Here is a 56,579-nt window from a genome sequence, read left to right as displayed (position 1 = left end):
ACAAAGAGGATCGTCGCCCACAGGCAGACGATCAGGAGCATGGATCCACGCACGTCGGAACGGTACAACGCTTCCACGCGCTGTTGCAGGTCGGACATCGGCTTTCCCCTTTTTCAACGCCCGGTCCGGATTGGCCGGTCATTGCCCTCTTTCAAGAGAGTGAAATTTTTTTCATAAAATCCGGCCGAATTCTGGAATTGTCAAGACGATTTTACGCGGCGTTAACTGTTTGTTTGGTCCGCCGGATTTGCCTGACAATGAAATTATTTGCTTACGGGTATTGCAGGCTCCCGGCGTTTGCGATCAATATTCGGGCAACGCTCCCGCCTGTGTGCAGAGAGCAGGGGAAAGCAAAAAGTTCTTTCGAACGGAGGACCAGCGGATGACGGCATCCTGGAGATTTTCGACGCTTGCGGACCGCCATCGCGCGCTCGGCTCGAAGCTCGAGGACTGGAGCGGCATGGGCACCGCCTGGACCTACGACAAGGACGCCGACGAAGAGTATATCGCCATCCGCACCAGGGCCGGCCTGATGGACGTGTCCGGTTTGAAGAAGGTCCACATCACCGGGCCGCACGCCTCTCATCTGATCGACCTGGCGACGACGCGCGACGTCGAAAAGATCTATCCCGGCAAGTCGGCCTATGCTTGCATGCTCAACGAGGCCGGCAAGTTCACCGACGACTGCATCCTCTACCGCACCGGCCCGAATTCCTGGATGGTCGTGCATGGCTCGGGCACCGGCCATGAAGAGCTGCAGCGCGCTTCGGTCGGTCGCGACGTGTCGCTGCGCTTCGACGACAATCTGCACGACCTTTCGCTGCAAGGCCCGACGGCGATCGACTATCTGGCAAAGAATGTGCCCGGCATTCGCGACCTCAATTATTTCCATCACATGCAGACGCAGCTGTTCGGCTTCCCGGTGATGATCTCGCGCACCGGCTATACTGGCGAGCGCGGCTACGAGATCTTCTGCCGTGGCCAGGACGCCGGCACGATCTGGGACAGGATCCTCGACGAGGGCAAGAGCGCCGGCATCATCCCGTGCCGCTTCACCACGCTCGACATGCTGCGCGTCGAGAGCTACCTGCTGTTTTACCCCTACGACAATTCGCAGAAATACCCGTTCGAGAACGAGGGTCCCGGCGACACGCTGTGGGAGCTTGGTCTCGACTTCACCGTCAGCCCCGGCAAGACGGGCTTTCGCGGCGCCGAGGAGCACTACCGCCTCAAGGGCAAGGAGCGTTTCAAGATCTACGGCGTGCTGCTCGAAGGCAGGGAGCCGGCCGACGAGGGCGCACCGGTCTACCGCGGCGGCAAAAAGGTCGGCGTGGTGACCTGCGCCATGTATTCGCCGCTGGTAAAAAAATCGATGGGCATTGCCCGGCTCGACGTCGACTGCGCGGTGCAGGGCACCAGGCTCGAGATCCGCAACAAGAGCGGCTCCATCAGCGCAACCGCCGAGCCGCTTCCCTTCGACGATCCGAAGAAGACCAAGCGCACGGCGAAAGGCTGAGGCATACTGCGGGTATGGCAGCGAAAAGCATCATCAGCCGGCCGGTCTATGGGACCCTGTCTCCGCAGCCCGGCAAGCATCATCTTTTCATAGCGGATGCAGAGGGAGCGCTGGCGATCGCCGATCTGGCCGCCAAGGCACCGGCGGATTTCTTCGGCGGCGCCCACATCATCTTCATTCCCGGCCGCGACGGCAAATATGCCGATATGCTCGAAGCGCTGAAGCCGGCGCAGTTCTACCTCGGCCATTCCTTCGCCAGCGCTTTGCCGCGGCTGAAGCAGACGCTGGCCAATGCGCATATGGGCCTCAGGCTCTATCTTGCCGGCACCGAAGGGCTGATCGGCCAGGCCATGCAGGCGGCGCTCGAAGCCGGCATCGACCACACCTCGATCCAGACCGAGCATCGCGGCTCGCTGGCGCGCCGCATGCAGTGCGTCCATTGCAAGGGCATCACCGAGAACGTGACGACGCAGCCGGCGACCTGTTCGCATTGCGGCCTCTTGCTTCTGGTGCGCGACCACTATTCGCGGCGGCTCGCCGCCTTCCAGGGCGTCTGCATCAACGCCGAGGATCGCAGCGAAATTCCTCCGATCGAGGAGGTCTTTCGATGAGCACCGGCACCACCAAGCTCGATGTCGTTGTCAGCGATGTCGTCCCGGTCAACGAACTGGTCACGCGCTTTCATTTCCGCAGGCGCGACGGCGAGCTTTTGCCGACCTTTTCCGGCGGCGCCCATGTCGTCGTCGAGATGCGCGATGGCGAGCGCACCAGGCTCAATCCCTATTCGCTGATGGGCTCGCCGCTCGACACCCGCGAATACACCATCTCGGTTCGCCGCGACGACGCCGGCCGCGGCGGCTCGCTGTTCATGCACAGGCAGGTCAGGCCGGGCACGGAGATGGTGGTCAGCTATCCCGTCAACCTGTTCTCGCTCGATCTGCGCGCCAGGAAGCATCTGATGCTGGCCGGCGGCATCGGCATCACCCCGTTCATGGCGCAGACCGCGCAGCTGGCGGCGGAAGGCGGCAATTTCGAATTGCATTACACCTGCCGCACCGCCTCGCTCGGCACCTATGCCGACCTGCTGAGGGAGCGCTACGACCGCCGGGTCAGACTCTATCACGACGACCGCGACGAGCGCGTCGATCTCGACCGGCTGTTGTCGTCGCAGCCGCTCGGCACGCATCTCTACGTCTGCGGCCCGTCCGGCATGATCGGCTGGGTGCGCGAGCGTGCCGCCGCTCTCGGCTGGCCTCCCGAGACCGTGCATTTCGAGCATTTCGCGGCGCCGCAGCCCGGCGCCCCTTTCGACGTGACGCTGGCGCTCAGCGGCAAGACCATCTGTGTCGACGAGCAGCAGAGCCTGCTCGAGGCGATCGAGGCGGCCGGCGTCGATCCGCCCTATCTGTGCCGCGGCGGCGTCTGCGGCCAATGCGAGACCAACGTCATGTCGCATGACGGCAAATTCATCCACAACGATCACTGGCTGAGCGAGGAAGACCACCGTTCGGGCTGCAAGATCATGCCCTGCGTGTCGCGCTTCGAGGGCAGGTCGCTGGTGCTGGAAAGATAGGAGGCGAGCTTGGGCATTACCTTTCGCAAGGAAACCTTCCGCGACGACTTCACCTTCAGGAACAGCCCCGAGCACATCAGGCGGTTCCCGTTCCCGTTCCACGAGGACAGCTACATGTATGCGGTCAACATCGAGCCGCATGTCGTCGGGCCGAAGGGCAGCGTGCTGGAGAATTTGATCGACGTCGACGAGCACTATGTCGCCGAAATGCAGGACCGCGCTTTGGTGCTCGTCGAGGACCCGCTGCGCTGCCAGTCGCTGCCGCACATGACGCTGGCCGGCTGGGACCTGCTCGAATTGCTGATGGAGCAGCAGGCGCTGGGCTATCCCGAGCATTTCACGCTGATCCGCGACGGCGATCGCTGGCGCTGGATCAACCGGCCGCTCGGCATCGACGACAGCTTCACCTTCGGCGACGTCTCGACGCTGCCCTATGGGCCGATGGAATACATCACCCGGCAGAGCCAGGGTGATTTTTGCATCCTCGACCAGCGCGACGGCAATCTGTGGATGGATGCCGGCATGGTCACCACCCAGGCCGACTGGTCGCTCGATTTCGACATCGGCATGAACTTCTTCGAATGGCACGCGCCGGTGCCGCTGGCGCATGAGAAGGGCATATTCGTCCGGGCGCTGAAGTTCCTCACCAACATCCAGCAGGGCAAGCCGGCACGGCGGCTGAACTGGACGATGACCATCAATCCGCGCCTCGATACCAGCCCGGAAAATTATCACAAATGGGGTCCGGACCGCGCGACGGTGACGCCGGAAAATGTCGGCGACAAGGTGCATCTGCGCGTCGAGCTGCAGAGTTTCTGGCGGCTGCCGCGCTCGAATGCGATCGTCTTCCCGATCCGCTGCTACCTGATCAAGATGGACGAGCTGGTGACGCAGCCGAAATGGGCTCGGCGCCTGCACCGCGTCATCCGCGACCTCCCCGACGAACTCGCTAATTACAAAGGCCTGACGCGCTACCGGACGACGCTGGTCGAATGGCTGTCGAAATTGGATGATGGGAGTGTGACGTCGCCGGGTTTCGGGCCGGATTGACTGCTGCCGTCGCCGAAGCTGCCGATCTCCCCCCTCGTGGGGGAGATGCCCGGCAGGGCAGAGGGGGGCGCGAAGGATCGCCAACCTCGTTCATATTACGACCAGCCTAGAACAATCTGAGGCTGCAATTTGCGACCGATCGAGATGTCGGCGGGACAGCGCCCCCCTCTGTCCTGCCGGACATCTCCCCCACAAGGGGGAGATTGCCAACTCACCCCGCGCTCTGCGGATAGCAGATGATCGACAAATAGCGCATCGGAAGGACGCTCAGCACTTCCGGCCCGTGTGGCGCGTCGGCGTCGAAGAACAGGCTGTCGCCGGGCTTCATCGGGTAGAGATTGCTGCCGTGCCGGTAAACCACCTCGCCTTCGAGCATATAGAGGAATTCCATGCCCTCGTGCTGGAAGGTCGGGAACACGTCGGAATCCTCGGTCAGCGTGATCAGATAGGGTTCGACGACGACGCCGCTGGTGTTGGAGCCGATATGGCCGAGCAGATTGTACTGGTGGCCGGCGCGCGTGCCGCGGCGCTCGACGTCGAGGCCTTCGCCGGCCTTGACGAAGACGGCGCTGCGCTCTTCCTCGAAGCGGCGGAAGAAGGCGGTGACGGGAACACCGAGTGCCCGCGACAGCGCCTGCAACGTGGTCAGTGACGGCGAGGTGATGCCGTTCTCGATCTTCGACAGCATGCCAAGCGAAATGTCCGTGGCGGCAGCCAGATCGGCGACGGTGATACCGAGCTTCTTGCGGAATGCCCGCACCTCGCGGCCGATCGCGACCTCGAGCACTTTTTCGCGGGTGTCGCGAATGGCGTGCGGGTTCTGGGTGAGCGGCACGCGTATCTTGCGCGGCTCGATCGCGGCGGGTTTGGCTCTGCCCGCCGCGGCGCCGGCATCATGCTTCAGACTGGATGCTTTTCTCGCCATTTCGCCACCCCGGACCTTGCCGATTCATTTCACTCACGGTGAACATATTCGGTGCCGATACAGAAGCGCAACTGCTACGGCAAGCCACTTGTGGCGACTTGTCAGCGGTCCGGATTTCTCCCGAGGTCGGGCCTCGCTTGGAAATCCAGCGTGGTGAAACGAGGGTTTCGCGACAAGCCCTGTTGACAGCATCGAAGGGGCAATTACTGTCCTGTCAGTGAAATTTGTTTCGTTAGGGAAATGAGATCGGGAGGCCCGCAATGAAAGATCGTGTTGCCGTCATCGGAGCCGGGCCGTCCGGCATGGCCCAGCTCAGGGCCTTCAAGTCGGCTGCCGACAAGGGCGCCGATATTCCCGAGATCGTCTGCTTCGAAAAGCAGTCCGACTGGGGCGGCCTGTGGAACTACACCTGGCGCACCGGCCTCGACGAGCACGGCGACCCGGTGCACGGCTCGATGTACCGTTACCTCTGGTCGAACGGCCCGAAGGAATGCCTGGAATTCGCCGACTATACGTTCGAGGAGCATTTCGGCCGGCCGATCGGCTCCTATCCGCCGCGCGCCGTGCTGTGGGACTACATCAAGGGCCGTGTCGAAAAATCCGGCGTGCGCCAATGGGTGCGCTTCAACAGCCCGGTGCGCATGGTCACCTTTTCCGAAACGACAAAAAAATTCACCGTCACCGCGCATGACCGCACCAACGACGTCACGTACTCGGAAGAGTTCGACAATGTCGTCGTCGCTTCGGGCCATTTCTCCGTGCCCAACGTTCCCTATTTCGAGGGCTTCTCGACCTTCAACGGCCGCATCCTGCACAGCCACGATTTCCGCGACGCGATGGAATTCAAGGGCAAGGACATCTTGATCATCGGCCGCTCCTATTCGGCCGAGGACATCGGCTCGCAATGCTACAAATACGGCGCCCGATCGATCACCTCGAGCTACCGCTCGAAGCCGATGGGCTTCAGATGGCCGGAGAACTGGAAGGAAGTGCCGCTGCTGCAGAAGGTCGTCGGCAAGACGGCGCATTTCAAGGACGGCAGCACCAAAGACGTCGACGCCATCATCCTGTGCACCGGCTACCTCCATTCCTTCCCGTTCCTGACCGAAGACCTGAAGCTGAAGACCGCCAACCGCATGTGGCCGGACGGGCTCTACGAGGGCGTCGTCTGGGAGAAAAACCCGAAGCTGTCCTATATCGGCATGCAGGACCAGTTCTACACCTTCAACATGTTCGACGCGCAGGCCTGGTTCGCCCGCGACGTCATCATGGGTCGCATCAAGCTGCCCTCGGCCGAAGCAATGGCCGAGCACGGCCAGAAATGGCGGGCACGCGAGGAAACGCTGGAAGACGCCGAGCAGATGATCTGGTTCCAGGGCGACTACACCAGGGAGCTGATGGAGCAGACCGACTATCCGGGCTTCGACGTCGAGGCGGTCAATCAGACCTTCATGGAATGGGAGCACCACAAGGCGGAAGACATTATGGGCTTCCGCGACCATTCCTATCGCTCACTGATGACCGGCACGATGGCGCCGCTGCACCATACGCCCTGGCTGCAAGCGATGGACGATTCGATGGAGAGCTATCTCGAGGTGAAGGGCGTGGCGGCGGAGTAGGCAGTCCGAACGACGATTGCCTTGCCTCAGACAACTTCCCGCGCCGGGTCGGCTGCCAGCGCCAGGGAATTTGCGACGTGCTCGAGGTGCTCCTCGTCCAGGATGCTGGTCGCGACGCGGACAGCGTTCGTTTTTCCGGTCGAAAACTTCGCTCCGGCATGGACCGCGATGCCGTGGGCGGCCAGCGTGACCATCGCGTAGGGTTCCGAAGCAACCGGAATGAGGACGCTGAGACCATATCCGGCGTCGATCGCGACATCGCGTTTCGCCAGTTCGCCGGCGAGCCGTTCGCGGCGGTGACGATACACCTCCTTCGCCTGCTCAACGAGGGCAGCCGTGGCCGGGTCTTGCAGCAGCCAGGCGGTGGCCGCCTGCAGGATACGGCTGGTCCATCCCGAGCTGAAGCTGCGATAGGACTGGATCTGCTCGACGATCGTCGCGGATCCGGACAGCACGGCGAGCCGCAGGTCCGGGCCATGGGTCTTGGAATAGGACAGGATATGGACGACGCGATCGGGAAAACGCCGGCCCAGCGAAATGCGCGGCGCCGAGGCAATATCGCCGACGCCGTCATCTTCGACAATCAGCACGTCGGTGCCGGCGAGCAGGTCGCCGATGACTTCCAGCCGCGCCGACGACATGCAGGCGCCGGTCACCGAATGGACGCGCGGCTGGAACAGGAACGCGACGGGCCGCTGCCGCAGCGCGTTGGCGAGTGCCTCCGGCAAGGGGCCGTCGCTGTCGCAGTCCACCGGGATGATCGGCACGTCGAGATCTTCGAGGATGTCGAGCAGGCGAAGCGCCGTCGGGTTCTCGATGGCCACCGGCGCCCCCGGTGGGACCAGCGCATGCAGCAAGGTGTAGATGGCGTTGTAGCCGCCATTGGTAGCCAGGAACGCCCCGGGATCGTACGGCCATGACGGGCGCACTGCGGCCTCCAGCTCGGGCAGGATGCGCACTCGCTCGTAGCTGTTGAGCTTTTCGGCGCGCGCGCCATGCGCCAGCGCGATGCCGAGCGGCGGCAAGAGCTGCACATCGGGCTCCGCGATCGCCAGGTTCAAAACGTCCGCACCGTAATTGCCGCCGCTCATGTGGCGCTCCGGCCGGGCGGCAAAGCGGTTGCCCATGATCCAGGTGCCGTTGCGTCCGCGGCCGCCGATGATCTTGTAGCGCCGCAGCTCGCTCCACGCTTGCGAGACAGTCGCCGGGCTGACGCCGAGCACATAGGCCAGATCGCGCACCGGCGGAAGTTTTGCACCGACAGGCAGCGCGCCGCTTCTGATCAGCGCACTGGTCTCGCGCGCGATGCCGCGCATCGTGCGGTCGCCAAGGCGTTCAGCGAACCATCCTGCATCGAAATCCATCGGCACCCGCGACCGTCAAAGCTAATGTTCAGTAACATAATAACATTTGATCGGTCAAAAATAAACATTTACCAATCGCCGGTCAAACATAGCTTTGAAGTTCACGCCGATGCCCGTCTCCATCACTATAGCCACCCGCGATTGGGACTACCTCACCCCTTTGGTGCTGGGTGACGTCACGTCGAGCCGCCTGTCGGTGAAGGTTGACCGCGTCGCCACGCTGATCGCGGATCTCGGCACCGATCCGAACTACGATGCGGCGGAGGTCTCGTTCAGCCGTTATGTGTCGGCCATGGCTTCGGGCCGGGATACGGTGATTGGACTACCGTGCTTCATCATGCGCGGCTTTCGCCATCGCTGCATCATCACGGTCGAGGCCAGCCCGCTGGAACAGCTTTCCGACCTTGCCGGCAAACGCATCGGCGTCACCGGCTGGCGTGATTCCGGCAACACATGGACGCGGGCGGCGCTTCGCCGGGAAGGCGTCGGCGTCGAGGATGCCTATTGGTTCGCCGGCAGGCTGACATCCGAGCACCCGATCGCCGACCGCCTCGACGGATTCGGCAGGCCGGGGCGCATCGAAGCAGCACCAGGCGAACGCCCGATGATGGAACTGCTGGCGCAAGGCGAGCTCGACGCTGTTTTCACGCCCTTCATGCCGGACGGCTTTTTCGGCCCGGCTTCCGGCTTCCGGCAAGTGCTGCGCGATTTTCGCGCGGCCGAACGCGCCTATTTCGCCGACGTCGGTTATGTCCCGGGCATGCATCTGGTCGCCGTCAAGGCTGCCCTGGCCAGGGAACACCCCTGGCTGCCTCACGAACTCGCCAGGCTGATCGACGAAAGCCAGCGCGTCTGGACGGCAAGGCGCCGAAAATATGCCGACACCTCGCCCTGGATCCTCGAGGAGCTGCTTCATGCGGGGCGCGACCTGCCTCAGTCATGGAACACCAGCGGCCTGGCCGCCAATCGACGCATGATCGAGGATTTCGTCACCGAGCTACATACCCAAGGCATTCTGGCGGAACGGATTTCTGCCGAAGCCTTGTTTCCTTTTGAGACCAAGTCGCGGGCCACCGCAGCCTGACAACGCACAACGAAGAACACGAAGGAGAGTGCCATGAGGAAAATCAGCTTCATATTCGCCTCGCTCGTCATGCTGGCGCAGGCCAGCTTTGCCCAGGATATCCAGAAGCAATCGGTGAACGAGGATTTGCGCGCCCGGCTGCCGGAAGAGATCCGCACGGCGGGAAAGATCACAGCCGTCAACAACGGTTCGTTCCCGCCCTATGAGATCGTCACCGGCACCGAACTGACCGGGGCAACCAGGGACATTTCCGACGCCATCGGCCAGCTGCTCGGGGTCGAGGTCGATCACGCCTCGGTCGCCGGCCTGCCGGCGTTGCTGAGCGGCATCAATGCCGGCCGTTATCAGTTCGCGATGGGGCCTGTCGGCGACTATCCCGACCGCCAGAAATCCAACGACTTCATCGATTGGGTGCGCGAATACGTCGTCTTCACCGTCGAGAAGGGCAACCCGCAAGGCATCACCTCGCTCGACACCGCTTGCGGCAAGCGCATCGCCGTCATGTCGGGTGGCTCGGCCGAAAAGGTCATCAAGCAGCAGGCGCAGAAATGCACCGAAGGCGGCAAGCCGGCCGTCGAGGTGCAATCATTCACCGACCAGCCGAGCTCGATACTGGCCGTCCGGTCGAAACGCTCCGACGCATTTTTCTCCTCGCAGGCGCCGCTGACCTATTTCGTCGAGCAGGCGAAGGGCCAGCTGGAACTCGCCGGGGTCGGCCAGGCCAACGGCTTCAAGGACATCTATCAAGGCGCCGTCGTCAAGAAGGGCTCGCCGCTGGGCGGCGTGCTGCTCGACGCGTTCAAGATCCTGATGAAGAACGGCACCTACGCCGCGGTCATGAAGAAATGGGGCCTCGAGAAGAACATGATCGACGCGCCCGGCATCAACCAGGGCCAGTAGAGGCTGCCATGACCGACGCGACCGCTGCCTACACGGCCGGGCTGCCGCGACGTCCCGACGACGCGCTGCGCGATGTCAAACGAGCCCACCGGCCGTTTCCGATCGTCCGGCTGGCGCTCTGGGCGTTCACCGTCGCCGTGGCGGCCAGCTTCGCCTATATCGTTGCGGCCAACCCGAATTTCGGCTGGCCGGTCGTCGCTCAGTATTTCTTCGATCCGACGGTCATGCAGGGGCTTTCCGTAACGCTCGGCCTGACGATCGTGGCGATGATCCTGGGTATCGCGCTCGGCCTGCTGCTCGCCATCGCGCGCATGTCGAAGGACAGGCTGGCATCCTTCCTCTCCGGCCTGTTCATCTGGTTCTTCCGGGGAACACCGCTGCTGGTGCAACTGATCTTGTGGTACAACCTTTCGACGCTGTTTCCGCGCATTTCCATCGGCTTCGCCAGTTGGAACACCAACGACCTGATCACGCCTTTGACGGCCGCGGTTCTTGGTCTGGCGCTGAACGAGGCCGCCTACATGGCCGAGATCATCCGTGGTGGGCTGCTGTCGGTCGACAAGGGGCAGGCCGAAACGGCTGAAGCCTTCGGCATGACGCGCGCGCGGGCCTTGCGGCGCATCATCATCCCACAGGCGATGCGCTCGATCGTGCCGCCGACCGGCAATCAGCTGATCAGCATGATCAAGGCGACGTCGCTTGTCAGCGTCATCGCCATGGCCGACCTGCTCTACTCGGTGCAGTCGATCTACAACCGCACCTTCGAAATCATTCCGCTGCTGATGGTTGCAGTGCTCTGGTATCTGCTGATCACCTCGGTTCTCAACGTCGCGCAGGGCGCGATCGAACGCCACTACAGCCGCGGTGACCGCGGCGCCCGCGAGAAGACGGCGACCGCCACCCTGGAGGCTGCCAATGAGCGCGCATGAGACGCCCCTGGTGCGGGCGCGCAACGTTCACAAGGCGTTCGGCCCACTCGAGGTGCTGAAGGGCATCGACCTGGACGTCGCGCCTGGCGAGGTGGTGGTTATTCTCGGACCGTCGGGCTCCGGCAAATCAACCTTCCTGCGATGCATCAATCATCTGGAGGCGATCGACCAAGGGTCGATCGAGGTGGACGGCGAGCAGATCGGTTACCGGTTGCGCGACGGCCGCCTCGACAAGCTTTCCGACCGCGCGATCGCCGCGCAGCGGCGCAAGATCGGCATGGTGTTCCAGCAGTTCAATCTCTATCCGCACATGACGACCCTGCAGAACGTCATCGAGGCTCCGGTCGGCGTTCACCGGGAGAACCGCAAGGAGGCGATCGGCTACGCCCGCGAGCTGCTGACCCGTGTCGGTCTCGCCGACAAGATCGACGCCTATCCGCGCCAGCTTTCAGGCGGCCAGCAGCAGCGCGTCGCCATCGCCCGTGCGCTCGCCATCCGCCCGAAACTGATGCTCTTCGACGAGCCGACGTCGGCGCTCGATCCGGAGCTGGTCGGCGAGGTGCTCGCCACCATGCGCGATCTCGCCAGGCAGGGCTTGACCATGATCGTGGTCACGCATGAGATCGGCTTCGCCCGCGAAGCGGCGGATCGGGTGGTGTTCATGGACGACGGTAACGTGATCGAGGCTGGGCCTCCGGACGAGGTTCTCGCCAAACCCAGGCACCCGCGCACGCGGGCTTTCTTAAGCCGTTTCATCTAAAGCAAAGCCGGCGCGATTACCTGCTCGGCCGGCAAAGGACCTCCCATGCCAAAGACCTCCAACCAGTTCGCCGATATTTCCGACTTCGCCGACAAGGCTGCCGAGCTTGCGGCGGCTCGCCGGCACCTGCACGCGCATCCCGAGCTTTCCTTCCAGGAGTACGAGACGGCTGCATACGTTGCCGAACGGCTCGAAAGCTGGGGCTATGAGGTGACGCGCAATGTCGGCGGCCTCGGGGTCGTCGGTCGCTTGCGCCAGGGCAGCGGCCGCAGCATCGCCATCCGCGCCGACATGGACGCCCTGCCGATCACCGAAGCGACCAATCTCCCTTATGCTAGCCAGGCCAGCGGCAAGATGCACGCCTGCGGTCATGACGGCCACACCACGATGCTGCTCGGCGCGGCCGAATACCTGGCGCGCACAAGGCACTTCAATGGCACGGTCAACCTCATCTTCCAGCCGGCCGAGGAAGCCGGCAAGGGAAGCGGGGCGCAGGCGATGATCGCCGACGGCCTGTTCGAACGCTTTCCCTGCGATGCGATATTCGGGCTGCACAACCACCCGGGCGCGCCGGCGGGTTCATTCCTGATACGCGCCGGGCCGCTGATGGCGGCGAGCGATACCGTCACCATCAGGATCGCCGGGCGTGGCGGCCACGCCTCGCGCCCGCACCTGACGGTCGACCCGATCGTCGCTGCCGCCAACATCATCATGACCCTGCAGACGGTTGTGTCGCGCAACGTCAACCCGATCGAGACGGCTGTCGTTACCGTCGGCACCATTCACGGCGGCACGGCCTCCAACGTCATCCCGGAACACGCCGAGATCACGCTGAGCGTCCGCTCCTTCTCGGCCGAGATCCGCGACACGCTTGAGCAGCGTATCCGCAACATCGCAGAACTTGTGGCGCAGGCGCATGGCGCAATGGTCGAGATCGATTACGAGCGCGGCTACCCGGTGGTGGTCAATTCCGAGCGCGAGACGTCCTTTGCGACAGACATCGCTGTCGAACTCGTCGGTCAGGACAAGGTGTCCGTCTGCCCGTTGATCCCTGGCAGCGAAGATTTTTCTTATTTCCTCGAACACCAACCGGGTTGCTTCCTGCGCCTCGGAAACGGCGAGGATTCAGCCATCCTGCACAGCTCGAAATATGATTTCAACGACGGCAATTTGACCGTCGGCGCAGCGCTCTGGGCTCGTTTGACCGAAAGATTCCTGGCCGCTTGATTCATAACTGCGGCTTGGATTGTCGATCGGCCGGTCGAGCAGAATTGGGGCGACCGGCCGCGCGACGATGCACAACGAATTCTCACGCATTCCCGCTCTTCGAATGCGATAAGAGCTTCGCTTTCAGACGAACAAAAAGTCACTCGTCGTCAGCGGGTTCGTAAAGTTTGCGAGAGTAACTTGATCGACTCCCGCGGTAATGATGGTGTCGGTTCCACTTTGCGCAATTGTGAGATCATCGAACGATTGCACGCCCTCCACGCCACTAAACACAATGGTGTCGCCTTGGGTCTGGCTGAAGTCGTAGATGGTGTTTTGGGTTCCGACCGTCATTGAACCATCGTCCTTGAATATGAATTGATCTCTGCCGCCCTGAGCCAGTTCGCTCAGTTGCCCGTCACCCCACATGTCGTTGATGACGGTGCAGCCGGGTGCCGCGCTCCCGGCGTACAGGGTATCGTTTCCACCTTTGGCCGAACCGGACATTTGCAGGGCGTCGCCGCACAGGAAGTTACGGACCTGGCCGCTTTCGTTGTTGTTGCCCCCGGTAAGAATGTCGTTGCCGCCCTGGGCGGAACCAGACATGGCGAGGGCGTCACCGTACAACTCGCTTAGAACATCCGGACCGGAGCTCCTGTCGCCGCCAGTCAGGGAATCATTGCCGCCCACAGCGTTGCCGAGTATCGTGCCCGCATCGCCATACCCTAAGTTATGAGTGCCTTGCAGCACGGCCGTGTCGTCGCCACCGCGAGCGTGGTCGGACATGTTGGCGCCCGCGTCACCGTAGAAACTTATCAGGGATCCACCAGCGCTCGTGAAGTTGTCGTTGCCGCCTTTGGCAAAACCGGAAAGATCACCGCCCGCGTCGCCAAAGAGGGTTTTGTTCGGGATCGCCCCACCCAGATCCGTGTAATGGTCGTCGCCGCCCTGAGCATGGTCCGACATGTCACCGCCGGCATCGCCGAAGAAAGTGCTGGTGGAAAAGAAGGCGCCCGTGAACGTGTCGTTGCCGCCCTTGCTGTTGCCCGACATATCGCCGCCGGCATCGCCGTAGAAAGTGTTGAGCGAGTCGGTCCGGCTCGTATAGTTGTCGTCGCCGCCCTGCGCGTTGCCAGACATGTTGCTGCCGGAGTCACCGAAGAAGGTGTTCGTGGCCTGCCTGGAGCCCTGGAAGGTGTCGTTGCCGCCCTTGCTGTGATCCGACATTTCGCCGCCAGCATCACCGTAGAAGGTGTGGGTAGCTCCTTGTACAGTGCTGGTCAGGAAAGTGTCATCCCCGCCCCGGGCATAGCCGAACATCTTGCCGCCGGCGTCACCATAGAAGGTATCGACTACCTGCCTTGCCACTCCACTGTTGAAGGTATCGTTGCCGCCCCTGCCATGGTCCGACATGTCGTCGCCCGCGTCACCAAAGGCAGTGGTGGTGGAGGATGACAGCCCCGTGGTGAAGGTATCGTCACCGCCCCGAGCAAAATTGAACAAGCTCCGAGCCGCGTCGCCGTAGAAGGTGTAGGTCGACGGTGCGGTTTCCGTAAAGGTGTCGTTGCCGCCTCTTGAGAAATCGAGCAGGCTGCCGCCAGCATCGCCGGTCAAGATATTCGTATTTGGATCGCCTGTGAGGGCGTCATCGATACCCCACTGATGATCTGCTAGATCACCGGTAGTAAAGGGAACGCGTTTAGACATTATCCGCTCTCCTGTTGAGCCTACCCGTCCCATGACAGCCGTACGATGTGAGGCAAAAACGAGCAATAATCCCGAATGGCTATGTCTTTAGGCGTAGGGATCGGTGCCCCGTTTACCGGCGCGCTTGGCGGCAGCTTCCTGAGGCCGTCCTGTTCCGGACTATCCCAGCCTTGCCCGAGCCTTCGCCGTCCAGGCGTTGAACAGCCGGTCTGCGACGATGCCGATGAAGGCGATGGCCAGGCCGGCGACGATGCCGCGGCCGGAATCGGCCTTGGACAGGGCGATGAACACCTCCTGGCCGAGATCGCGAGTGCCGACCATCGCGCAGATGATGATCATCGCCAGCGCCATCAGGATGGTCTGGTTGACGCCGAGCATGATCTCGGGCAACGCCAGCGGCAGTTGCACGCGAAAGAAGGTCTGCCGCCTGGTGCAGCCGGAAACCTTCGCCGCCTCGATCAGCGCCGGCGGCACCTGCCGGATACCGTGATTGGTATAGCGGATGGCCGGCACCACGGCGAAGGCGACGGTGGCGATCATCGCGGTGACGTCGCCGACCCTGAACAGCATCACCACTGGAATGATGAAGCAGAACGACGGCAGCACCTGCAGCGTGTCGATGACCGGCGTGACGATCTTTTCGAAGCGGTCGCTGCGCGATGCCGTGAGCCCGATCGGGATGCCGATCAGGCAGGCGATAAAGGCCGAGATGCCGCACAAATAGACCGTCGCCATGGTCTTTTCCCAAAGGCCGGTGACGGCGCAGAACGCGGTCAATGCCGCAACCAGGGCGGCGAGGCGCAAGCCGACGAGCTGGTAGCCGGCAAGGCCGAGGAGACACACCGCGCCCAGCCACGGAAAGCCCTCGCAGAAGGCGCGCACCGGGTTGAGCACATTGAGGATAAGCGCCACGCGGAACGCTTCGATCGTGTCGAAGAAGTTGATGGTGGTCCAGTTCACCGCCGCCTGCCACAAAGGCGCGGTGGTCAAGGTGGTCGCTTTCGGCACCGCGGCGAAGGCCGGCACAAACAGGCCGAGCAGCGTGGTGACGGCGAGGATGGCAACGGCCAGCGTCAGATTGGGATAGCGCCGCCAGAAGCTGGTGCTGGCCTGATGGCGGACATTGCCCTTGGCGTAATTGTGCGCGATCGCCTGACTCAGCCGGTCGAGGGCAATTGCCAGTGCGACGATCGCGAGGCCAGCTTCCATCGCCTCGCCGACCCTGAGCGCGCGCAACGCCAAAAGCACGTCATAGCCGAGCCCACCGGCGCCGATCATCGAGGCGATGATCACCATATTGAGCCCCAGCATGATGACCTGATTGACGCCGACCATCAATGTCGGCCGCGCCAACGGCAACAGCACCCGCCACAGTTTCTGCCGTGCCGTGCAGCCGGCCATCTCGCTGAAATCGTCGATCTCCGACGGCACCCGCGACAGGCCGAGCATCGTCGCCCGCACCATTGGCGGCGTCGCGAAAATTGCCGTCGCGATCATTGCCGAGACCGGGCTGTTGCCGAACAGAAGCAGCATCGGGATCAGATAGGCGAAGGTCGGGATCGTCTGCATCAGATCGAGGGCAGGGGAGATCAACAGCCTCTCCGCCCAAGGTTTGCGCCATGCCCAGATGCCGGCGAACAGCCCGGCGACAATGCAAAACGGCACGGCGATCGAGATCAGGCCCAGCGTCAGCATGGCGCTGGTCCACTGCCCGAACAGCGCGATGTAGAGAAAACAGCCGCCGACCAGCGCGCCCAGCTTCCAGCCGCCGGCGGCGCGCCCGGCAAGATAGGCGGCAGCGCAGACGCCGACCCAGGACAGGCGCGGCAAGACGATCATATCCGCGCCATGGCCGATCTTGAAATTCTTGGCCAGAAGACCGAGCGCGAAATCGAGCGGCACGCCGAGCACCGCGGTGATCGAGCGGGTCAGCCAGGAGAAGTTCGACTTCACCCAGTTCATCAGCGCACCGACCCAGTCTGCGACAGGAACGATCGCGCCGGCCGGATAATTGACCGCCCAGGGCAGGCTTTCCTGCAGCAGGAAGACGATAAGCACGGCGGCGAGCGCGCAGGCCCAGATCGCCAGCCAGGTTTGAACCGGCCGGGGCCTCGCTGCGCTGGCGCTTGCCGCGACGGTCATGCGCCGGCCCCACGACGCTCGATGCCTGCGAGAAGATCGATCACCGCCTGCGGCGTGACTTCACCGATCGGCTTGCCGGTGCCGTTGACCACCGCGAAGGGCTTGCCGGCAGAGACAATATCTGCCGAAAAACTTGATATCTTGGCATCCGGCGCGACCGTGCCGCCGTACTCAGTGCCGTCGCAGGCGCGCATCAGGCTGCGCGCCGAGATCACCTTGGCGCGGTCGACGTCGCGGGTGAATTCGGCGACATAGTCGGTCGCCGGGTTGACCACCAGCTCTTCCGGCATGCCGATCTGGATGACCTCGCCGTCCTTCATGATGGCGATACGATCGGCCAGCCGGATGGCCTCGTCGAAATCATGGGTGATGAAGACGATGGTCTTGTGCAGCATGGTCTGCAGCCGCATCAGCTCGTCCTGCATCTCACGGCGGATAAGCGGATCGAGGGCCGAGAACGGCTCGTCGAGGAACCAGATTTCCGGCTTCGTGGCGAGGCTGCGGGCGATGCCGACTCGCTGCTGCTGGCCGCCGGAAAGCTCGCGCGGATAGAAATGCTCGCGGCCGCGCAAGCCGACCAGCTCGATGACTTCACGGGCCCGCTTCTCGCGCGTCGGCCGGTCCTGCCCCTGGATGCCCAGGGGAAAGGCGATGTTCTCCAGTACGTTGAGATGCGGCAGCAAGGCAAAATTCTGGAAAACCATGCCCATGCGATGGCGTCGCAGCTCGATCAGCGCGGCATCGGAAATCTTGAGCAGGTCCTTGCCTTCAAACTCGACCTTGCCGTGGGTCGGCTCGATCAGCCGCGACATGCAGCGCACCAGCGTCGACTTGCCTGACCCCGAAAGTCCCATGATGATGAAGATCTCGCCCTGGCGGATTTCGAGATCGACGGCGCGCACCGCGCCAACCAGTCCGGCGGCGGCGATGTCCGCCGTGCTGGCCTTGCCGTCGCGCCGGCGGATGAAATTGGCTGCGTCCGCCCCGAACAGCTTCCAGACATTGCGACAGGCAAGCTTTATCGGGCGGGCATCGTTGCCCGCTTTCGCCGCCTGTTCAATCGTATCGGTCATGCGATCGTCCTTCTGGAACACGGGATCGAGACCCGGCCACGAATGGCCGGGTCGTCGGATTTCCAGTCAGACGGTCACTCGGCCCAGGCTTTCCAGTCGGCTTCGTGGGCGGCGATCCAGGCGGCGGCGACGTCTTCCGGCGTCTTGCCTTCGAGATCGATCTGGCCGCTCATCTTGTTGAGCTCGTCGGTATCGACCGTGTAGTTTTTCGCGACCTTGTAGGCCACCGGCCATTTGTCCTTCATGCCGGCCCAGGAATATTTCCAGATCTCGCCATGCGGCTTGCCGCAGTCATATTTCGCGTCGGGGTTCACACCCCATTTCGGGTCGGTGTAGCACTCTGTCGTATAGTCGGGGAATTCGACCCATTCGCCCTTGTATTTGGCCGGCGCCCAATGCGGCGAATAGATCCACAGCATGATCGGCGCCTTGCGCTGATAGGCCGAGTCCAGTTCGGCGAACATCGCCGCATCGGTGCCGGCATGGATGACGGTGAAGGGCAGTTTCAGCGCCTCGACGCGTTCGTCGTCAAAACCTTCCCATGTCACCGGGCCGCCGAGATAGCGCCCCTTCGGTGTCGTTTCGGCCGTCGAAAAGGCCTCCGCGCATTTTGGGTCCTTCAGCGCCTCCCAGTTCGGCAGGCCGGGGCATTTCTCTTTCATGTATTCGGGAAACCACCATTCTTCCTTGGCCTTGGGTCCGAGCTTGCCGAGGCGTTCGGTCTGGCCCGTCGCGTCCGAGGCCTTCATCGCCTCGCCGGCCGTCGTGTCCCAGAATTCCAGGCCGACATCGATGTCGCCATTGGTAAGGCCGGTGGTCAGGCTGGAGAGATAGTCGGCGGTCGGGTACTCGACGGTATAGCCGAGCTTTTCGAGGATGCCGCCGAGGATCTTGGCGTTCAGATTGACGCTGGTCCAGTCGAACAGCGCGATCTTGATCGGGTCGTTGGATTCCGGCGCCGCCGCATAGGCCGAAGGTGTCAGTGCACTTGCGGCGGCAAGTGTTAAGGCTCCCATTGAGAAATTTGAAATCATGCTCCGAAGTGACATGCTTGTTCTCCTGTCAAGCTCTGGTGGAAATTATCGTTAGTTCCCTTCTTGCGTCTTTTTTTGATTGTGTTGGAAAAGCTGGTCGTTGCGCAAGGCCGTAGGCGCCACAATGCTGCCGAAGCGGATGCCGGCGCAAAACGGGGTGGTGCCCAAATTGGTGAAGATGTGGCGGGACCGGCCGCGTCATGATCGCCGAAGGATTGCTGCCGAAGCAGTCATCCACGGATCGATCGCCGGTCTTGAGGGCAAACCATCAAAGTCCCATGATCTCGGCTGTTGGCTCGGCAACTCGACCAGAGCCACTTTCATGAGATGAAATTATATATACCAACGTTCACGTCGCGCAACGAACCCCGGTGCCAATTTCACGGCCCGTCTTTTTGCATGGACCCGTAGATGGGTTTGAAAAAAGCCAAGGTTGCCGGTCATCCCGTATGCGAGCCGCGAGGACAGGATATCGACACAATGCAGCAGACCAAAGCGCCTTACTTCTTTGCGAACCGCGGTATCGCCGTCGGCTTCTGACCGTTTCAACATCAGATCATATCCGAGGCTTTCATGACCTCTTCCTTGAACAGACTGCGAATTGCCGTGCTCTTTGGCGGACGTTCCGCCGAACATGACGTTTCGGTGCTTTCAGCAACCAATGTCATGCGGGCGCTGCTGCCCGCCAAATTCGATGCCGTCCCCATCTTCGTCACGCGCGAAGGACAGTGGCTGCTGAGCAGCTTTGAGGATGGTACGCTCGCAAAGCCTGCGGGCGGCATGGAAGTTTGCCTGGTTCCGGGCGGGCATGGGCGGATGATGGCGATCCCGGCCCACGGCACGCCCTATGATCTGCCAAAGATCGACATCCTATTTCCGGTCCTGCACGGCCTCCACGGCGAAGATGGCTCGGTGCAGGGGGTGGCGGAGGTGGCTCGGGTGCCGCTCGCCGGCTGCGGCATCCTGGGTTCGGCAACCGCGCTGGACAAGGACATCGGCAAACGGCTCCTGGCAGCCGCGGGGCTGCCAATCGCGCGCTCAGTGACGATCCATGAAGGTGCGGCGCCTGCCTTCGCCATGCTGGAAAGCGAACTCGGCCTGCCGTTCTTCATCAAACCGGCGCGTCAGGGATCGTCTGTAGGCGTCAGAAAAGTCCATGCCAGCCAGGAATTCGATGGAGCGCTTGCTGAAGCCTTCCGGCACGATTGCAAGCTGTTGGCCGAGGAATTCATTCGTGGGCGCGAGATCGAATATAGCGTGCTGGAGGAACCGGCAGGCGACCTGTTCGTCTCGCGGCCAGGCGAGATCGTGCCGGCGGAAAGCCACGATTTCTACAGCTACGATGCCAAATACATCGACGAGAACGGCGCTGTGCTAAAAGTGCCGGCCGAACTGCCGCCCGAGGTCGAGGCAGGCATGCGGGATGTGGCTGCAAGGGCTTTCAGAGCCGTCGGCTGTGACGGGATTGCGCGCATCGACTTTTTCCTGACGCCGGACATGCAGTTCCTGGTCAATGAAATCAACACCATCCCCGGCTTCACCGATATCAGCATGTATTCCAAGGCAATGGCGGCAAGCGGCGTCAGCTATTCCGAAATCATCGACCGACTCGTGGAACATGGATTGGCACGGGCGGGCCGAGCAGCCTGAACGCAGCGAAGCGGCTTTCATATCCCGGTCGATGGTAGGTTGACCCGCGCCGCTCACGACATGATCAGGCCGCCATCGACATTGATGGTCTGGCCGGTGATGTAGGCCGCATCGTCGCTGGCCAGAAAGCTGACCAGGCCGGAGACATCCTCGCCGCTGCCGGCGCGGCCCATCGGGATGTTCTTCACCCATTCGGCCATCAGCTCGCCGGGCTTGTAATCGCCCATCAACTTGCCCCACGCGGCATCGTTATAGGCCCACATGTCGGTGTCGATGATGCCGGGGCAGATCGCGTTGACGGTGATCTTCTCCTTGGCCACTTCCTTGGCCAGGCTCTGGGTGATGCCGACGACGCCGAATTTCGACGCCGCATAATGCGGCGTGTAGATAAAACCCTGCCGCGCCTGGCCGGATGCGGTGTTGATCAGCCGGCCGCCATCGCCATGCTTGCGGATGCGCGCGATCGCCTCCTGGCAGCACAGGAACACCCCCTTGGTGTTGACCGCCATCACCTTATCCCATTCGGCCTCGGTCATCGCCTCGATCCTGGCGATGGTGATGACACCGGCATTCTGTACGGAGATGTCGACGCGGCCGAACTCCTGCTCGGCCAGGTCATAGAGGGCGACGACCTCGTCTTTCCTGGTTACGTCCATGCGCAGCGATGCGACCTTGGCGCCCGCAGCCTTCAGATCGGCGGCAACCTCGTCGACGCGCGCGTCGATGGCGCTGACGACGACCGCGGCACCTTCCGCCGCGAAGCGCCTGGCTATTGCCGCGCCGATGCCGCCGCTGGCGCCGGTGATGACCGCCGTTTTTCCCTGGAATCGCTTCTGCATCTTTTCTCCTACCAGCAGACAAAGCCGCCATCGACGATCAGGTCGATGCCGGTGACGAAACTCGCGGCGCGGCTGGCCAGGAACACGGTCGGGCCGACCATCTCTTCCGGCGCCGCCATGCGGCCCATCGGCGTGTCGCGCTCAAAGATCCTGACCTGGTCGGCGACCTCCGGCCGCTTGTTCATCGGCGTCAGCGTGTAGCCGGGGCTGACGACATTGACGCGCAGGCCGCGATCCGCCCATTCCATGGCGAGGCTCTTCGACATGTGGATCACTGCGGCTTTCGACGAATTGTAATGCGCCTGGGTCAGGCCGCGATTGACGATCGAGCCCGACATCGACGCGATGTTGATGATCGAGCCTTTGCGCCGAGCCAGCATGGCGCGGGCCTCGGCCTGGCAGGACAGGAACACGCCGCTGACATTAACGTCGTAGACCTTCTGCCATTTCTCCAGCGACAGCGTCTCTGCCGGCTCAGCTCCGGCGACGCCGGCATTGTTGACGGCGATAGTCAACGCGCCGAGTTCCGCCTCCGTACGCTCGATCGCAGCCGCGAGATCGGCCTCTGAAGTCACTGTGCCGTTCAGCACCAGCGCTTTGCGGCCGAGTGCCGTTATCCGGTGCGCGGTCTCCTCCAGCCCGCCTTTCGAGGCGTGGCCGAAGCAGGCTATGTCGGCGCCGGCCTCGGCCAGCCCAATGGCGATCGCTTGCCCGATGCCGCTGCCGGCGCCTGTCACAAGTGCCACGTCACCATGAAGTTCGAATAGTTTCATCGTCGGTCCCTCTGCTCCAACCGCCGTCCTCCGGAAATAAAGGGGCGCCAACTCTCTGTTGCTGGCGCCCCGCGCGGTCTGGTGCCCGGGAGGATACCACCTGCTGCGCTTTGTTTCGATGGGCCGTCCTAGCTCGTGGCGAGTTCCATCACGGCGACATTGCTTGCTTCGCTGCGGTCGAGAATGCCGCGTTGCCGGCCGCGGCTCAGCACCAGCACGCGATGCGACAGGCCGAGAACTTCCTCGAGGTCGGAGCTCACCACCACCACCGCCATGCCGGAACGGGCAAGGTCGGCGATGACATCGTAGATCGCGGCGCGGGCACCGACGTCGATGCCGCGCGTCGGCTCGTCCAGGATGAACACCTTGGGCGGGCGCGACACCCATTTGGCGATGATCACCTTCTGCTGGTTGCCGCCTGAAAGCTTGCTGACGGCCTGGTTCGGCCGGCCCTTGACGCCGAGCCTGCGAATGCCAGCCTCGGCGAATTTCTGCACCGCCCTCGGAAACACCCAGCCGTTCGGCGCGACATGGTCGAAATTGCCGATCGCCAGATTCTCGCCGATCGTCTGGTCGAGCACCACGCCTTGTGCCTTGCGGTCTTCCGGTACCAGCACGACGCCGGCCTTGATCGCCGCCGCCGGGCCATTGAGATGCACCGGCTTGCCGGCGACGCGCACCGAGCCGGATGAGATCGGATCGGCACCGGCGATCGCCCGCACCAGCTCCGTGCGGCCGGCGCCGATCAGCCCGGCAATGCCGAGGATTTCGCCGGCCCGCACTGAAAAGCTGACATTTTGAAAGCTGCGTTCCGGCGAGGACAGGTTCTCGACTTCGAGCAGCGTGTCGCTGCCCGGCGCCGATACCGTAGGGAACATCCGCTCGACACTGCGGCCGACCATTTGCTCGACCACAGTGCGCACAGGAATGTCGGCGCGCTCGTGCCGGGCGACGATGCGCCCGTCGCGCATCACCACCACGCGGTCGGCGATCTGGGCGATCTCGTCCAGCCGGTGGCTGATATAGATGAAGGACATGCCTTCCGCCTTAAGCTTGCGGATCTGCTGGAACAGGAGCTCCGTTTCCTCGCCGCCAAGGGCCGCCGTTGGTTCGTCGAAGATCAGCAGCTCGGCATTGAGCGTCAGCGCCTTGGCGATCTCGACCTGCTGCTGGGCGGCGATACGCAGCGTGCGCACCTTGCGCTCGGGCGAGACATCGAGGCCGAGGCGCTTCAACTGGGCCGATGCCCGTGCGTTCATTGCCGCGCGATCGATGCGGCCGCCGCGCATCGGCAGGCGCCCGACATAGACGTTTTCAGCGACCGACAGATCGGGCAAGAGCTTCAGCTCCTGGTGGATCATGCCGATGCCGGCGTCGATCGCCGCGGCAGGATTGGCGGGGGAATAAGCGTTCCCCCGCCAGGTGATGGTGCCGGCATCGGGTTTCGTCGACCCGGCGATGATGTTCGAGACAGTCGACTTGCCGGCGCCGTTTTCGCCAAGCAGCGCCACGACCTCGCCCGGCCGCACCTCGAAGCACGCATCGGCCAGGACCTGCACCGGCCCGTAGCTCTTGCAGAGGCCGCTGACGACGAGCCCGTTATGGGGGCTGTGCGTGTGGCGAGGATCGGTGGACATCGTTGCGCTCGTCGACTGCCGGACTGGTCTCAATCAGGGATGCTTGGCGATGAACTGCTCGACATTGTCCTTGGTGGTCAGCGTCGCATCCTGCAGCTGTTCGGCGGGAATGGTCTCGCCGGCCACCAGCTTGATTGCCGCGTCGACGGCAAGCCGGCCCATGCCCTGGGTCTGCTGCGTCGCGGTCACGTCGAAGACACCGTCCTTCAGTGCCTTGAGCGCCGCCACGTCGCCGTCGAAGCCGGCAACCCAGACCTTGTGGCCGGGATTGGCGACCTTGACGGCCTGCGCCGCACCGAGCGCCAGCGCATCGGCCTGGCCGATGACGATCGACACGTCGGGGTGCGACTGCAACAAATCCTGCGTCAGCTTGAAGCCTTCGTCCTGGTGCCAGCCTTCGCTCCACAATTCGCCGACAACCTTGATGTCGGGATAGCCCTTCAGCGCTTCGCCGCAGCCCTTCGAGCGATCGACCTCGGGCGTCGTACCCTTCTGGCCGTGGATGATGATCAGCTCGCCCTTGCCGCCAGCCTGCTTGGCGATGTAGTCGCAAACCGCCTTGGCCGAGGCCACGCTGTTGGTGGCGATGAAGGTATCGCCGGGTGCGCCGTCGGCGTTGCGGTCGACATTGATGACTGGGATGCCGGCAGCCTTGGCGGTCTTGGTCGGCACGGTGGCGGCGGTGGCGCCGGCTGGAATGTAGATCAGCGCATCGATGTTCTGCGTGATCAGGTCCTGCACCTGGCTGACCTGGGTCGCCGAATCGCCCTTGGCATCGACGGTAACGACCTCGATCCCCTTTTCCTTGCCGTAGGCTTCGACGGACTGCTTTATCTGGTTGAAGAAGTCGGCCTGCAGATTGGCGACGGCGAGGCCGAGCTTCTTGGCCTCCTTGGCCGAGGCCATGTCGGACAGGCCAAGCAGCGGGATGACGGCCGCTGCGGCAAGCAGCAATGAACGTTTGGTCAGCATGTTATTCCTCCGTTGATGTTCAATCTGTCCTGCCCGCGCATCGCGGCGCCCCTTGGCCGAACAACTCCCAGTTTCGGATCACCGATCCGTTTTCGCCCGAATATCGGGGCGAATCTCATTGAGCCCAATTCTTCATTGCGCCCCATTCTTCATTGCGCCCTGCGGCGCCAGGTGTCGGTGGCCACCGCCAGCGCGATCACCACGCCGATAACCACTTGCTGGATGAAGGGCGAGACGCCGAGCAGGTTCAGTCCGTTGCGCAGCACGCCAATGATGAGGACGCCGATGGCTGTGCCGCCTATCGAACCGACGCCGCCCGACAGGCTGGCGCCGCCGATTACCACCGCCGCGATCGTGTCGAGTTCGTATCCGAGGCCGGAGCTCGGCTGGACGGAATCGAGCCGCGCGGCAAGCACGATGCCAGCGAGACCGGCCAGCACGGCGCAGATCGCATAGACCCAATTTGTCAGCGACTTGACCGGTATGCCGGACAGCCGGGCGACTTCGGCACTGCCGCCGATTGCGTAGAGGCTACGGCCGGTGGCGCGGTAGTTCAGGAAGATCGCGAAAATGACGGCAAGCACGATCATCAGCCCGACGGTGACCGACAGGAAGCCGAAATGGCGGATGATCGACAGGCTGGTGAACCAGTCGGGAAAGCCGACGATCTGCGAGCCGTCGGTGATCATGTTGGCGAGGCCGCGCGCCACCGACATCATCGCCAACGTGGCGATGAAGGGCGGCAGCTTGGTGACCGTCACCAGCAGGCCCGAAACCAGCCCGCAAAGGCCGGCGACGACGAGGGCTGCGGCGATGCCGGCCGGCAGGCCGAGATTGAGATAGTCCGGATGGGCGACGAAGCCCATCACCATGGAAGCCAGCGCCAGCACTGAGCCGACGGACAGGTCGATGCCGCCGATCAGGATGACCAGCGTCATGCCGATCGCCATGATGCCGAGCACGGTGACCTGGTCGAGCACATTGAGAATGTTGCGGACAGTCAGGAAGGTGTCGGTGGTCAGCGAGAGCGCCAGGCACAGCAGAACCAGCCCGATCAGCGGACCCATGGTTCCGGCAAAGACAGCCGAAAACTTTGCGCCCGCCGTAGCCTGCGCACCAGAGCCTGCTTTCAACTCGCTTGCGTCGTTGCTCACAGCCACTTTGTCTCCTCCACAGCAATCCGGCGCTGCATCACCGGGTCACTTTGTTCACCCAGGCCCCTCCCTGTGAACAATTTATCTTTAGTATGCAATTTTGTTCAGCTAAACTGTTCGTCGGAAAATTGTCAAGGCCTGCCGCTTCATTCGACGACGGGTTTGCGCTGTCCGCCGGTTTGCCTTACGCAAGGTCTCGGAAATCTTGGGCATTTCGAAGTCGCCGGATTGGAATATCATGGGCAGAGCCGGCGGCTGCGGCAAGGCAAACAGATGACGATCGTAGAGAACGAAAGAGCCTCGCGCTTCCCAGACGCCGAACTCAAGGCCCGCGCCGCCTGGCACTATTATGTCGAGGGTCTTACACAGGAGCGGATTTCCGAAATTCTCGGCGTCGGCCGCATCAAGGTGCATCGCATTCTCTCCGCCGCCCGCGAAGAGGGTGTCGTCCAGTTTCGCATCCGCGACAGCGTCGTTGAATGCGTGGTTTTGGAGGAAAGCCTGAAGCAGCGGTTCGGGCTCAGCCAGGCCGTTGTCGTGCCGTCGGCGGCCGACCGAAGCAACGCGCCGCTGATGATCGGCCACGCCGCCGCCGCCTACCTGGCCGACCATGTGAATGCCGGCGATGTCATCGCACTCGGCTGGGGGCGGACACTGAAATTCGCCATCAATGAATTGCCGCGACGGCCGATCGCCAGGACGACGGTCGTTTCGATGCTCGGCGGCCTTACCCATGCCCAGCCGCTCAATCCGACCGAAAGCGCCTGGGATTTCGCCGAAAAGATCGGTGCGGAGTGCTTCCTGCTGCCGGTGCCGGTCTATGCCGACAGGCCGGAGCAGCGCGACGCTTTCATGAGCCAGCGCAGCGTTCAGGACGTCGTCTTCCGTGCACGCCGGGCAAACATCGCTGTGCTCAGCGTCGGCTCGTTTTCCAACGACAGCCCGATCGCCAATTACGGCTTCATCAAGCCAAGCGAACTCGAGGAACTGCAGGCGGCCGGTGCCGTCGGCGATATTCTGTGTCATTTCATCGACGCCGAGGGCCGGCCGGTCGATCACGAGGTCAACCGCCGCGTCTGCGCCTATCCGCTGCAGGATCTGTCGGATATCCCGAGCATCATCCTGGTGTCGGGAGGCAGCGAGAAGGTTGCGGTGATGCGGGCGGCGCTCGCCAACATCAAGGTATCGGTTCTGATCACCGACGAAGACGCGGCGAAAGGCTTGCTGGGCCGGTAGATATTGCTGCGCTGAAGATTTGAAAGAGATCGAGGCTGTCGCAACCGAGCTCAAAGACAGCGGCGCAGAATTTCGCTCTGTAGCGATCCGTCCCACCCCCCTCTGTCCTGCCGGACATCTCCCCCGCAAGGGGGGAGATCGGCAATTGCGATGCCGTCGCTCATCCTGCAACGCTTGTGGTTAGCGAAAACGGTGATGAAGGCTCAATCTCCCCACTTGCGGGGGAGATGGCCGGCAGGCCAGAGGGGGGTGCTGTCCCGCCGACATCTCAAAGGCTGGGTCCAAAAGGTCTCCGACCTCTCAAAATCTCTAAACTTGCCCAACCTCACCCAGCAAATCTCTAAACTTGCCCAACCTCAGCCAGCCGCGCGTGGATATCGCGCGTCGCGTGATAGAGGCCGCGGTAGATCGCTTTGCGCGTGCGGTAGAAGGACATCAGCTCGCCGACCGGGTCGACATGCCTGTTCGGCGCTGCCGCCATCGCTTCCGCGGCGGCTTCCGGCGAGGCAAACCAGCCGACAGCCGCTGCCGCCAGCATGGCAGCGCCGAGCGCGGCGGCTTCGTTGACCGGCGAAACCGAGAGCGGCCGCTCGAGTACGCTTGCCATGATCTGCATGAGCAGCGCGCAATTGGTACCGCCGCCGGCGGCAATCATCGTCGCCGGTCCGCCGGCCTGGGCTTCCATGGCCTCGGTGGCAACGGCCTGCTCGAAGGCGATGCCTTCCAGGACAGCGCGGAAGAGATGCTCCGGCCGGTGGTCCAGCGACAGGCCGACAATGGCGCCGCGCGCCGCACCGTCCCAATAGGGGCTCATGACGCCGGCCCAATAGGGCATGATGAGCAGGCCGTCGCTGCCCGCGGCAACATCCAGCGCAGCTTTCTCCAGCGCAGCGGCTGACGGCGAGCCGGTGGTTCGGACGATCCAGTCGACCAGCTGCATGCCCGAGCGTAGTACGGTCTCCAGCATGAAACCGGAGCCGGTCGGCGAGACCAGCGTTCGAAAGGCGTCCGAGGTTTTCACCTTGCCGGAATAGCAGCCGCTGACCACGCCGGAGCCGAGCGAGAGATAGCTCTTGCCCTCGCCGTAGACGCCCATGCCAAGGCCCATAGCTTGCCCGTCACCGGCTCCTGCCACAACCGGCGTGCCAGCCTTCAGGCCCGTCAGTTGCGCCGCGGTTGTGGAAAGCCCGCCGCAAATTGCGCCCGGCGCGACCAGCTCGGGCAATTGCTCCAGCTGCAGCCCCGCCGCCGCAACGAGCTCTGGACGCCAAGTGCCTTTCTCGACGTCGAGCAGCCCGAGCGGATCCGCACTTGCGGTGCTGGTGACCAATCGCCCGGTCAGCCGCTGAACGAAGAAGCCGTGCACGTCGACCAGCGCCGCTGCCTGGTGCAGCACCTGCGGCTGGTGTTCGGCAAGCCAGGCGATCGCATACAGCGCCGGCGTCGGGTCCGGCGGCTTGCCGCTCCAGTCGCGGATCGCCTCGCGGCCAAGTTCGGCCGAAAGCCTGATAACCTGAGGCCGGGCGCGTTCGTCCAGCCACAGGATCGCAGGGATGAGTGGTTTGCCGGCGCTGTCGACTAGCGTGAAGGTCTCGCGCTGATGTGCAATGCAGATCGCCGCCACCCGCGCAGCGCCGACCGCCTCGGTGACCTGCTTCAATGCGCCAAGCAGCGCGGCCCACCAATGTTCGGCGTCCTGCTCGAAATGGCCGGGCTGCGGATTTGAAAGCGGGTAGGTCTTGCGCGCCTGGAACAGCTCTTCGCCGTCGCGGGTGAAGGCAATCGCCTTCACGGCCGTGGTCGAGGCGTCGATCCCGATTACGACATCGTCCATCAGCGGAGATCCGGCGGGGTCAGGCTGCGTTTGTTGCGAACCGTCCGTCCGATTGGTCGAGACGGCGGCGGATCTGGGTTATCACCATCGAATCGTCGGGTACACAATTTTCATAGGTCAGGAAGTCGCCGGTCTTGAGCGGCTTGACCACCTTGGCGCGCTCGGCAAGGCCGAGCGGCAGGGCGCCGCGGGCGCGAGCATCGTCCCACGTCATGGCGAAGCCGCGATAGTCGTTCTCGCCGATCATGCCGAGCGACTGGCCAACGCCAAGATCGCTCTTGGCAACCGCCACCGCCTCGGCGACCGGATGGTCGAGCGGCTCCATGTCGGCGCGCTTGTAGACCACCGCGCGCGCCGCCGACAGCGGCACTTCCAGGCTGGTCAGATGATAGGGCCGGAAGATCGTGAAGTAGGGGCCCTTGCCAACCTTGAGGTCGATCATGCGCTCCAGCACGCGCGGATGCCGGGTCTCGATGATGCAGAACACGCCGGGCGCGACGCCCTTGCCGATGGAATAGTCGACCACGCCCTTGCGGTGCAGCACGCCGCCATCCTCGCGCGGGCAGAGCACGCTGGCCAGTTCCTCCAGCGTCGCGGTCGGGCCGTGCATGCCCGGCACGTCGGGCACCAGCCCGGTCGCATTGGCGATCGCCACCATCTCGATCGCCGTCTTCGACCCGTCGACGAATTCGACCAGCATGCGCGCATTCATATTGCGCTCGGCCGCCTCCTTCTCGTAGTCGGCCGGCATGGCGTCGATCTTCAGCGGATTGTTCTTGCCCTTGCCGGCGGCGATGATGTTGAAGCCGAGGCTTTTGGCAAAGCCGATGATCTCCAGCGTGCAGGCCGGCTCGTCGCCGGCCGCACCCGTATAGACGACGCCGGCCTTGCGCGCTTCGTCCTTGAGGAAACGGCCGATGGTGATATCGGCCTCGACATTGAGCATGACGATGTGCTTGCCGTTCCTCATCACTTCGAGCGCGAACAGCGTGCCGATGTTGGGATTGCCCGTCGCGTCGATGATGACGTCGATGCGGCCGGCCGCCGCCAGCGCATGCAAATCTTCGGTCACCGCGATCTTGCCGACCTCGATGGCGCGGTCGATCGCCGCCGCATTGCCGGCCTGGACGATGTCGGAACGGTCGTGGCCAGCGAGCAGCGCCGCGTCGATCGCTGCCTGCGGCCTGACTTCGGAAATGGCGCCGATCCGCATGCCCGGCATCAGTGCGACCTGGACGACGATGTCGGTGCCCATCTGTCCGGCGCCGGCAAGCCCGATGGTGATCGGCCCGTGCTGTTCAGCGCGCTGCAGAAGTTCCGCTGCAAATTGCGGATGGGACATGTCGCTTCCTCCAGTTCCGGACGCGCCGCAGCGTCCAAATCAACGTTTTGAACATTTCTATTTGCAAATGAAAAATATTTCAACCGGCAATTGGGCATTGTCGCTCTGCAATCGGCCGAAGACGATTGGATGAGTGGTCAATCTAGCGGCCGTGCCTCTGCAGTCAGAAGGACGCGGCAAATTTCAGGTTGAATGGGGTGCAGCGTTGTTGCGCTCAGCTGCCGATCTCGAAGAAGGGCGGGCCGAGCAGGTGGGGAACGACATCGATGCCGAGTCCGGGCCCGTCCGGAATGCCCATGCGGCTGCCCGAAACCGGCGGCATGTTGGATGCGGTGCGCACCGTCACCCATTCGTGAAAGGCGATGGCGTGCAGCCGGCGCTCCTCCGGCGTCGACAGCGACAGATGCGCCATGGCCGATGTGTCGATCTCGGCGCCGCCAGTGTCCTCGACGGTGATCATGAAGCCCAGGTCGACGGCAAGGTCGCGGATCTGGCGCGTCTTGGTAACGCCGCCGAGGCGCGAGATCTTCAGCGTCAGCCCGTCGGCCGCGCCCTTGCGGTGGATGTCGAGCATATCGTCCAACGAGGCGACGGATTCGTCGAGCACCATCGGCTTGTCGAGCGAGCGGCGCACCGACATGCATTCGTCGATCGTCGTGCAGGGCTGCTCGAACGTGTAGTCGATGGTGCGCGTCGCATCGGCGAATTGGCGCGCCTGGTAAGAGGTCCAGCCGGCATTGGCGTCGCAGAAGATGACGGTGCCCTTCGGCACCGCGGCGGCGACGGCGGTGACGCGTTCGATGTCGTCATGGACGTTGCCGCCGACCTTGACCTGAAGCCGGCGAAACCCTTGGTCGACGATGCGCTTGGCAAGTGCGGCCATCGCATCGACCGTGCCGTGGGTGACGACCTTGTAGAGTTCGGCCGTCTCGCTTTCGCGCCCACCAAGCAGGGTGACCAGCGGCACGTCGGCGGCGCGCGCCGCGAGATCCGAGCATGCCATGTCGAGCGCCGACTTGATGTAGGGATGGCCCTTGAACACCGTGTCCATCAGCCTGTTGATACTGGCAAGCCCGCGCGGGTCATGGCCGACAAGATACGGCGCGATCTCGACGACGCCGGCGCGAGCACCGGCGGCGAAGGCCGGCGAATAGAAATTGCCAAGCGGCGCCATCTCGCCCCAGCCGGTGAGCCCGCTGTCGGCGGTGACCGCGACGATCACCGCGTCGAACGCATCGGCGACGCGCCCCCTGGACATGCGGTAAGGCCCGTCAACGAAGGGCTGCACGACATGGTAGGCCTTGATGGTTTTGATCTGCACGTTTTCTGTCCGTTATCTGCGATATTAAGGGTGGCCCGCCAAACTTATCGGGCTCATCAGGCGGTTTCGGGCCGGCCGCGGGTCGGGCTTGCACGACTAGCGTCATTTGGGCCGCGTCGCTCCAGCCCGCGCGCATAGGCGAGCAATGCCTCGAAATCGAAATCGATGTGCTCCTTGGCGTGGTGCTGTGCAGCGGGCATGTCGTTGCCCTTGAGCAGCCGCACATAGGTCTCGTGAGCATCTTCGGCAGGCACAGGCTCGTTGCGGGCCCGCTGGTGCAGCGCGAAATACATCTGCAGCCGGCTGGTCAGCCGTTGCCACGTTTCAAGCAGCACCGAATTGTCGGCCCATTCGTGGATCAGGCCATGCAGTTGCAGCGCCGTTTCGATCTGCCGCGTCGTGTCCAGTTCGCGCGTCGCCTGCTTCACCGCCGCATGACGCCGGTCGAGTTCGTCGAAGAACCGCTGGTCGCGAAGCGGCCAGGTCCGCGCGATGGCGAACTCGTCCAGCACCTTGTTGAGCGAATAGGCATCGTCGATGTCCTTGGCGGTAACATCAATGACGAAGGTTCCGGCGTAGGGGATGCTGGTCAGGATGCCTTCCTGCACCAGTTCGCGCATCGCCTCGCGCAGCGGCGCACGGCTCACCCGCATCTGCTCGGAAATCCTGAGTTCGTTGAGCTTCTGCCCCGGCTCCAGCTGGCCGGTCAGGATCGCCCGCCGGAGCAGCGCCACGATCTCGGCCCTGCGTGTCGTATCCGCGATCGGACTGAAATCCAGCGTTGCCATCCGGCTGCTCCAGGAGACCAAAAGCAACACAAGCAGATTGTCGACAATCTAACAAGAGTAATTTCTGGATTCTCGACCCTGCATGACATTGGCGGCCTTCCGGCCTCAGCCAGCCTTCCCGCTCCCCTCGCTGAGCGTCAGCTGGCTTCTCGCAGCGCGAAACGGACTGGTGCGTAGCCTTCGCAATGTCCATTGACGACTGGGAAGCTTTGTGTCACTAGCAGTGACATGAATTCACAAATGATGACTCAGAAATACGAGAGCCCGCTGCGGGCAGAGCAGGCGCAGGCCACGCGCGAGCGGATCCTCGCGTCCATTCGAACGATCCTGGAGCAAAATCCGTACAGCCTCCTTGGCTTCGATGAGGTTGCCGAGGTTTCGGGCGTGAACCGAAGGACGATCTTCCGCCACTTCCCGACGAAGGAAGCGCTTTTGGAAGCCTTTTGGGCCAGCACCAATGCCTCGCTGGGAGTGCGGTTCTGGCCTGAGCGGGAGCAGGATCTGATCGATCTTCCTCCCGATCTTTTCGCTTCGTTGGACGCAATCGAAGGCGTAGTCAGGGCCTCGCATGCGAGCGTTACCGGGCGCGAGATGCGCCTGCAAGCCAATGGTGAGCGGCAACGTGCCTTTCGGAGCAGCCTTTCGCAAGTCGCTAAAGGAATGGACCCGAAGGCGGCGCGCCAGCTTGAGGCCGTGATCCAGCTCCTGTTCAGCGCCACTGCCTGGCAGACGATGAAAGACTACTGGGGTCTTAACGGCCGTGAGGCCGGAGAGGCAGCCGCCTGGGCAATTCGCGCCTTGCTCAATGCGGCAAAATCGCAGCAGGGCGCTGTTCGAAAGGGAAAAAGCAAGTGACTTGGCATAAGACCAAAGCAACGGTCCATCCGGCCGATTCGGTTCAAAGCTTCTGGGTAATGGGCGATCAGGTCGCTGTCCGGGCAAAGCTCGCTGGGACGGCACTCAACGTGATCGACGTCACGGTGCCTCCTGGAAGCGGCACGCCGCCCCACACGCATCCTTCCGCGGAAATTTTCCGCATTCTCGAGGGCACTCTCACGATGTGGACAGTGATCGATGGTGTCGCGCAAGAATACGAGGTGGAACCCGGTGATGTCGTCACCATTCCGGGCAACGCGCCCCATGGCTATCGCAATGCTGGTCCCGTGCCGGCTATGTTCATGGCGATCGTCGACGACGAGATGATCGCATTCTTCGAAGAGGCTGCATCCAAGGACGCGCCCTCCGGCCCGCCGACCGCTGACATGATTAACCGCGTGATCGAGCTTACCGGACGGCACGGAATCCAGATCCTGCAGGCGGCCTGACCGGCGAAACTGTTGCGCCAGGCTCAAGATTTGACCTGGCTTATGCCGGCTAAATCCAGCAGTCCATCCATCCAGGGTCGAAGCGGGCCTTCGCGTGAGTGATACGTGCAGCCGCGACAAGCCGTCGGCTGGATGGATGTCTCGCTTGCTGATCCACAAACTGCTTTCGCAGCTAGAGAGCGCCTCTATGCTGCCATCGTCGCCAGAGCCGCCGTTCGCGCGACGGCTTGAATCGACCGCGTCGAAACTATCAGCAAAAACGGCGCCCTTGGCGTGGGAGCCGAGGGCGCCGCGGGACCGGACCTGATGGGGGTTATCAGGTGGCCGGTTTCTCGGGCAGCGGCGAGATCGGCATTCCCGGGCCGATCTTCTGCAGATTGCCGGTAATCACCCGGTCGCCTTCGGCCACACCGCTCAAGATGGCAACCTGATCGCCATTGGTCGGTCCGAGCGAAACGATGCGCTGGTCGACGGTGTTGTCCTTGCCGACGACATAGAGGTATTTGCCGAGTTGGCCGGAGCCGAGTGCCGTCTGCGGCACCATCAGCGCATCAGGCTGCTCTTTGACGTGCAGCCGGACGCGGACATATTGGCCGGGCAGCAGCGTGAACTTGCCGTTGCCGATCGTCGCCCGTGCCGTGATCGTGCCGGTCGAGCGATCGATCGTGTTGTCTATGAAGGTAAGATCGCCCTTCTGGCGCGGTTCCGTTTCACCGGGAAGCAGGACGTCGACACTGATCGGTCCCGCGGCCCGGGCCTCCTCGATCTGAGTCAGGTCGGTTTCGCTCGGATTGAAGGTGACGTAGATCGGATCGAGCTGCACCAGCGAGTTGAGCACGGTGCCGGCGACGCTGACCAGCGTTCCGACGGATGCTTGGCTGCGTCCGATGCGTCCCGCGAACGGGGCACGGATTTCGGTATAGCTCAAATTGAGCTCGGCGGTCCGCAAGGCGGCCTGGTTTACGGCGAGCGAGGCCTGAGCCTCGCGCAAGGTGCTGGTGCGCTGGTCGAACACGTCCTTGGCGAGATAGCCGCTCTTGGCGAGCTCGCTGCCGCGCCCGAGATTGGAGCGCGCATAGTCGAGTGTTGCCGTGTCGCGCTGGATAAGCGCCTTCGCCTGCTCGAGGGCAGCCTGGAAATCCTCCGGGGCGATCTTGTAGAGAAGGTCGCCCTTTGCAACGTCGCTGCCGTCTGTAGCGACCTGCTCCTGCAGATAGCCCGGTACGCGCGCCTGCAGCGTGATGCTGCGGATCGGCTCCACCCGGGCGGCATAGTCGAGATAGATCGGGATCGTCTTCTTGACGACGCTCACCACCGGCACCGGCATGACAAAGGCTTCCGGCTTGGGTGTCGCCGCCCCGGCTGTGCCGGCGTTGAGGCTGAGGCTGCCCATGTCGAGCAGGTGAACGCTCGCCACCGAAATCGCCCCAAGGGCGACGGCCGTTCCCAGCGCGATTTTCCATTTACGCATGATCAATTCTCCAGTCCTATTCAGCCGCTTCGGCCAATGGCTCGAATACGGGTTCGGCAGTTGGTTGTTCGGTCGCTTCGGAAACCGGTTCGCTCTCGCTGCGGCGCTCGCGCAGCTGCTCGATCACCGCATAGAAGACCGGCACGAACACCAGCGACAGGATCGTCGCCGCGACCATGCCGCCAAAGACGGTGGTGCCGATCGACTGCCGGCTTGCGGCACCGGCACCCGTGGCGAACATCAGCGGCAGCACGCCGAGGATGAAGGCGAAGGCGGTCATCAGGATCGGTCGCAGCCGCAGCCGCGCCGCTTCCATCGCGGCATCGACGATGCTGAGGCCTTCTTCGCGCCGGCGCCGGGCAAACTCGACGATCAGAATCGCGTTCTTGGCCGCCAGTCCGATCAGCATGACGAAGCCGATCTGCGAATAGACGTCGATCTGCATGCCGCGCAGCCACAGCACGACGAACGCACCGAACAATGCGAGCGGCACCGCCAGCAGCACCATGAACGGCATCGCCCAGCTCTCATATTGCGCGGCGAGAATCAGGAAGACGAAGACGATCGCGAGGCCAAAGACGACGGATGCGATCGATCCCGCCTTGAGCTCCTGATAAGTGATGCCGGTCCATTCGTAGCCGAAATCTCTCGGCAACGCCGTGGCAGCGGCACGCTCCATTGCCGCCACCGCCTGGCCGGACGAAAAGCCGGGCGCGGCGCCGCCATTGATCAGGGCCGACGCATTGTTGTTGTAGTGCGGCACGGTCTCGGGACCGACGATGGGCACAAGCTTGCCCAGCGTGCTGAGCGGCACCATGCCACCCGACGCATTGCGGACATAGAGCCGCGAAATGTCGGCCGGACCCGCACGAGAGTCCTTGTCGGCCTGGATCGTCACCCGGAAGGTGCGGCCGAACAAGTTGAAATCGTTCACATAGAGCGAGCCGAGATAGATCTGCAGCGTATTGAAGACGTCCGGCAGGTTGAGCCCGAGCAGCTTCGCCTTGGCGCGATCGAGATCGTAGTTGAACTGCGGCGTCGAGGTCGAGAACGACGAGAACAATTGCTGCGGGTTGAGCTCGGGCTGCTTGCGCGCCTCGGCAATCACCGCTTGCGTCGCATCGTTGAGCGCCACGCTGCCGCGGCCGGTCAGGTCCTCGACCTGAAACTCGAAGCCACCGGTGGTGCCGATGCCCGGGATCGACGGCGGGTCGAAGCTCAGCGCAAAAGCCTCCGGAATTTGCAGCAGCTTGTTGCGCACGTCGGCGACGAGCTTCGAGGCGCTCTGGTTGGGACCGCGTTCGTCCCATGGCTTCAGGATGGCGAATTCGACCGCCGAGTTCGACTGCGCGGCGCTGGTCAGGAAGTTCAAGCCGCTGATCGAGCCGACGATATCGACGCCGGGCGTATTCTGCAGGATGTCGCGTGCCTTTTGCGCCACCGCGTCGGTGCGTTCCAGCGAGGCCCCGTCGGGGAGCTGGATGACGACGAAGAAGTAGCCCTGGTCCTCGACCGGAAGGAAGGTCGACGGCAGGCGCTGCCAGACGAAATAGGTCGCGACAAGTCCGGCCGCGAACACGCCGAGCATGATCCAGCGCAGGCGGATGAGAATGCGCACACCATTCGCATAGGCATGCGCCAGCCGTTCGAAGCCCATGTTGAACCAGCGGAATAGCACGAACTGCGTTTCCGGCCGGTGGCGCAGGAAGGCGGCGCTGAGCGACGGGGTAAGCGTCAGCGAGACGAAGGCCGAGATGCCGAAGGAGATCGCCACCGTCAGGGCGAACTGGTTGTAGAGCCGGCCGGACACGCCGGGAATGAAGGCGACCGGCACGAACACGGCCATCAGCACGGCGGTCGTCGCGATGATCGGGCCGGTGACCTCGGCCATCGCCGTGCGCGTGGCAGCCAGCGGTTTTAGGCCGGCCTCAAGTTGGCGTTCGACATTCTCGACGACGACGATGGCATCGTCGACGACGAGGCCGATCGCCAGCACCATGCCGAGCAGACTGAGCATGTTCAGTGAGAAGCCAAGCATATGCATGACGGCCAGCGTCGCCACCAGCGACACCGGAATTGCGATCGTCGGGATGATCGTGGTGCGCCAGCTTTGCAGGAAGATGAACACCACGGCGACGACCAGGACCAGCGCTTCGCCGAGCGTGATCAGCACGTCGTGCATAGACGCCGATACGAAACGTGTCGTATCGTAATGCATGGCGTAGCTGACGCCCTTCGGGAAGCGGGCCGACAGCTCCTGCATCTTATCCTTGACGCGCTGCTGCAGATCGAGCGCGTTGGAGCCCGGCATCTGGTAGACCGCCAGCACCACCGTCGGGTCCTTGCCGAAGAAGGCCGACGAAGAATATTGCAGCGCGCCGAGCTCGATGCGCGCAACGTCGCGCAGCCTGACCAGCGAGCCGTTCGCGGTATTGGCCCGCACGACGATGTCACCGAACTCCTTCGGATCGCTCAGCCTGCCGACGGCGTTGACCTGCATCTCGAAGGCGGTGCCGGCCGGAGCCGGCGACTGTCCGATCTTGCCGGCCGCCACCTGGACGTTCTGCTCGGCGACGGCGTTCTGCACGTCGACGGCAGTAATGCCGAGATTGGCGAGCTTGTCGGGATCGAGCCAGATGCGCATCGAATAGCGCCGCTCGCCGAAGATCTGGACGTCGCCGACGCCGGGCAGGCGCTTCAGCGGATCGACCACCTGCAGATAGGCCAGATTGCTCAGCGCGACCGGGTTGACGGAACCGTCCGGCGAGGTGAGGTCGACGATCAGGACGAAGTTCGGGTTCTGCTTCTTGATCGTCACGCCGCCCTGATTGACGATGGCCGGCAACGAGGACGCCGCCTGCGAAACGCGGTTCTGGACGTCGACGGCCGCCGTGCTCAGGTCGTAGCCAACGTCGAAGGTGATGGTGATCGTCGAGGAGCCGTCATTGGAGCTCGACGACGACATATAGGTCATGCCCTGGACGCCGTTGATCTGCTGTTCCAGCGGCGTCGTCACCGTGTCGGCGACGACCTGCGCGCTGGCGCCCGGGTAGTGGGCGCTGACCACGACCTGGGGCGGCGTGATGTCGGGAAATTGCGAGACGGGCAGAAGGAAATAACAAATCCCTCCGGCGAGCACCATGATGATGGCGATCGCCGACGCAAAGATCGGACGATGGATGAAGAAGTTTACCATGAGATGCACGCCTCGCCCGATGCTCTGGCCCGGCCAAAGGCCCTGGCTACCCTGGACAGCCGCCGGCTGCGCGTTGAGCCGGAATCTTCGAGAAAGCCGAAATCTTGCAGAGGGCGGCGCGGCGCATTGCGGCGTTCGGCCTGCTCATCAGCCAGCGCACGCAGCATCGCCTCGAAAGACCGCGGGTCGACGCGGTCGGCCTTCATCAGCATGCGGATCATCGGATCCCTCACGACTTCATCGATCGTCAGATCATTGCGCTGCGACATCGAAGCGGCTCCTGGTTTTTGGCGATCCGCGGCAAGCCGCGGATCGGGTGTTCTCTTGCTCGCCGGCCGAGGCCGTGAGGTGCGGTTCGTCCCCTTGCCGATCGGGGCGGGGCTGATGGCCGGCACTTGCGAGTTTGACATGATGCAATGCGGGTGTTACAGGTAAGTAACATCTCTAACGTTACAGACCGGTAACACCCTAGTCAAGAGGTGCACCGAGGGAATTTCGGAAACGCAATCACGGAGGTTTTGATGACAGACGGTGTTGTGGAGCGTGTTCGCCCCCGGGACAGGATCCTGGAGACGGCACGGGACATGTTTCACAAGCATGGCATTCGCGGCGTCGGCATCGACGCCATCACCGAGGCCGCCGGCACCAACAAGATGACGCTCTACCGGCATTTCGAGTCCAAGGACGACCTGATCATCGAATGTCTGCGGGCGACCGCCTGCAGCGCCAACGCGATGTGGGAAAAGTTCGAGGCCGAGAATCCGGGCGACAAGCTGGCGCAGCTGCACGCCTGGGTCCGGATGGCGGCCGATTGCCTGATGTCGGATCGTCGCGGTTGCGACATGGCCAACGCCGCCATCGAGCTGAGCGAGGCCGATCATCCGGCAAGGCAAGTGATTAAGGAACTCAAGGAAGCGCAGCGCGAGCGGCTGGTCTCGCTGTGTCGCGATGCCGGCATCGGCCAGGCCGAGCTTCTTGCGGACACGCTGTCGCTGTTGCTCGAGGGCGCCCGCGTCAGCCTGCAAAGCGTCGGCGCCGAGGGCCCGAGCGCGCAGTTCGTCCGCATGGCGGAAGGCCTGATCACGTCTTTCAGGGCCAGATAGTCTCGCAAGCGGCGAAACGATCCGTGGCGTTTCGATTGCGGGCCGCGCCGCCGGGTGATGTCTCGTCCCATTGCGATGTGCCATCTCGCGTCTCCCTTGCCGGTCCTCCGCAGCAGCAATGCCTGCGCGGCGCTGTTTGCTGGTCGTGAGGCAGGATAGGGCCGCCGGCGAACCGGTGAGAGTGACAAGTGTGACAGGATTCCGCCCGACAAGTCGCGGCGATCGCAGCGAAGCTCATCGATCCGCGGATCAACAGTCGTGTCCGGTGCTGGTCACGATCCCAAGCGTCGGCCGCTATCCCGGAGCCGGAATAAAAAAAGCCCGCTGCCGGGAGGAGGTGGCAGCGGGCTCGATTTCGAATACGGCACGGGAGGAGGTGTACCGCACTCAGCGTCGGCATCGCATCTGGGAGGAGTAGATGGCCGACACCTGCGAAATTATCGATTGCCCAATGATTCGGCAACCACAAAAGTTGCATAGGTGATGTGCAGATTTGCGGTATCAACCGAATTTTAACGATGAAGGCCCGAGCGCCATCGCCCACGCGCGGCATCACTGCACCGGGACATTTTCCTTGAAGATCAGGCGCGGCTCGATGAATTTACGCGTCAGATAGGGCGCCGATGAGGCGATCGAGCCGAGCAGGCGAATGACCGACTGTTCGGCGATCAGCCGCGCATTCTGGTCGATGACGACGTCGAGCAGATCGTCGACGAGATAGCCGCGCGTCTCACGCGTCAGATCATGGCAGATGAACACCGGCTTCTTGTGCGGCCTGGCTTCGCGCAGCGCCTTCGCCACGCCCGAGCGCCCGGCCCCGACACAGTAGATGCCGAGCAACTCCGGCTCGTTGTGCAGCGCCTTCATGGTCGCGGTATAGCTGACCTCCGGTTCGTCGTTGATCTCGACGGCGCTGGTGACGGCCAGGTTCGGAAACTCTTCGCCGAGCACGGAGCGAAAGCCCATCTCGCGTTCCTCGTGGCCGCGATAGGAGCGTGAGCCGACGACCATCGCCAGATGGCCCTGGCGGCCGCCGAGGAACCGTCCCATCAGCAGCGCCGCCGTACGGCCGGCCACCCTGTTGTCGATGCCGACATAGGCCGAGCGGGGCGCGCCGGGAACATCGGACACCAGCGTGACCAGACGGATGCCGGCCTCGACGATCTCGCGCAAGATGTTGCGCGTTCTCGGATGATCGACGGCGATGACACCGACGCCGTTCGCCTTGAGCGAGAGGTTTTCGACGGCCGCCTGCAAGGCACTCGGCGAAATGCCGGCGAGCTCGTGGATGCGGCAGGAGGCAACCAGCGGCAGGCGCGCCGCATAATCCTCGATGTGCCTGGCCAGATCGGCCATGAAGGCATTGCTGCCGATCGGCAGGAAGAATTCGAGATGTGCCGGCCGCGAGGGCAACGCGACCTGGTCGACGACCGGCAGATAGCCGAGCTGCTTGGCCGCCTCCATTACGCGCTGCCGGTTGGCGGCACTGGCTCCCGGCCGGTTGTTGAGCACACGGTCGACCGTCGCGGTCGACAGGCCGCAGCTTCTGGCAATATCCGAAACGGTGGCCTTCATATCGCAACCATGTGGCGATGCGATCCAGTGCCTCGACGATAAGCCCGGCCCGGCTGCTCAGCCGGGCCGTTGCGTGCGCTCGACCAGCGCGTCATGGATCTCCTTGTCGGACATGCCGGTGATGACGCGTTCGACTTCGGCGACGCTGGTCTTCTTCGGGTCTATATCGTCGGCGACCACCTTGCCGCGGCGCATGACGACGATGCGGTCGACCACCTGGAAGACGTGGTGGATGTTGTGGGCGATGAAGATGCAGGAATGGCCGGAATCGCGGGCACTGCGCACGAAGCTCAGCACGCCTTGCGTTTCGGCGACGCCGAGATTGTTGGTCGGCTCGTCGAGGATGATGAGGTCGCTGTCGAAATGCATGGCGCGCGCAATCGCCACCGCCTGCCGCTCGCCGCCGGAGAGCGAGCCGATCGGCGTCGTCGGCGGGATGTTCTTCGAGATGCCGACCTGCTTGAGCAGGTCGCGGGCAACCACGTTCATCGCCTCCTGGTCCATGCGGTTGAGGAAACGCGGCGGCTTGACCGGCTCGCGTCCAAGGAACAGGTTGCGCGCGATCGACAGCTGCGTCACCAGCGCGGAGTCCTGGTAGATCGTCTCGATGCCGTGGGCGATGGCGTCGCTGGTGCTGCGCAAATTCACCTTCTTGCCTCGGATGAAGATGTCGCCGCTGGTCAGCGGAACCGCGCCCGATAGCACCTTGATCAGCGTCGACTTGCCGGCGCCGTTGTCGCCGAGCAGCCCGACGATCTCCCTTTCGTTGACATGGAAATTGGCATCCACCAGCGCCTGCACGCGCCCATAGGACTTGCGGATGTTTTCCATGCGGACAAGCGGTTCGGCCATGGTTCAAGTCCCTGCCTGATGCCGGCGTTCCAGCCATGAGTGGAGCGCCATCATGCCGAGGATGATGGCGCCGATGAAGATGTTGTAGGCAAGGCCCGGCACGCCGATCAGCACGATGCCGTTGCGCATCACGCGCAGGATCAGGATGCCGAGCACAGTGCCGATGATTGTGCCGCGCCCACCGGTCAGCGCCGTGCCGCCGATCACCACCATGGCGATGACTTCGAGCTCGTAGCCGGTGCCGCTGTTGGGGTTGGCCGCAGAGGTGCGTAGCGAGGAGATGACGCCGGCAAGCGAGGCCAGGATCGACGACAGGATGAACAGGCCGATCTTGACGCCGCTGACATTGACACCGCGCGCCCTTGCAGCACTCGGGTTGCCGCCGGCCGCCTGGATCCAGTTGCCTGTCCGGCTTTGCGTCAGCACGTAGCCGAGCGCGATTGCGGCGGCGATGAACCAGAACAGCGACATGTAGATACGGAACGGACCGATGAAGAAATCGCCGACCAGCGCTTCCGCCAGCCAACTGCCCTCGGCGCTCCAGGTCCGCTGCGGAAATCCGTTGGTGACGAACAATGCGGTGCCGCGCACCACCAGCAGCATGCCCAGCGTCACCAGGAAGGACGGGATCTTGAGCTGCGTCACGAACCAGCCATTGACCAGTCCGATGAACGCAGCGACCACCAGCGCGATGACGAAGGCGGCTTCGAGCGAGGCGACGCCGCTGTTGAACAACGTCCACATCAGGACAGGCGAGAAGCCGAACACCGAGCCGACCGAGAGGTCGAATTCGCCTGATGTCATCAACAGGGTCATCGCCAGCGCGATCAGCCCGAGCTCGACCGTGAAGGCCAGCGTGTTCGAGATGTTTTGCGGCGACAGGAAGTCGTGGTTGATGCCCCAGAACACAGCGATCTCGACGACGAGCAGCACGAACGGCCCGAACTCGGGTCGCGCGATCGAGCGTTGGATAAGAGAACGATTTTCCACCTTGGACCCGCGATAGGATTGGATTTGGCCGAGACCGCAACCGGCTTCGGCGGAATGATGAGACAGTCACGGCCGCCGAAGCGGCCGTGACCAACTCGATCGCGGATTTATTTGCCGGACAGGATCTTGTCGTAGACTGCCGCGGTGTCCTTCTCGTAGAGCGCGCCGGTGATCACGTCGAAGCCGGGCGGAATACCGCTTGCCGCCATGTTGGCGAGCGAGAGCGCGACATAGCTGGTCGCCTGCGGATCCTGCCACTGGCCGGCATTGACGTAGCCGTTCAGCACTTCCTGGGTGGTGTCGAGCGAGTTGCCCCAGCCGACGACCGGGATTTCGCCCGGCTTGACGCCGACCTGGTCGAACACCCGCTTGATCGAACCGGTGACAAGGTCGCCAAGGCCGATGATCGCCTTGACCTTGGCCCTGTTGGCGGTGAGGTAATCGACCATGCGGTTGATCACTTCGGCCTGGTCGAGCGTCGCTTCGGTGATTTCATAGGTGATGCCGAGCGGCTCGAAGACGCTCTTGATGCCTTCCTCTTCCTGGACGCCATAGGTGGCGCCGGGAATTTCGACCGGCATCCAGACGAAGTCGCCCTTCTTCACCAGGCCCTTGTCGACCAGATACTGCGCCCAATGCTTGCCGAAGGTGACGTTGTCGCCGCCGACATAGGCGTTGAAATCCGCCTTCGGGTCGGGCGTGTTGAAGTTGATGATCGGGATGTTCGCCGCCCGCGCTTCCTTGACGATCTCGACAAGGCTGCCCGGATCGGGGCTGGTCGTGGTGATGCCGTCGGCCTTGGCGGCGATTGCGGCGCGGACGGCTTCCTGTTGCGACGCCACGTCGCCGTTGTGGAACGAGGTGTTGACGGTATTGCCGGTGTCCGCCGCCCATTGCTTGGCACCGGCAAGGAAGTAGGTCCAGACCGGATCGGCCGGGCCGCCATGCGAAATCCAGTAGAACGTCTTGGCCTGTGCCGCGGCCGGAATGGCCAGCGCCATCACCAAGCCAAGTACAAGCAGTCTTAGCCTCGTCAGCATTTGATTTCCTCCCATTTGAACCTCCTCCTCCTCCGACGATCACCGCGAAAAGCCGTGCGCGGCCAAAACGGTGGTCGCATTTTGCCAGCGTCGACCTGGACGCATTAGAGCATTCCCTTTTTCGATCGATGGCAAGCCTCGATTGCCAATGGACGTTGGCGCAAGGCACCACGCCATCAGCAATCCCATCAGATTGCATCAGTTTGGCTGATATTTTCCAGGCGGCCGACGATCGTCCTTGCGACCGTCATGCAATGCCGCGCGGCGGCGCGCCGAGCACGGATTGCTCTAGGTCGATAAGCGTCCCGGTCATCAGCCCGGAGGCGTCGCTGAGCAGGAACAGCGTTAGCCGGGCGACTTCGTCCATGGTCAGCAATCGACCAAGCGGCAGGCCGGCGGCGGCGATCTTTGCCCAGTTTTCGCCCTTGCCCAGCGTGCGCGCCTGCATCTCTTGTTCGGCCGGCGTCGCTACCCAGCCCATGTTGATGCCGTTGACGCGGATGCGATCGGAGAGATGCGCGTTGGCAATGTTTCTGGTCAGCGTCGAAAGCGCGCCCTTGGTTGCGGAATAGATGGCAAGGTCCGGCGCACCGCAATGCGCATTCACCGACAGTATGTTGACGATGGCGCCCGCCGCCCGCCGTGTCTTCATGTCGGCTACGGCCGCCTGCATGAGGAAGAACGGCGCGCGCGCATTGACGGAAAACAACCTGTCCCAGTCGTCGATTGTGCCAGTTTCCAGCGAGGCCCGGTCGGTAAGGGCCGCGGCGTTCACCAGACAATCGATGCGGCCGAGTCTTTTGATCGCTTCCGCCATGACAGCTGCAGGCGCGGCCGGATCTCCAAGGTCGGCCTGGATGAAGACGACGGGCCGGCTTGGTCGTGAAAGCTCTTCGGCGATGCGTCTGCCACGCTCGGCATTGCGGCCGACAATGGCGATCCCTTCGCCGCCGCCGGCTGAGGCCAGCCGGGCGATGGTCTCGCCAAGCCCTTGCGTCCCGCCGGTAACGACAAGGGTCTTGCCCTCAAGAGCGACGATCAATGGACTCTCCCGAATGCCGACGAGCAGGTAATTTCCAATCAGAGAATTCTAGAATCTATCGGATGTTAGGCTGGGGGACTAGATGAGGTCGGCCCTTGCGAGGTCACGCATCAGATGGCTGGCGCCGTAGGTCCAGTGCGGGCAGTCGGGCGACAGCCGCACGCGGTTGACCAACGCACCGAACTTCTCCGACGAGATGGTGACGATGTCGCCGACCTTGTGGGTAAAGCCCTTGCCTTGTTCGCCGCGATCCTTCGACGGCACGAACATCGTGCCGAGATAGAGCACCAGCCCGTCCGGATACTGGTGGTGCGGCCCCATGGCGGCGGCGACCAACTCTTCCGGCGAGCGGCTGATCTCAGCCATCGAACTGGCGCCCTCTAGCGAGAACCCATCCTCGCCCTCGACCTTCAGGTGTACGATCGCCTGCTTCACGTCGCCGATGGAAAACGTCTCGTCGAACAGCCGGATAAAGGGGCCAAGTGCTGCCGAAGCGTTGTTGTCCTTGGCTTTGCCGAGCAGCAGCGCGGAGCGTCCCTCGACGTCGCGCAGATTGACGTCGTTGCCGATCGTCGCCCCGACGATCCTGCCGCTGCTCGCGGCAATCATGGCGATCTCCGGCTCCGGATTGTTCCATGTCGAAACCGGATGCAGGCCGACATCGGCGCCGAAGCCGACCGAGGCCATCGGCTGGCATTTAGTGAAGATCTCGGCATCGGGGCCGATGCCGACTTCCAGATATTGCGACCAGGCGCCGCGCGCAATCAGCTTGGCCTTGATCTCCATCGCTTCCGGCGAGCCGGGCTTGAGCTTCGACAGATCGTGGCCGATCAGCCCGGCGATGTCGGCGCGAATGGCGTCGGCCTTTTCGGCCGAACCGCGCGCCTGCTCCTCGATCACCCGTTCGAGCAGGCTGACGACAAAGGTGACGCCAGACGCCTTGATCGCCTGCAGGTCGACGGGGGACAGCAGGTACGGTTTCCCCGCATCGCGCGCTGTCTCGAAACTGTTGGCGGCAATGGCATCGAGCGGGCCGATCGGCCGTCCCTTGGCCGAGCGGACGTGCCCCGCCGGATCCGGCAATTCGCAAACGTCGCGTACGGTCGGCGCCACATTTGACGTGATGTCGAAGATCGTGCCGTCACGCACCGTGACCACCAGCGGATGGGAAGCATCGCTCGCCCAGGCGCGGCCTACGAAGAGGCCTTCGGCGGGCAAATGTGTGGCGTTCGTCATGGCTTACATTTCCTGTTGTCTTGTCCTTCGGCCGCGGCACTTTCAACAAATTCCCGCCAAAGGTCTATCCCGCTTGCAGGGCGAGCTTTGTCAATTCTTTCAAGCGGTCTTCGCATCGCTGGACCTTGATCGAGCCTGACGTGCGCCAATGGCGAGGGAAAACGCTCTTTCAAAATAATGAAACCGTCGCTAGGGTTTTCACCCACTGAAAATCTCCAGGTGACGCTTGCTCTTACGGTTTTCCGATCCAATCTGGCAGAAGCCGCGGACAGCCACCGCGTTCCAGTCGCTTTTTCCAGCCGGCCAATGCGTCGATGTCGTCATCGTCGGCGGCGGCATTCTGGGTCTGTCAACGGCCTTGCACGCTGCCCGGCTCGGCCTCGCCGTCCAGGTGGTGGAGGCCGGCGAAATCGGCAGTGGCGCATCCGGCCTGAACGGCGGTCAGGTCATTCCCGGCCTGAAATACGATCCGGACTGGCTGCTGGAGCATTTTGGTCTCGAACGCGGTGAGGCGCTCGTCAACTTTGCCGCCTCGACGGTGGACGCCGTTTTCGAATTGATCCGCGACGAAAAGCTCACGGTGCCGTTCGTCCGCAATGGCTGGATCCAGGCCGCGCATACCGAGACCGCGCTGAAAGCGGCGGCAAGCCGGGATCGGCAGTGGCGGGCGCGCGGCGCCGATGTCCGGCTGCTGAGCGCGACGGAGATCGCGACGATGATCGGCGCGCAAGGCTATCTCGGCGGCTGGCTCGATCGCCGCGCCGGTGTCATCGATCCGCTTGCCTACACGTCGGAACTGGCGCGCGTCGCTGCAGCGGCGAGCGTGAAGATCGCCGAACGCCAGAACGTGATGCAGATCAGCAAGAATGCTGGCATTTGGCACGTTTCTACGGAAAGCGGCGCCGAACTCAAGGCCAAGGCGATTGTCCTGGCGACCAACGCCTATACCGGCGGCCTGCTCCCCGGCCTCGCCGAGACGATCGTTCCGCTGCATTCCTTCCAGATCGCGACAGCGCCGCTATCGTCCAATCTCGCGGCGGCGATCTTGCCGGAAGGGCAGGCGGTTTCGGATTCGCGCCGCATCCTCGTCTATTACCGCAAGAGTGCCGACGGCCGGCTGGTGCTCGGCGGACGCGGCCGCATGGCCTTGCCGAACGGCCCGGCCGACTGGGCGCATCTGGAACGCGCGCTGCTGCGGCTCTACCCGGCGCTGTCCGATGTGGCCATTGAAAAGCGCTGGTTCGGCCGGGTGGCAATGACGCCGGACCATCTCCCGCATATCCACGAGCCAGAGATGGGTCTGCTGGCGGTCGTCGGCTGCCAAGGCCGCGGCATCGGCCTGATGACCGCGCTTGGTGAGCGCATCGCCTCCTACCTGTCGAGCGGCGACACCAGGCAATTGCCGTTCCCGATATCGCCGATCCGGCCGATCCCTTTTCACGCGTTTCGGCAGGTCGGCGTTGCCGCGACCATCGCCTGGTACCGGATGCTGGACGCGTTCGAACGCTGACTTTCATTCCCAAGCGTGAAACAGCTTGACAGTTTCACGAATATGAAAAAAGCTTGGTTGATTTCAAATTCCGATGGGCAGTCGATGTCGACCATCGCCGCAACGCAGCCGCTGCCGGAAACCCGGTCTTCGTCGGGTTTTCGCTTCGCCATGCTGCTGCCCGGCGGGCTGGTCACCTTTCTGCTGATCCTTTTCGCGCTTGGCCTGGTGTTCTTCCTGGCCTTTCGCGGCAATGACGGCTCGCTGCTGGGGGCCGGTTTCACCCTTGCGAATTTCGCCACGGTGGCCACCGATCCGCTGTACTGGACGGTGACGCTGCGCTCGCTGGGCATCGCCGGCCTGGTAACGCTGGCAACCGTCGTCACAGCATATCCTGTCGCCTACTATCTGGCTTTCCATGCCGGGCGGCGGCGTGGGCTGCTGCTGTTCCTGCTGACCCTGCCGTTCTGGACCAGCTATCTGCTGCGCGTCTTCGCCTGGAAGATCGTACTGGCCTATAATGGCGTGCTCAACTCGGCATTGATCGAAAGCGGCATCTGGTCGGAGCCGACATTGGCGTTCCTGAATACGCCGGCAGCGGTCGTTGTCACGCTTGCCCACGCTTATGCCCCGTTCGCCATCCTGCCCATCTATGTGGCGCTGGACACGATCCCGAAATCGCTGCTCGAGGCCGCTTCCGATCTTGGCGCAAAACCATTCACCAGTTTCCGCCGCATCGTGCTGCCCAACTCGATGCCGGGCGTGCTGGCGGCGGCCCTCGTCGTTTTTGTGCCGACGGTCGGCGATTACGTGACGCCGGCGCTGGTCGGCGGCCCTGCCAGTACCATGATCGGCACACTGATCCAGGCCGAGTTCGGCAAGGCCAATGACTGGCCGTTCGGCGCCGCACTCGCCGTCGCCGTCATGCTGGTCATTCTCGCCGTAGTGCTGGTGGTGCGCTTCGCCGACCGCCGATACGGCAGCCGCACATGAACACCGCGCGCCTGGACGCAAAGCAAGGCGGCGGCTGGCTCGGAGCCTACGTCCTTGCCTATCTGGTGTTCCTATATCTGCCGATATTGCTGATCCCGCTGTTTTCCTTCAACAATTCGATCCAGGCGGCATTTCCCCTGCAAGGCTTCACGGTTGAATGGTATGGCACGCTGGTCGGCAATTCGGCATTGTCCGGTGCGCTTGCCACCAGCCTCGTCATCGGCGCTATTGCCGCCATCGGCGCAACGCTCTGCGGCATCACCGTGTCGTATATGGACCTCTACGGCCGCTCGCCGCTGGCCGCAACGATCAGCGCCATTGCCCGGCTGCCGATCCTGATCCCCGGCGTTATCATAGGCATCTCGCTGTTGATCCTGGTCAATCTCGCCGGTTTCGGGCCGTCGCGCATTGCCATTGTGCTCGGCCACATATCGGTGGCGCTGCCGACGACGGTGGTGGTCATGCGCAGCCGCTTCGCCGCCATCCCGAAGACCATCCGTGAGGCAGCGCTCGACCTCGGCGCCTCGGACTGGACGACCTTCAGACGGGTGATGCTGCCGCTCAGCCTGCCCGCCATTATTTCGGCGTTCATGCTGGCCTTCCTGACCTCGTTCGACGAGTTCATCGTCGCCTTCTTCCTTGCCGGCACCGAGCCGACGCTGCCGCTTTATATCTGGAGCCAGCTGCGCTTCCCGAAATCGTTGCCGACCGTCATGGCGCTCGGCACCGCGATCCTGGCCGTGTCGTTCGTCATCGCCGCACTCGCTGAAATCCTGCGTCATCGCGGGCTTGTTGCCACCCGGCGGCCAGCACCCGCCAACCTGTCAAAACCAGAAGAAACCGAAGGAGGAGAACTGCAATGGCATTCGACCTGAAATCGATAACGGCAAAGACAGCGAAAACCGGACTGGCTGCCTTCGCGCTGGCGCTTGCGTCGACTGTCGCCTTTGCCGGCGACAAGCTGCAATATTTCACCTGGTCGGGCTATGAACTGCCCGACTTCAACAAGAGCTTCCTCGCCGCGCACCCCGATGGTGTCGAAGCCTCGATGTTCGGCGACGACGACGACGCCTTCACCAAGGTCAAGGCCGGCTTCCGCCCCGACATCGCGCATCCCTGCTATGACAAGGTGGCGCGCTGGAACAAGGAAGGCCTGCTGCAGCCGATCGACACCAAGCGCATCAAGAACTGGGATTCGATCTTCCCGGTCTTCAAGAACCTGCCCGACCTGCAGGCCGGCGACGGCAAGGTCTGGATGGTGCCGTGGGACTGGGGCAATACCTCGATCCTCTACCGCACAGATCTGGTGAAGAACCCGGAAGCCAGCTGGAACCTGCTCTGGGACAAGCAATATGCCGGGCGCATGGCGACCATCGATGCCGTCCACGACACACCGGTGGTGGCGGCCCTTCTCGCCGGCGTCAATCCATTCGACATGACACCGGAACAGATGGACAAGGTGGCGGAAAAACTGCGCGAGCAGCGCCCGCTGCTCTCGAACTACACCACCGACATGACCTCGGTCGAGCAGGCGCTGGCGAGCGGCCAGCTGGTCGCCGCCATGACTTGGAACGCCTCGGCCACCTCGCTGAAGAAGCAGGGCGTGCCTGTCGAGTTCATGAAGCCGAAAGAAGGCATGCTGACCTGGGCTTGCGGCTTCGTCATGCTCAAGGACGCCAAGAACGTCGACCTTGCCTATGACTTCATCAACAGCCGGCTGGAGACGGATTCCGGAAAATACCTGATCCAGGCCTACGGCTATGGCAGCTCGACCAGCTCGGCTTTCGCCGCCGTGCCGAAGGAGGAGTTGGAGAAACTGCAGCTGCCTTCCGATCCCGAGGTGATGCTGAAGACCACCATCTTCACCGGGCCGATGAAACAGAATGACGAACTCGCCAAGATGTTCGAGAAGGTCAAGGCAGGAGGCTGAGCCTGGTTCTTCCTTCTCCCCTTGTGGGAGAAGGTGTCGCCAAAGGCGACGGATGAGGGGTGTTCCAGATGGCACCGACGGCACTCCGGCCAACACCCCTCATCCGTCTCGGCGCTTCGCGCCGATCCACCTTCTCCCACAAGGGGAGAAGGGAAAACCTTACCAAACAAGGACGAACGAATGGACATGCTGGACGAAGCGGCTGGGAAGCCGAAGGACGACGCCGACGTCAGGGTCGGCCGGCGCGTGCGGGCGCTCAGGCTGGAGCGCAATCTCTCGCTGGCCGAACTTGCCGCCAAAGCCGGCGTGTCGATCGGTGCACTGAGCCAGATCGAGCGCGGCATGTCGTCATTGCGGGTGCGCGTGATCTGGCCGCTCGCCGCCGCCCTCGACATCGAGCCGTCGGCGCTGATCGCCGACGGCAATGATGTCGGCAACGACCTCTATTGTGTGCGCGCCAACAGCCGGCGTCAGATCCCGGTCAAGTCGGAGGGCATCGCCAAGGCACTGCTGTCGCCGCCGGCCGCCACGCTAACCGGCATGCTGGTAACCGTGGAAGCCGGTGGCGGCACCGCCGAAGCCTACGCTCATGCCGGCCATGAATTCGGCTTCGTCCTGTCGGGCGAGGTCGAGCTGGTGGTCGATTCGACCAGATACGGGCTGAAGGCCGGCGACAGCTTCGCCTTCAAGAGCACGTTGCTGCATGCCTTCCGCAATCCGGGCAGCGAGCGCTGCCAGATCCTGTGGGTTAACACCACCAAACCGTCCGAGGTTCGCGATGGCGCCTGATCCGCTCGTCCGGCTGGACAAGGTCTCCAAGATTTTCCCCGGCGGCATCGTCGGGCTCGACACCGTCGATCTCGACATTTCGCGCGGCGAGTTCCTGACCCTGCTCGGACCGTCCGGCTGCGGCAAGACCACCAGCCTGCGGGTCATCGCCGGCTTCGAGAGCCCGTCGAACGGCAGGGTCCTGCTCGACGGCCGCGACATCACGGCGCTCAGGCCCTTCGACCGCCCGGTCAACACCGTATTCCAGGACTACGCGCTGTTCCCGCACATGAACGTCGCCGAAAATGTCGGCTTCGGCCTGTCGCTGCGCAAGCTCTCCGGTGCCGAACAGGCAAGGCGCGTCGGCGCAGCGCTCGACATGGTCGGCCTTGCCGAAAAGCTCGGCGCCCGCGTGTCCGAATTGTCGGGTGGCCAGCGCCAGCGCGTCGCGCTTGCTCGCGCCATCGTCTGCGAGCCGCGTGTGCTGCTGCTCGATGAGCCGCTATCGGCGCTCGACGCGCATCTGCGCGAGCAAATGCAGGTCGAATTGAAGCGGCTGCAGTCGCGGCTTGGCACCACTTTCGTCATGGTCACGCACGACCAGACCGAGGCGCTGTCGATCTCTGACCGCATCGTCGTCATGAACAAGGGCCGCATAGAGCAGATTGCGCCGCCGGCGACCCTTTACGACCGGCCCGCCACCAAATTCGTCGCCAGCTTCATCGGCACCATGAACCTTCTGCAGTCGCGCTTTGTCGGCCGTGATGGCGAGCGCTTGCGGTTCACCGCGGGCACTCTGCCGCTGGAAGCGGTTTCGGAGACGGGCGAGCTGCCTAGCGAGGGCACGGTTCGCACCATCGGCGTGCGTCCGGAGGACCTTTTGGCCACGACCGAGGCCGCGGCCGGTACCGCACCGGTGCGGGTGAACAGTATCGTCTTTCACGGCCGCACCTTGCGCCTTCATGCAGAGCTGGGGCAGGGGACACAGGTGGTGATCGACGCGCCACGCCGGACAGAGGGTTTTCAATTCAGCGTCGGCGACGTAGCGTATATCAGCCTGCGCCGTGGCGCCAACTGCCCTATGCTGCCTAGCTAGTCTCACTCATTTCTAGAAAACCGGAGCACGGCCCATGAGCAATCATCTCAACTTTTTCATCGGCGGCAAGTGGGTCGGCCCCGTGGTGCCGGCAACGCTGGATGTGATCGATCCGTCCACTGAAGAGGCCTACACCAAAATCTCGGTCGGCTCGAAGGCCGATGTCGACAAGGCCGTTGCGGCAGCCAAGGCGGCATTCCCGGCCTTTTCGCAAACCAGCAAGGCCGAGCGCCTGAAGCTGCTGAAGCGTATCCTCGAAGTCTACAATGAGCGCTACGAGGACATCGCCCAGGCGGTCAGCCAGGAAATGGGCGCGCCGATCAGGTGGGCGCGCGAGGCGCAAGCCTGGGCGGGCAGGGCGCATATGGAAGCTACCATCAAGGCGCTTGAGGATTACGAATTCAATGAGAAGCGCGGCACCACCATGGTGGTCAAGGAGCCGATCGGCGTCTGCGCGCTGATTACACCGTGGAACTGGCCGCTCAACCAGATAGTCTGCAAGGTGGCGCCGGCCTTCGCCGCCGGCTGCACCGTCGTCTTAAAGCCTTCCGAAATCGCGCCGATCAGCGGCATCATCTTTTCCGAGGTGATGGACGCCGCCGGCATGCCGAAGGGCGTCTACAATATGGTGAATGGCACTGGTCCCGATGTCGGCCAGGTCATGGCTGGCCATCCCGACGTAGACATGGTCTCGTTCACCGGGTCGACCCGGGCCGGCATCATCGTCGCCAAGACGGCGGCCGAGACGGTCAAGCGCGTCGCGCAGGAGCTGGGCGGCAAATCGGCCAACATCGTGCTGCCCGACGCCGACTTCGAGACGGCCGTGCGCAAGGGTGTCAACGCCTGCTTCGGCAATAGCGGCCAGTCCTGCGATGCGCCGACCCGCATGCTGGTGCCGGCCGCCCGTCACGACGAGGCGCTGACCATCGCCAAGAAGGCCGCCGAACGGCACAAGGTCGGCGACCCACGCTCCGAGGAGACCAAGCTCGGACCGGTGGTTAGCAACATCCAGTTCGACAAGGTCCAGCGGTTGATCGAGGCAGGCATCGCCGAGGGCGCGACGCTGGTCACCGGCGGCCCCGGCCGGCCGGAGCACCTCAACCGTGGCTACTATGTGCGGCCGACCGTTTTCGGCCACGTCAGACCCGGCATGACCATCGAGAAGGAGGAGATTTTCGGGCCGGTCCTGTCGGTCATCTCCTACGATGACGATGATGATGCGGTGAAGATCGCCAACGACACCGTCTATGGGCTGGCCGCCTATGTGCAGTCCCGGGATATCGAACACGCCCGCAAGATTGCCGGCCGGCTGCGCGCGGGGCAGGTGTCGATCAACTATCCGGAATGGGATACGTTTGCGCCCTTCGGCGGCTACAAGCAGTCCGGCAACGGCCGCGAATACGCCGACTGGGCGATCCACGATTTCCTCGAGATCAAGGGCATCATCGGCTACGGCGCCTGAGCCTCGACATTGGCATTACGCAACCGTCAAGTTTATTGCAATGGTTGGTGCCTTCGGCACCGGCGTTCGCTTGAACGGCCACGACGATTCCGTGGCCGCAATGTGAGTGCGAAGCAGGGTCGCCTCAGATCGTCTTGAGATAGCCGGCCAACTGATCCGCCACCGTGCCCCAGCCGTCGTAGAAGCCCATCTCCTCGTGGCTGTTGCGCGTGGCTTCGTCGCGGTGGATGGCGGTGGCGGTATAGCGCGTCGTCTCGCCATGCGATTGCAGCGATATGACCGCTGTAATGAATGGATCGCCTGACGGCCGGTAGCCTGGCAGCAGCGCATCGGTCCACACCAGCCGCTCGTTCGGGACGATCTCGAGGTAGCAGCAACGCCTGTCGTTGACCTCCGTGCCGTCGGGCGACTGCATGCGGGTGCGGAACAGGCCGCCGGGCCGCAGGTCGATCTCGCAATCGGTGATGATCCACGGCTTCGGTGTGAACCATTGTCGGACATGCTCGGGCTTCGTCAAGGCCATCCACAGCAGTTCCCGTGGCGCCTCGATCGTGCGTTCGAGCACGAGGTCGAGCTTCGGATCGGGCTGGAACAACGGCGCCATATTCATCTGTCTGTCTCCTTGAGTTTCAGCACGTAGTCGTCGAACTGGTCGAGACGGCGCTCCCACAGCGCACGCTGCTCGGCCAGCCAGTTTTCCGCGAGCTTCAGCGGCTCCGGCGCAAGCCGGTAGGTCCTGACGCGGCCTGCCTTCTCCGAACACACCAGCCCGCAGCCTTCCAGAACCCTGAGATGCTCGATGAAGGATGGCAGGGCCATCTCGAACGGCTGCGCAAGCTCGCTGACCGAGGCGGGGCTTCGGTTCAGTCGCTCGACCACGCGTCGCCGGGTCGGATCGGCGAGCGCCCGGAAAATGCCGTCGATCGGCTGGGGGCTTTCGGTCTGCAGGCCCGTCATGGTCGTTTCCTTGCCTCGGCCATTCCGCGTGACCAGAGTTGGCTTAGAAAACACTTAGGGAAATTCCTTACTATTGGCAAGCGCGAAAATCGCGGAGCCCGGCGAGGCCGCTGGAAAACCGCGAGGCGCGGTTTTAGGGTGCCGTCAGATTCGACTGGTCCGAGGACGCGTTTTGACGATTACCATGTACGGCATCACCAATTGCGATACGGTCAAGAAGGCGCGTGTCTGGCTGGCAAGCCACGATGTTGCCTATCGCTTTCACGACTACAGGGCAGACGGGCTTGACGCGGATCGGCTGAACGGCTGGTCAGGCAAGGTCGGCTGGGAAATCCTGCTCAACAAGGCGAGCACGACGTTCCGGGAACTGTTGGAGGAGGACAGACTGGGCCTGGACGAGAAGAAGGCCAAGGCGCTGATGCTGGCCAAACCGACGATGATAAAGCGACCGGTGCTGGAACTGGGCGACAGGATACTGGTTGGCTTCAAGCCTGATGTTTATCAGCAGGCGATCGGTAGGAAGTAGAACCGACCCGCCGCGATCCGTCGCGCCCCCTCTGTCCTGCCGGACATCTCCCCCTCAAGTGGGGAGATTGGACGTCACTTCGGCTTTCGCTAGTCGCCAAAGAAGGGCGCTTTCGGCGAAGCTGCCGATCTTCACCCTCGTGGGGGAGATGGCCGGCAGGCCAGAGGGGGGCGCTGTCCCGCCGGCGTGACTAATTGATCCCCGCAAATAGCTCGCCAACGCGACCGCATTATTGTGGGCCTCGTCATGGGCGCCGTAGAGCAGCGTCACCTTGCCTTCACGGAGCAAGGCGCGCAGTTCCGCCACGGCCTCGCCGTTCAGGTCGAGCTCATCGCGGTATCGCCGCTGGAACTCCGCCCAGCGCGCCGGCTCATGGCCGAACCGTTTGCGCAACGCGTTGCTTGGCGCGATGTCCTTCAGCCATAGCGTCAGTGCCGCGTCCTCTTTGCGGACGCCGCGCGGCCATATGCGGTCGACGAGCACCCGCTGCCCGTCATCGGGCGCCGGCGGCTCATAGATGCGCTTTACCGCGAGCTCCATTGCCAACTCCGCATGGGCCAGCAGGCGCCGTTGCTTGCTGGCCTTCGCTTAGCGATCCCGGGCCTAAACCCACTCGCCCTTGCGCATCACCGGTACGCGGCTGCCGTCCTTATGGACGCCGTCTATGTCGATCTTGTCCGAGCCGATCATCCAGTCGATGTGGATGAAGCTCTTGTTGCCCCCGCGCGCCGCCATCTCGTCCTGGCTGAGCGAGGCGCCGTCGACGAAGCACTTCGAGTAGCACTGGCCGAGGGCGATGTGGCTGGCGGCGTTCTCGTCGAATAGCGTGTTGAAGAACAAGAGCCCGCTCTTCGCGATCGGCGAGGAGTGCGGCACCAGCGCCACCTCGCCGAGACGGCGCGAGCCTTCATCGGTATCGAGCACCTTGTGCAGTACATCCTCACCTTTCGAGGCCTTTGCCTCGACGATACGGCCCGCCTCGAAACGCACCGCAATGCCGTCGATCAGCGTGCCCTGGTAGGACAGCGGTTTGGTGCTGGTGACATGGCCTTCGACGCGCCTTGCATGCGGCGTGGTGAAAACCTCTTCGGTCGGGATGT

51 protein-coding genes and 1 pseudogene (2 of these 52 only partly in view) are annotated in these 56,579 nt (G+C 63.2%); 23 read left to right on the top strand and 29 right to left on the bottom strand.

The genetic code is table 11. The features are described 5' to 3' along the window. Positions 1-98 carry the 5' end (the start) of a hypothetical protein gene (locus NKG60_RS10895; protein WP_352660750.1) on the bottom strand. The gene continues 190 nt to the left of window position 1, outside the view, so 98 of the gene's 288 nt are visible here — the first part of the coding sequence; its start codon is at positions 96-98; the stop codon falls past the left edge of the window. A gap of 284 nt (positions 99-382) precedes the next feature. On the opposite strand from NKG60_RS10895, the gene NKG60_RS10890 reads away from it, so the two are divergent. From NKG60_RS10890 to NKG60_RS10875, 4 genes are read left to right on the top strand one after another with little or no spacing between them, the layout of a single operon-like run. After that, positions 383-1,516 (top strand): aminomethyl transferase family protein, encoded by a 1,134-nt coding sequence (locus tag NKG60_RS10890; protein ID WP_352660753.1) that lies wholly within the window; start codon positions 383-385, stop codon positions 1,514-1,516. A gap of 14 nt (positions 1,517-1,530) precedes the next feature. Continuing rightward, the gene (locus NKG60_RS10885; RefSeq protein WP_352660756.1) at positions 1,531-2,127 is read left to right on the top strand and encodes a dimethylamine monooxygenase subunit DmmA family protein; all 597 of its coding nucleotides are present in this window, start codon (positions 1,531-1,533) and stop codon (positions 2,125-2,127) included. After that, positions 2,124-3,089: a PDR/VanB family oxidoreductase gene (locus NKG60_RS10880; RefSeq protein WP_352660759.1), complete on the top strand. Its 966-nt coding sequence runs from the start codon at positions 2,124-2,126 to the stop codon at positions 3,087-3,089. Before NKG60_RS10885 ends, NKG60_RS10880 begins: the two co-directional genes overlap by 4 nt. A gap of 9 nt (positions 3,090-3,098) precedes the next feature. Next, a complete protein-coding gene (locus NKG60_RS10875) occupies positions 3,099-4,139 on the top strand; it encodes a heme-dependent oxidative N-demethylase family protein (protein ID WP_352660762.1) in 1,041 nt (346 codons plus the stop codon). A gap of 211 nt (positions 4,140-4,350) precedes the next feature. Here NKG60_RS10875 and NKG60_RS10870 read toward each other — a convergent pair whose 3' ends face one another. Next, positions 4,351-5,064 (bottom strand): helix-turn-helix domain-containing protein, encoded by a 714-nt coding sequence (locus NKG60_RS10870; RefSeq protein ID WP_352660765.1) that lies wholly within the window; start codon positions 5,062-5,064, stop codon positions 4,351-4,353. Between the two features lie 260 nt (positions 5,065-5,324). On the opposite strand from NKG60_RS10870, the gene NKG60_RS10865 reads away from it, so the two are divergent. Beyond that, positions 5,325-6,683, top strand: coding sequence for a trimethylamine monooxygenase (locus NKG60_RS10865; RefSeq protein ID WP_352660768.1), 1,359 nt, complete (start codon positions 5,325-5,327; stop codon positions 6,681-6,683). Between the two features lie 26 nt (positions 6,684-6,709). Here the strand turns inward: NKG60_RS10865 and NKG60_RS10860 are convergent, their stop codons facing one another. Beyond that, positions 6,710-8,047: an aminotransferase-like domain-containing protein gene (locus NKG60_RS10860; protein WP_352660771.1), complete on the bottom strand. Its 1,338-nt coding sequence runs from the start codon at positions 8,045-8,047 to the stop codon at positions 6,710-6,712. Positions 8,048-8,156: 109 nt separating this feature from the next. Between NKG60_RS10860 and NKG60_RS10855 the strand changes: the two genes are divergently transcribed. Genes NKG60_RS10855 through NKG60_RS10835 form a run of 5 tightly spaced genes read left to right on the top strand, consistent with a single transcriptional unit; the run spans position 8,157 to position 12,947 of the window. Continuing rightward, positions 8,157-9,131, top strand: a complete 975-nt coding sequence (locus NKG60_RS10855) for a substrate-binding domain-containing protein (protein ID WP_352660774.1) — start codon at positions 8,157-8,159, stop codon at positions 9,129-9,131. A gap of 33 nt (positions 9,132-9,164) precedes the next feature. Next, positions 9,165-10,031, top strand: a complete 867-nt coding sequence (locus NKG60_RS10850; RefSeq protein ID WP_352974917.1) for an ABC transporter substrate-binding protein — start codon at positions 9,165-9,167, stop codon at positions 10,029-10,031. 8 nt (positions 10,032-10,039) lie between these two features. Beyond that, a complete protein-coding gene (locus NKG60_RS10845; RefSeq protein ID WP_352660780.1) occupies positions 10,040-10,960 on the top strand; it encodes an amino acid ABC transporter permease in 921 nt (306 codons plus the stop codon). After that, positions 10,947-11,720, top strand: a complete 774-nt coding sequence (locus tag NKG60_RS10840; protein ID WP_352660783.1) for an amino acid ABC transporter ATP-binding protein — start codon at positions 10,947-10,949, stop codon at positions 11,718-11,720. Before NKG60_RS10845 ends, NKG60_RS10840 begins: the two co-directional genes overlap by 14 nt. Positions 11,721-11,765: 45 nt before the next feature. Next, a complete protein-coding gene (locus tag NKG60_RS10835; protein WP_352660786.1) occupies positions 11,766-12,947 on the top strand; it encodes a M20 aminoacylase family protein in 1,182 nt (393 codons plus the stop codon). Between the two features lie 123 nt (positions 12,948-13,070). Here the strand turns inward: NKG60_RS10835 and NKG60_RS10830 are convergent, their stop codons facing one another. The 4 genes from NKG60_RS10830 to NKG60_RS10815 all read right to left on the bottom strand — a co-directional run bounded on the left by NKG60_RS10830 (position 13,071) and on the right by NKG60_RS10815 (position 18,897). After that, positions 13,071-14,633 (bottom strand): hypothetical protein, encoded by a 1,563-nt coding sequence (locus NKG60_RS10830; protein WP_352660789.1) that lies wholly within the window; start codon positions 14,631-14,633, stop codon positions 13,071-13,073. A 159-nt stretch (positions 14,634-14,792) separates the two neighbouring features. Next, the gene (locus tag NKG60_RS10825; RefSeq protein ID WP_352660791.1) at positions 14,793-16,775 is read right to left on the bottom strand and encodes an ABC transporter permease; all 1,983 of its coding nucleotides are present in this window, start codon (positions 16,773-16,775) and stop codon (positions 14,793-14,795) included. Next, the gene (locus tag NKG60_RS10820) at positions 16,772-17,848 is read right to left on the bottom strand and encodes a quaternary amine ABC transporter ATP-binding protein (RefSeq protein ID WP_352660793.1); all 1,077 of its coding nucleotides are present in this window, start codon (positions 17,846-17,848) and stop codon (positions 16,772-16,774) included. The genes NKG60_RS10825 and NKG60_RS10820 overlap by 4 nt, the downstream gene beginning before the upstream one ends. A gap of 74 nt (positions 17,849-17,922) precedes the next feature. Further along, a complete protein-coding gene (locus NKG60_RS10815; RefSeq protein ID WP_292653893.1) occupies positions 17,923-18,897 on the bottom strand; it encodes an ABC transporter substrate-binding protein in 975 nt (324 codons plus the stop codon). A 558-nt stretch (positions 18,898-19,455) separates the two neighbouring features. Between NKG60_RS10815 and NKG60_RS10810 the strand changes: the two genes are divergently transcribed. Beyond that, positions 19,456-20,532: a D-alanine--D-alanine ligase family protein gene (locus tag NKG60_RS10810; RefSeq protein ID WP_352974914.1), complete on the top strand. Its 1,077-nt coding sequence runs from the start codon at positions 19,456-19,458 to the stop codon at positions 20,530-20,532. A 53-nt stretch (positions 20,533-20,585) separates the two neighbouring features. On the opposite strand, the gene NKG60_RS10805 is transcribed toward NKG60_RS10810, so the two are convergent. The 5 genes from NKG60_RS10805 to NKG60_RS10785 all read right to left on the bottom strand — a co-directional run bounded on the left by NKG60_RS10805 (position 20,586) and on the right by NKG60_RS10785 (position 25,913). Continuing rightward, entirely contained in the window at positions 20,586-21,371 is a 786-nt protein-coding gene (locus NKG60_RS10805; protein ID WP_352660797.1) for a glucose 1-dehydrogenase, read from the bottom strand. An 8-nt stretch (positions 21,372-21,379) separates the two neighbouring features. Next, positions 21,380-22,144 (bottom strand): SDR family oxidoreductase, encoded by a 765-nt coding sequence (locus NKG60_RS10800; RefSeq protein ID WP_352660799.1) that lies wholly within the window; start codon positions 22,142-22,144, stop codon positions 21,380-21,382. Positions 22,145-22,272: 128 nt separating this feature from the next. Continuing rightward, positions 22,273-23,781 (bottom strand): sugar ABC transporter ATP-binding protein, encoded by a 1,509-nt coding sequence (locus tag NKG60_RS10795; RefSeq protein WP_352974913.1) that lies wholly within the window; start codon positions 23,779-23,781, stop codon positions 22,273-22,275. Between the two features lie 33 nt (positions 23,782-23,814). After that, a complete protein-coding gene (locus NKG60_RS10790) occupies positions 23,815-24,753 on the bottom strand; it encodes a sugar ABC transporter substrate-binding protein (protein WP_254820381.1) in 939 nt (312 codons plus the stop codon). Between the two features lie 149 nt (positions 24,754-24,902). After that, positions 24,903-25,913, bottom strand: a complete 1,011-nt coding sequence (locus NKG60_RS10785) for an ABC transporter permease (protein WP_292653900.1) — start codon at positions 25,911-25,913, stop codon at positions 24,903-24,905. Between the two features lie 267 nt (positions 25,914-26,180). Between NKG60_RS10785 and NKG60_RS10780 the strand changes: the two genes are divergently transcribed. Then, a complete protein-coding gene (locus tag NKG60_RS10780; RefSeq protein ID WP_352660805.1) occupies positions 26,181-27,143 on the top strand; it encodes a sugar-binding transcriptional regulator in 963 nt (320 codons plus the stop codon). Between the two features lie 340 nt (positions 27,144-27,483). Here the strand turns inward: NKG60_RS10780 and NKG60_RS10775 are convergent, their stop codons facing one another. The 4 genes from NKG60_RS10775 to NKG60_RS10760 all read right to left on the bottom strand — a co-directional run bounded on the left by NKG60_RS10775 (position 27,484) and on the right by NKG60_RS10760 (position 32,428). Beyond that, entirely contained in the window at positions 27,484-28,977 is a 1,494-nt protein-coding gene (locus NKG60_RS10775) for a xylulokinase (RefSeq protein ID WP_352660808.1), read from the bottom strand. 19 nt (positions 28,978-28,996) lie between these two features. Beyond that, positions 28,997-30,319: an NAD(P)H-dependent oxidoreductase gene (locus NKG60_RS10770; RefSeq protein ID WP_352660810.1), complete on the bottom strand. Its 1,323-nt coding sequence runs from the start codon at positions 30,317-30,319 to the stop codon at positions 28,997-28,999. Between the two features lie 214 nt (positions 30,320-30,533). Continuing rightward, on the bottom strand, positions 30,534-31,640 hold the full coding sequence (locus NKG60_RS10765) for a mandelate racemase/muconate lactonizing enzyme family protein (RefSeq protein ID WP_352974911.1): 1,107 nt from the start codon (positions 31,638-31,640) through the stop codon (positions 30,534-30,536). Positions 31,641-31,696: 56 nt separating this feature from the next. Beyond that, the gene (locus NKG60_RS10760; RefSeq protein ID WP_352660815.1) at positions 31,697-32,428 is read right to left on the bottom strand and encodes a GntR family transcriptional regulator; all 732 of its coding nucleotides are present in this window, start codon (positions 32,426-32,428) and stop codon (positions 31,697-31,699) included. Positions 32,429-32,668: 240 nt separating this feature from the next. On the opposite strand from NKG60_RS10760, the gene NKG60_RS10755 reads away from it, so the two are divergent. Further along, positions 32,669-33,283, top strand: a complete 615-nt coding sequence (locus tag NKG60_RS10755) for a TetR/AcrR family transcriptional regulator (RefSeq protein WP_352660818.1) — start codon at positions 32,669-32,671, stop codon at positions 33,281-33,283. Between the two features lie 59 nt (positions 33,284-33,342). After that, complete coding sequence (locus tag NKG60_RS10750; protein WP_352660820.1) at positions 33,343-33,753, top strand: cupin domain-containing protein; 411 nt, start codon at positions 33,343-33,345, stop codon at positions 33,751-33,753. A 316-nt stretch (positions 33,754-34,069) separates the two neighbouring features. Here NKG60_RS10750 and NKG60_RS10745 read toward each other — a convergent pair whose 3' ends face one another. From NKG60_RS10745 to NKG60_RS10735, 3 genes are read right to left on the bottom strand one after another with little or no spacing between them, the layout of a single operon-like run. Next, positions 34,070-35,224, bottom strand: coding sequence for an efflux RND transporter periplasmic adaptor subunit (locus NKG60_RS10745; protein ID WP_352660823.1), 1,155 nt, complete (start codon positions 35,222-35,224; stop codon positions 34,070-34,072). Positions 35,225-35,240: 16 nt separating this feature from the next. Then, positions 35,241-38,420, bottom strand: a complete 3,180-nt coding sequence (locus tag NKG60_RS10740; protein ID WP_352660826.1) for an efflux RND transporter permease subunit — start codon at positions 38,418-38,420, stop codon at positions 35,241-35,243. After that, positions 38,414-38,689 (bottom strand): hypothetical protein, encoded by a 276-nt coding sequence (locus NKG60_RS10735; RefSeq protein WP_352466109.1) that lies wholly within the window; start codon positions 38,687-38,689, stop codon positions 38,414-38,416. Before NKG60_RS10735 ends, NKG60_RS10740 begins: the two co-directional genes overlap by 7 nt. Before the next feature lie 252 nt (positions 38,690-38,941). On the opposite strand from NKG60_RS10735, the gene NKG60_RS10730 reads away from it, so the two are divergent. Then, positions 38,942-39,523: a TetR/AcrR family transcriptional regulator gene (locus tag NKG60_RS10730; protein ID WP_031211029.1), complete on the top strand. Its 582-nt coding sequence runs from the start codon at positions 38,942-38,944 to the stop codon at positions 39,521-39,523. A 552-nt stretch (positions 39,524-40,075) separates the two neighbouring features. Here the strand turns inward: NKG60_RS10730 and NKG60_RS10725 are convergent. The 6 genes from NKG60_RS10725 to NKG60_RS10700 form a co-directional block, all read right to left on the bottom strand. Next, positions 40,076-41,098, bottom strand: coding sequence for a LacI family DNA-binding transcriptional regulator (locus NKG60_RS10725; protein ID WP_352660829.1), 1,023 nt, complete (start codon positions 41,096-41,098; stop codon positions 40,076-40,078). A gap of 57 nt (positions 41,099-41,155) precedes the next feature. Continuing rightward, the gene (locus tag NKG60_RS10720; RefSeq protein ID WP_352660831.1) at positions 41,156-41,950 is read right to left on the bottom strand and encodes an ATP-binding cassette domain-containing protein; all 795 of its coding nucleotides are present in this window, start codon (positions 41,948-41,950) and stop codon (positions 41,156-41,158) included. 3 nt (positions 41,951-41,953) lie between these two features. Further along, positions 41,954-42,940, bottom strand: a complete 987-nt coding sequence (locus NKG60_RS10715; RefSeq protein WP_023674041.1) for an ABC transporter permease — start codon at positions 42,938-42,940, stop codon at positions 41,954-41,956. 107 nt (positions 42,941-43,047) lie between these two features. Further along, positions 43,048-43,980 (bottom strand): substrate-binding domain-containing protein, encoded by a 933-nt coding sequence (locus NKG60_RS10710; RefSeq protein ID WP_352661309.1) that lies wholly within the window; start codon positions 43,978-43,980, stop codon positions 43,048-43,050. Between the two features lie 247 nt (positions 43,981-44,227). Further along, positions 44,228-45,022: an SDR family oxidoreductase gene (locus tag NKG60_RS10705; protein ID WP_352660834.1), complete on the bottom strand. Its 795-nt coding sequence runs from the start codon at positions 45,020-45,022 to the stop codon at positions 44,228-44,230. Between the two features lie 78 nt (positions 45,023-45,100). Beyond that, positions 45,101-46,258 carry a fumarylacetoacetate hydrolase family protein gene (locus NKG60_RS10700; RefSeq protein ID WP_352660836.1) on the bottom strand — a complete coding sequence of 386 codons (1,158 nt, stop codon included), beginning with the start codon at positions 46,256-46,258 and terminating at the stop codon, positions 45,101-45,103. A 226-nt stretch (positions 46,259-46,484) separates the two neighbouring features. Here NKG60_RS10700 and NKG60_RS10695 point away from each other — a divergent pair, with 226 nt between their 5' ends. The 7 genes from NKG60_RS10695 to NKG60_RS10665 all read left to right on the top strand — a co-directional run bounded on the left by NKG60_RS10695 (position 46,485) and on the right by NKG60_RS10665 (position 53,996). Continuing rightward, a complete protein-coding gene (locus NKG60_RS10695; RefSeq protein ID WP_352660837.1) occupies positions 46,485-47,768 on the top strand; it encodes an NAD(P)/FAD-dependent oxidoreductase in 1,284 nt (427 codons plus the stop codon). A gap of 84 nt (positions 47,769-47,852) precedes the next feature. Continuing rightward, on the top strand, positions 47,853-48,740 hold the full coding sequence (locus NKG60_RS10690; protein ID WP_352660839.1) for an ABC transporter permease: 888 nt from the start codon (positions 47,853-47,855) through the stop codon (positions 48,738-48,740). Beyond that, positions 48,737-49,615, top strand: a complete 879-nt coding sequence (locus NKG60_RS10685) for an ABC transporter permease (protein WP_352660841.1) — start codon at positions 48,737-48,739, stop codon at positions 49,613-49,615. The genes NKG60_RS10690 and NKG60_RS10685 overlap by 4 nt, the downstream gene beginning before the upstream one ends. Then, a complete protein-coding gene (locus NKG60_RS10680) occupies positions 49,600-50,670 on the top strand; it encodes an ABC transporter substrate-binding protein (protein ID WP_352660843.1) in 1,071 nt (356 codons plus the stop codon). The genes NKG60_RS10685 and NKG60_RS10680 overlap by 16 nt, the downstream gene beginning before the upstream one ends. A gap of 180 nt (positions 50,671-50,850) precedes the next feature. Further along, on the top strand, positions 50,851-51,459 hold the full coding sequence (locus NKG60_RS10675) for a cupin domain-containing protein (RefSeq protein WP_352660846.1): 609 nt from the start codon (positions 50,851-50,853) through the stop codon (positions 51,457-51,459). Next, positions 51,449-52,534 (top strand): ABC transporter ATP-binding protein, encoded by a 1,086-nt coding sequence (locus NKG60_RS10670; protein ID WP_352660848.1) that lies wholly within the window; start codon positions 51,449-51,451, stop codon positions 52,532-52,534. Before NKG60_RS10675 ends, NKG60_RS10670 begins: the two co-directional genes overlap by 11 nt. Positions 52,535-52,568: 34 nt before the next feature. Continuing rightward, entirely contained in the window at positions 52,569-53,996 is a 1,428-nt protein-coding gene (locus tag NKG60_RS10665; protein ID WP_352660850.1) for an aldehyde dehydrogenase family protein, read from the top strand. A 124-nt stretch (positions 53,997-54,120) separates the two neighbouring features. Here NKG60_RS10665 and NKG60_RS10660 read toward each other — a convergent pair whose 3' ends face one another. Beyond that, positions 54,121-54,600 carry an SRPBCC family protein gene (locus NKG60_RS10660; RefSeq protein ID WP_352661312.1) on the bottom strand — a complete coding sequence of 160 codons (480 nt, stop codon included), beginning with the start codon at positions 54,598-54,600 and terminating at the stop codon, positions 54,121-54,123. Between the two features lie 2 nt (positions 54,601-54,602). Next, positions 54,603-54,953, bottom strand: a complete 351-nt coding sequence (locus tag NKG60_RS10655) for an ArsR/SmtB family transcription factor (RefSeq protein ID WP_352660853.1) — start codon at positions 54,951-54,953, stop codon at positions 54,603-54,605. Positions 54,954-55,125: 172 nt separating this feature from the next. Between NKG60_RS10655 and NKG60_RS10650 the strand changes: the two genes are divergently transcribed. Beyond that, on the top strand, positions 55,126-55,479 hold the full coding sequence (locus NKG60_RS10650; RefSeq protein WP_352660856.1) for an ArsC family reductase: 354 nt from the start codon (positions 55,126-55,128) through the stop codon (positions 55,477-55,479). 192 nt (positions 55,480-55,671) lie between these two features. On the opposite strand, the pseudogene NKG60_RS10645 reads toward NKG60_RS10650, so the two are convergent. Together NKG60_RS10645 and NKG60_RS10640 are read right to left on the bottom strand one after the other, a co-directional pair. Then, positions 55,672-56,025, bottom strand: a pseudogene (locus NKG60_RS10645) (DUF488 domain-containing protein); the annotation flags it as partial. A gap of 57 nt (positions 56,026-56,082) precedes the next feature. After that, on the bottom strand, positions 56,083-56,579 hold the end of the coding sequence (locus NKG60_RS10640) for an aminopeptidase (RefSeq protein WP_352660862.1). The gene runs 760 nt beyond the window's last position; 497 of the gene's 1,257 nt are visible here — the last part of the coding sequence; its start codon lies beyond the right edge, outside the window; it ends in the stop codon at positions 56,083-56,085.

The sequence above is a fragment of the Mesorhizobium sp. M1428 genome, from assembly GCF_040317515.1.
GTDB lineage: Bacteria > Pseudomonadota > Alphaproteobacteria > Rhizobiales > Rhizobiaceae > Mesorhizobium.
The sequence above is the reverse complement of the archived record's forward strand: the minus strand, read 5'-3'. Positions and strand labels throughout refer to the sequence as shown.

What these genes read in the sequence shown, in the direction of transcription:
- NKG60_RS10890 (WP_352660753.1), top strand. Translation starts at nt 383, where the DNA reads ATGACGGCATCCTGGAGATTTTCGACGCTTGCGGACCGCCATCGCGCG.
- NKG60_RS10885 (WP_352660756.1), top strand. Translation starts at nt 1,531, where the DNA reads ATGGCAGCGAAAAGCATCATCAGCCGGCCGGTCTATGGGACCCTGTCT.
- NKG60_RS10880 (WP_352660759.1), top strand. Translation starts at nt 2,124, where the DNA reads ATGAGCACCGGCACCACCAAGCTCGATGTCGTTGTCAGCGATGTCGTC.
- NKG60_RS10870 (WP_352660765.1), bottom strand. Translation starts at nt 5,064, where the DNA reads ATGGCGAGAAAAGCATCCAGTCTGAAGCATGATGCCGGCGCCGCGGCG.
- NKG60_RS10865 (WP_352660768.1), top strand. Translation starts at nt 5,325, where the DNA reads ATGAAAGATCGTGTTGCCGTCATCGGAGCCGGGCCGTCCGGCATGGCC.
- NKG60_RS10860 (WP_352660771.1), bottom strand. Translation starts at nt 8,047, where the DNA reads ATGGATTTCGATGCAGGATGGTTCGCTGAACGCCTTGGCGACCGCACG.
- NKG60_RS10855 (WP_352660774.1), top strand. Translation starts at nt 8,157, where the DNA reads ATGCCCGTCTCCATCACTATAGCCACCCGCGATTGGGACTACCTCACC.
- NKG60_RS10850 (WP_352974917.1), top strand. Translation starts at nt 9,165, where the DNA reads ATGAGGAAAATCAGCTTCATATTCGCCTCGCTCGTCATGCTGGCGCAG.
- NKG60_RS10845 (WP_352660780.1), top strand. Translation starts at nt 10,040, where the DNA reads ATGACCGACGCGACCGCTGCCTACACGGCCGGGCTGCCGCGACGTCCC.
- NKG60_RS10840 (WP_352660783.1), top strand. Translation starts at nt 10,947, where the DNA reads ATGAGCGCGCATGAGACGCCCCTGGTGCGGGCGCGCAACGTTCACAAG.
- NKG60_RS10835 (WP_352660786.1), top strand. Translation starts at nt 11,766, where the DNA reads ATGCCAAAGACCTCCAACCAGTTCGCCGATATTTCCGACTTCGCCGAC.
- NKG60_RS10830 (WP_352660789.1), bottom strand. Translation starts at nt 14,633, where the DNA reads ATGTCTAAACGCGTTCCCTTTACTACCGGTGATCTAGCAGATCATCAG.
- NKG60_RS10825 (WP_352660791.1), bottom strand. Translation starts at nt 16,775, where the DNA reads ATGACCGTCGCGGCAAGCGCCAGCGCAGCGAGGCCCCGGCCGGTTCAA.
- NKG60_RS10820 (WP_352660793.1), bottom strand. Translation starts at nt 17,848, where the DNA reads ATGACCGATACGATTGAACAGGCGGCGAAAGCGGGCAACGATGCCCGC.
- NKG60_RS10815 (WP_292653893.1), bottom strand. Translation starts at nt 18,897, where the DNA reads ATGTCACTTCGGAGCATGATTTCAAATTTCTCAATGGGAGCCTTAACA.
- NKG60_RS10810 (WP_352974914.1), top strand. Translation starts at nt 19,456, where the DNA reads ATGACCTCTTCCTTGAACAGACTGCGAATTGCCGTGCTCTTTGGCGGA.
- NKG60_RS10805 (WP_352660797.1), bottom strand. Translation starts at nt 21,371, where the DNA reads ATGCAGAAGCGATTCCAGGGAAAAACGGCGGTCATCACCGGCGCCAGC.
- NKG60_RS10800 (WP_352660799.1), bottom strand. Translation starts at nt 22,144, where the DNA reads ATGAAACTATTCGAACTTCATGGTGACGTGGCACTTGTGACAGGCGCC.
- NKG60_RS10795 (WP_352974913.1), bottom strand. Translation starts at nt 23,781, where the DNA reads ATGTCCACCGATCCTCGCCACACGCACAGCCCCCATAACGGGCTCGTC.
- NKG60_RS10790 (WP_254820381.1), bottom strand. Translation starts at nt 24,753, where the DNA reads ATGCTGACCAAACGTTCATTGCTGCTTGCCGCAGCGGCCGTCATCCCG.
- NKG60_RS10780 (WP_352660805.1), top strand. Translation starts at nt 26,181, where the DNA reads ATGACGATCGTAGAGAACGAAAGAGCCTCGCGCTTCCCAGACGCCGAA.
- NKG60_RS10775 (WP_352660808.1), bottom strand. Translation starts at nt 28,977, where the DNA reads ATGGACGATGTCGTAATCGGGATCGACGCCTCGACCACGGCCGTGAAG.
- NKG60_RS10770 (WP_352660810.1), bottom strand. Translation starts at nt 30,319, where the DNA reads ATGTCCCATCCGCAATTTGCAGCGGAACTTCTGCAGCGCGCTGAACAG.
- NKG60_RS10760 (WP_352660815.1), bottom strand. Translation starts at nt 32,428, where the DNA reads ATGGCAACGCTGGATTTCAGTCCGATCGCGGATACGACACGCAGGGCC.
- NKG60_RS10755 (WP_352660818.1), top strand. Translation starts at nt 32,669, where the DNA reads ATGATGACTCAGAAATACGAGAGCCCGCTGCGGGCAGAGCAGGCGCAG.
- NKG60_RS10750 (WP_352660820.1), top strand. Translation starts at nt 33,343, where the DNA reads ATGGGCGATCAGGTCGCTGTCCGGGCAAAGCTCGCTGGGACGGCACTC.
- NKG60_RS10745 (WP_352660823.1), bottom strand. Translation starts at nt 35,224, where the DNA reads ATGCGTAAATGGAAAATCGCGCTGGGAACGGCCGTCGCCCTTGGGGCG.
- NKG60_RS10740 (WP_352660826.1), bottom strand. Translation starts at nt 38,420, where the DNA reads ATGGTAAACTTCTTCATCCATCGTCCGATCTTTGCGTCGGCGATCGCC.
- NKG60_RS10735 (WP_352466109.1), bottom strand. Translation starts at nt 38,689, where the DNA reads ATGTCGCAGCGCAATGATCTGACGATCGATGAAGTCGTGAGGGATCCG.
- NKG60_RS10730 (WP_031211029.1), top strand. Translation starts at nt 38,942, where the DNA reads ATGACAGACGGTGTTGTGGAGCGTGTTCGCCCCCGGGACAGGATCCTG.
- NKG60_RS10725 (WP_352660829.1), bottom strand. Translation starts at nt 41,098, where the DNA reads ATGAAGGCCACCGTTTCGGATATTGCCAGAAGCTGCGGCCTGTCGACC.
- NKG60_RS10720 (WP_352660831.1), bottom strand. Translation starts at nt 41,950, where the DNA reads ATGGCCGAACCGCTTGTCCGCATGGAAAACATCCGCAAGTCCTATGGG.
- NKG60_RS10710 (WP_352661309.1), bottom strand. Translation starts at nt 43,980, where the DNA reads ATGCTGACGAGGCTAAGACTGCTTGTACTTGGCTTGGTGATGGCGCTG.
- NKG60_RS10700 (WP_352660836.1), bottom strand. Translation starts at nt 46,258, where the DNA reads ATGACGAACGCCACACATTTGCCCGCCGAAGGCCTCTTCGTAGGCCGC.
- NKG60_RS10690 (WP_352660839.1), top strand. Translation starts at nt 47,853, where the DNA reads ATGTCGACCATCGCCGCAACGCAGCCGCTGCCGGAAACCCGGTCTTCG.
- NKG60_RS10685 (WP_352660841.1), top strand. Translation starts at nt 48,737, where the DNA reads ATGAACACCGCGCGCCTGGACGCAAAGCAAGGCGGCGGCTGGCTCGGA.
- NKG60_RS10680 (WP_352660843.1), top strand. Translation starts at nt 49,600, where the DNA reads ATGGCATTCGACCTGAAATCGATAACGGCAAAGACAGCGAAAACCGGA.
- NKG60_RS10675 (WP_352660846.1), top strand. Translation starts at nt 50,851, where the DNA reads ATGGACATGCTGGACGAAGCGGCTGGGAAGCCGAAGGACGACGCCGAC.
- NKG60_RS10670 (WP_352660848.1), top strand. Translation starts at nt 51,449, where the DNA reads ATGGCGCCTGATCCGCTCGTCCGGCTGGACAAGGTCTCCAAGATTTTC.
- NKG60_RS10665 (WP_352660850.1), top strand. Translation starts at nt 52,569, where the DNA reads ATGAGCAATCATCTCAACTTTTTCATCGGCGGCAAGTGGGTCGGCCCC.
- NKG60_RS10660 (WP_352661312.1), bottom strand. Translation starts at nt 54,600, where the DNA reads ATGGCGCCGTTGTTCCAGCCCGATCCGAAGCTCGACCTCGTGCTCGAA.
- NKG60_RS10655 (WP_352660853.1), bottom strand. Translation starts at nt 54,953, where the DNA reads ATGACGGGCCTGCAGACCGAAAGCCCCCAGCCGATCGACGGCATTTTC.